Below are 48,914 nucleotides of genomic sequence, written 5' to 3' on the forward strand. Positions count from 1 at the left end.
TGTTTTACCGTGGTCAACGTGGCCGATAGTACCAACGTTAACGTGCGGTTTCGTACGTTCAAATTTTTCTTTAGACACGATCGTGTTCCTTCCTAGTTATGATTCGTCGTGATCATTATTGATCGACGACGCGCCAGAAATTGTTATTTTATGCGCCAACGCCCGTTAGCGCAATATTTGGACGCCCTGATCTCGCAAAAAGTCGTAAACTTTTTGCAGTTCAATCGTCAATTAGTAACCACGCTCTGCAATAATTTTATCTGCGAAGTTTTTCGGCACTTCAGCGTACTCGTGAAACTCCATAGAGTAAGACGCACGGCCTTGAGTTGCAGAACGTAGATCAGTTGCGTAACCGAACATTTCGGATAGTGGTACTTGAGCACGGATGATCTTAAGACCAGCCACACCTTCGTCCATGCCTTCAATGATACCGCGACGACGGTTTAGGTCACCAACAACGTCACCCATCCAGTCTTCCGGAGTGGTTACTTCGACATTCATCATAGGTTCTAGAATCACAGGTTGTGCTTCTAATGCACCTTTCTTGAATGCCATCGAGCCAGCGATCTTAAACGCCATCTCGCTTGAGTCTACATCGTGGTAAGAACCATCAAATAGTGTAGCTTTAATATCTAGTACAGGGTAACCCGCTAGAACACCACTATTCATTTGCTCTTCGATACCTTTCGATACCGAGCTGATGTATTCCTTAGGAATCACACCGCCCACGATTTCGTCTACGAATACGAAACCTTCACCAGGCTCAGAAGGCTCAAGTTTGACCCAAACATGACCGTATTGACCACGACCACCTGATTGACGAACAAACTTACCTTCAACTTCCGCTTTACCACGAATGGTTTCACGGTAAGCAACCTGAGGTTTACCAACGTTACAATCAACGCTGAATTCACGCTTCATACGATCAACGATAATGTCTAGGTGAAGTTCACCCATACCTGAGATCAGAGTCTGACCTGATTCGTCGTCCGTTTCCACGCGGAATGATGGATCTTCCGCTGCTAGTTTACCTAGCGCGATAGCCATTTTCTCTTGGTCTGCCTTAGAACGAGGCTCTACAGCAATCTGAATAACTGGTTCAGGGAACTCCATGCGCTCTAGAATCACTTTGTGGTTCTGATCACACAGTGTGTCACCTGTTGTTACGTCTTTCAGACCGATAGCAGCTGCAATATCACCAGCGCGAACTTCTTTCACTTCTTCACGCTTATTCGCATGCATCTGAACGATACGACCGAAACGCTCTTTCTTCTCTTTTACTGAGTTGTAAACAGCGTCACCCGAGTTTACAACACCGGAGTAAACACGCATGAAAGTTAACGTGCCCACGAATGGGTCAGTCGCAATCTTAAACGCTAGCGCAGAGAAAGGTTCGTTGTCGTCAGCATGACGCTCAACTTCATTTTCTCTTTCGTCGACACCTTTAATTGCAGGTACGTCAACAGGCGATGGCAAGAACTCAACTACTGCATCCAGTACCGCTTGAACACCTTTGTTCTTAAACGCACTACCACAAGTAGCCAGTACGATTTCGTTATTTAGTGTGCGAGTACGTAGAGCTTGTTTGAGCTCAGCTTCAGTCAATTCACCTTCTTCAAGGTACTTGTCCATCAGCTCTTCGCTAGCTTCAGCAGCGGATTCAACCATGTGGTTGCGCCACTCTTCAGCAAGTTCAATCATGTCAGCTGGGATGTCTTCGTAAGTAAACGAAGTGCCTTGATCGGCATCATTCCAGTTGATCATTTTCATCTTGATAAGGTCGATGACACCTCTGAACTCATCTTCCGCACCAACGTTCAGCTGGATTGGAACAGGAGTCGCACCAAGACGATTCTTAATTTGGTTCACAACGCGTAGGAAGTCTGCGCCCGCACGGTCCATCTTGTTTACAAATACCAAACGTGGAACGTGGTATTTGTCTGCTTGACGCCATACAGTTTCAGACTGAGGTTCAACACCAGATGAGCCACAGAACACAACCACAGCACCATCAAGTACACGAAGAGAACGCTCTACTTCGATAGTAAAGTCAACGTGTCCAGGGGTATCAATGATGTTTACGCGATGCTCAGGGAACTGTGCTTCCATACCACGCCAGAATGTAGTAGTCGCAGCGGATGTGATAGTGATACCACGCTCCTGCTCCTGCTCCATCCAGTCCATGGTTGCTGCACCATCGTGAACTTCGCCGATTTTGTGAGAAAGGCCAGTGTAGAACAGAATACGCTCAGTTGTGGTTGTTTTTCCTGCATCTACGTGAGCACAGATACCGATATTACGGTAGAGCTCAATAGGAGTTTTACGAGCCACGATTGTATCCTCTTACTAAGGTGTACCTTAGAGTATAGAAAAGTGCTGCGAGAGAACCTCGCAGCACAGAAGGTATTACCAACGGTAATGAGCGAACGCTTTGTTTGCGTCAGCCATGCGGTGAACGTCTTCACGTTTCTTAACCGCAGTACCTTTGTTCTCAGACGCGTCTAGCATTTCAGCAGCTAGGCGTTGAGCCATAGATTTTTCACCACGCTTGCGCGCAGCTTCAACCAACCAACGCATAGCAAGTGCGTTACGGCGAACCGGACGTACTTCTACAGGTACTTGGTAAGTTGAACCACCAACACGGCGAGATTTAACCTCTACCGCTGGGCGAACGTTTTCAAGAGCTTCTTCAAAAATAGCTAAGTGGTCTTTACCAGACTTTTCAGCCATAGCATCTAGTGCAGTGTAAACGATTTTCTCTGCAGTAGATTTTTTACCGTCAACCATTAGGATGTTAACGAATTTTGCCAGCAATTCAGATTTGAATTTTGGATCTGGAAGGATCTTACGCTGACCAATGACGCGACGACGTGGCATGGATTTATCTCCGTTGTCTTCTTCAGGTTTTATCCAAAACTTTTCAGTTTTTTCAAAAAATTAAAAATAATTTAGTGTTTGGCCTTACTTAACGGAATCCATTAAGACTTAGGACGCTTCACACCGTACTTAGAACGACCTTGTTTACGGTCATTTACGCCAGCACAGTCTAGTGCGCCGCGAACAGTGTGGTAACGCACACCTGGAAGGTCTTTAACACGACCACCACGGATTAGAACAACTGAGTGCTCTTGAAGGTTGTGACCTTCACCGCCGATGTACGATGTAACTTCGAAGCCGTTTGTCAGACGAACACGACAAACTTTACGAAGTGCTGAGTTAGGTTTTTTAGGTGTAGTAGTGTAAACACGAGTACATACACCACGTTTTTGTGGGCACGCTTCTAGTGCAGGCACGTTGCTTTTAACAACTTGCTTTGCACGTGGCTTACGTACCAACTGGTTAATAGTTGCCATTAACTAGCTCCTGATTTACTTGAAAGTAAGCTTTGTGAAAAATCTATCCCCAACTGCCAATGCAGTTAGGGACGCAAAATTCTATGCAGCAGTGAGAGGTGTGTCAAGAAATATACGGATCTTTTTTGTTCAATTAGAACAATTCATCCGTAAAGCTTTGTCGACAGCAAATCTTGTTCAATCCCAAGTTAGGGATTTATCCTGTTTTGCTGTTAGTTCAACGAAGCCTGAATAATTCACAATCGTCAGCGATGGACTGATACGATTTGCAATACCGCGAGCTTGTGCATCGCTCTCTAACACAAATACGCTGCGGTTTTTAAGATGGGAAAATGCTTTATGTTGCGAGTTAGCAGCGTACACTGCATCTTCTATAAGTAAGATGTCATCCTGTTCACTGCATAAAGGCATAGCGTCTTCTAGAGCAGAGACTGTTTTTATGATGTGTAACATAACTTCCTCAAAAAGACAGTAGCTTACCAGCGTGTTGTAACTTATCTTTGAGCTGCTCTGAGCTTAACGCTTGGGCTTCAATGACTAAATCCGCTTGCGCCAAACCTCGCTGGGTTAACGACTCTGAACACACAAAGACTTGTTCGATGTCGTATAAATCGAAAAGCTTTAACATCGGCGCGTAATCTTTACTCAAAATATTGTTGGGGTCTTGTCCGAGTAGAAGCTGGTATACCCCGTCACCCATGAAAATGACGCTGATATCTTCACAGTAAGCCGACGCGGCTAACAGTGCATCCACACCTTCACGACCAGCTGCACTGCCATGTGGCGCACTACGAAATAGATAAGTTAACTGACTCAAAACTGTACCACTCTGTCTTGGGTTAACATCGCTTCAGCTAGGCTACCTAAGCCTGCTTGTTCAAAACCATCGGCTAGATTGTTCTGAACCAAACCATGTTGATTCGCTTCTTCTTCACTTACAATCCCGCGACGCAAAGCGGCCGCGACACAAGTTTCTAGGCGAACACCATGCTCTTTAGCCAAAGACTGCCACGCCTTATTGAGATCAAATTCATCGTTGGCTGGCACACTCAAAGCAGTACCATTAGTCACACCATCTTGATAAAAGAAGACGCTCACTAGCTGATGGTCTTGCTCTATCACCGCTTTGGCAAACTGATAAGCACTGCGCGCTGACTGGCTGCCATAAACGGGACCATTCACCACTAACGTGTAAGTCAGTTTACTCACCTTTCATCATCCTCGGTTTTACGTTGACGAATGTACAAGTAAACGGTGTGTTTTGAAATATTAAGGCGATCCGCGACACGGTTGATGGCATCTTTAATATCGAAGATACCTTTGTCGTACAACTCCATCACGATCTGGCGATTCTTGGTGTTGTTAGACACGGATTTATCCGCATTGATCTCTTCGATGGTGCGTTCAACAGTTTGGTCCACCAGCTCTTCTACGTCACTAGCAAAGTTGACCGAGGAAGCCGCTTCTTTCGCTTCTTGCGTCGGCATGAAAGACTGAAGAACTTGCGAGAAAGGCGCATCCAAGTTGACGTTGATACACAACAAACCAATCACGCGATTTTCGCCATTACGAATGGCGACAGTAATCGACTTCATCAACACGCCACCTTTTGCACGGGTAAAGTACGAACGTGAGAAGTTGCGCTCCGAGCCTTCGATGTCTTTTAGCATCTTAAGCGCTAAATCAGTGATTGGTGAGCCGACTTGGCGCCCCGTGTTTTCACCGTTAGCGATTTTAATTGCAGAGGTATTTAAGTCTTCTAGAGAGTGAAGAACGATTTCACAAAATGGACCTATCAGGCTAGCGATACCATCCACGACCGCCTCATAAGATCTTAAAATGATTTTGTCGTGCTCGGTAAACGGCATCACGTTAACGGATTCCATTTCGAGCAACATCTCCGCGTTTATTGTTTCTGTAGTTGTCATAAGCCTTCGAGCGAAAAATCAACAAATTGGTGTAAGTTTATCAGAAAATTTGAAAAGCAACCTAGCAAACTCACCAACTAGTGACCTAGAACAAAAAAGGCCCGTTAAACGGACCTTTTTCAATAACTTATCGCAGCTTATTGTTATTGCTCTGCGTTGTCGTTCTCAACTTTTAGCAGCTCAACTTCAAATACTAGCGTTGAGTTAGCAGGAATGCTTGGTGTGTCTTGGTCACCGTATGCTAGCTCTGGCGGGATAACGAATTTGAATTTAGAACCCACAGGCATTAGCTGAACACCCTCTGTCCAACCTGGGATTACACGGTTAAGTGGGAACGTTGCAGGTTCACCACGATCGTATGAGCTGTCGAAGTGAGTACCGTCGATCAGAGTACCTTTGTAGTGTACTTGAACCGTATCAGTGTCTTTTGGCTTCTCACCTTCAGCTGGTGTCATTACTTGGTATAGAAGACCTGTATCTGTCTTCACTACGCCTTCTTGCTTCTCAAACTCAGCACGGAAATCATCGCCAGCTTTTTTCGCTTCAGCTGCTTTCTCAGCCGCTTGTGCTTGCATCTTTTCTGCAACACGCTTGTCTAGAGATTCTAGTGCTGCACGTGTTTCTTCTTCATTCAATTCAGCATTGCCTTTGAAGACATCTTCGATACCTTTTAGTACCAAATCTTTGTTAAGATTAATGCCGATTTCGCTTGGCTTGTCGATGCTTGTGCTTAGGTAGTTAGCAAATGAAACACCGATTGCGTATGCCGCTTTGTCGTCGTCGGTTTTAAAGTGAACCGCTTTACCGGTTTCTGCTTGAACTTGTTCTGCTTGAGGTGCGGTTTCTGTTTTAGTTTCTTCTTTCTGACAACCTACCGCTAGCATAACTGTTGCAGCAAGTAGCGACACTTTTAAAACTGATTTCATTAAATTCTCCCAATAATGGCTCTGCCATTGGTTGTTGTGCACAAATCTTCTATGAGACTAGTGAAGACAATCGTTATACCAATATACTAGCTATATGTCTTAAGACACAAACCGGATTATTAGATGTGATGCAAAGAATTTTTCATTTATTCCTATATTTAATTGTCATCACCACGTTAAATGGTTGCTTTTTCGCCGAGCGTGAAGTGCAGCGTTGGCCGATAGAACCTCAAGGTGCGACGAGCTTCGCACTTAGCAGAGATGGACGGTTTGCTCTGCTCTATTCTCAACAACGTCATTTGATGTTGTGGGACCTAGAGCAAAATGAACAACTAGCCAACCTGGGTGAACTCGATGCCGATGCCAATGTGGTTTCCCATATCCGCATATCTGACAATGGTCGCTACGCAATTACAGCAAGCCAAATGAACTTCGCAGTTTGGGACCTAGGCTGGACGCAATCCGAAGGCCTTTGGTCTATCTCTGATGCGCTCATTCGCGACGTTGATATCACCAGTAATGGTGAACAAGTTCTGCTTGGGTTATCCAACGGTAAAGCAATTTATGTCAACTTAGTCACCGGGCGTCGCATGGAGTTCCTTGCGCATCGTGAAAAAGTCAATTCCGTGGCCATTTCTCCTAATGGGCGCTTCGCCCTAACCGGAGGTAATGACTATAAAGCGTATCTGTGGGACACCGAAACCGGACAAGTACTACGAACCTTCGAACATGAACAACGAATTGTTCGCGTGGCCCTGCAAAGAGATGGAAAATTAGCAATGACATCTGATGGCGGAAACCAAGCGATTGTTTGGGATTTAAAAACTGGACAAGAAGTCACACAGTTGAGCAGTTGGTCACGCCAATTAATTTTCTCTACCGCACGATTTTCTGACGACGGGACTCAACTAGTCACAGGAAGCCCTTCTGGCCGTGTGTCGATATGGGATACTCAAACCGGAAAACGAATGAGTGGATTTGAAGTGGAGCCCAAAAAAGACACTCGCCCTCCCCGTGCGGTCGTGTATGATGCAGCCTTTGATTCAAAACAACGCGTAATTACTGCTACTTCAGCAGGTATTGCCCAAGCTTGGCAGTTAGAGAACGGATCATGACAGAAAAAATCATTCAGCAATTGGAAGCACGTATTAATGACTTAGAATGTCAGCTTGCGTTCCAAGAACAGACTATTGAAGATCTGAACGGCGCTTTATCGCAGCAGCAACTGCAAATTACCAAGATGCTCGATCAGATGAAATATGTGGTAGGTAAAGTAAAAAATATGGACTCGTCGAATTTAGCCGATCCGTCAGAAGAAACCCCACCACCGCATTATTAAAATGCAGGCTCAAACAGCATAAAGCCCAGAACATGTTCTGGGCTTTGTTGTATTAATTACTTAAGAAGGTTCTCAAGAGGAAGCTATTCGTCGGCGTAGATTTTAACGCTCAGCTCGCCTTGCGTATTAATGCCGGCTCGGTACATGCCAGAACTGTTCATCGCAAAGTGCATCTCACCTTTAGCATCAATGGCAATCAAACCGCCCTCTCCGCCCATCTGTTTGAGATCACCTTGGATAATGTGTTCACAAGCCGTATGAATATCTTCTTGTAAGTAACGCATACGTGCTGCAACGTCTTCCGCAACACGTTTACGAATAAAGAACTCACCGACACCCGTAGTGGAAACTGCCACAACGCCATTTTCGGCCACCGTACCACAACCAATAAGAGCCGAATCTCCGACTCGGTTGTATTTCTTATTCGTCACGCCACCCGTACTGGTGGCAGCGGCTAAGTTGCCTTGTTGATCTAACGCTACCGCACCAACCGTACCGTGCTTACGGTCATCTGGGTAACGAGATTCCGACAAAGCAAACAGTCCTTTCTCACGCATAGACAGCAACTGCTCATAACGGCGATCAGTAAAGAAGTAATCTTGCTCGGTATACTCATGGCCTTGCTCAAAAGCAAACTTCTCTGCGCCCTCACCCACCAACAACACATGATTGCTGTTTCGCATCACGTCACGAGCGAGCTCAATTGGGTTTCTGATATGACGAACCCCAGCGACCGCGCCTGCTGCAAGGTTTCGCCCATCCATCACAGAAGCGTCCATTTCAACCATTTCGTTGTTGGTCAGCACTGAGCCTTTACCCGCATTAAAGTTAGGAGAGTCTTCCAATACTTTCACTGCCGCTACGACTGCATCTAAGGCTTCACCGCCCGTTTCTAGAATTTGATGTCCCGCTTTTACCGCAGCTTCTAAATCCGCCAAGATGGATTGTTGCAGCTCATCGCTCATCTGTTCACGCAAGATGGTGCCTGCACCGCCATGAATGGCAATCGAGAAAGGTTTCGTCATCACTTTGTCCAACTGTTATTCCTTGTATGGTTGGCACTACACCTTAGATAAACAAAAAGCGCAAGTTGAAAACTCAACTTGCGCTTTTCAAAGCTTTGCTAGATAAGATTATCTAGTGAAGGAGCTTATGATTAGTGAGAACCACAGCTACCGCCGCCACAGCAGCCGCCTTCTTCTTCGTGATCGTGGTCATGATCGTGACCACCACAACAGCCACCACCTTGGTGGATGTGACCGTGTTCGATCTCTTCTGCTGTTGCTTCACGTGTAGACATAACTTCTACTTCGAAAGTTAGTGTTTGACCAGCTAACATATGGTTACCGTCAACAACCACTTCGTTGCCGTCAACTTCTGTTACTTCAACAGGGATTGGACCTTGGTCAGTGTCAGCTAGGAAGCGCATGCCCACTTCGATTTGCTCAACGCCTTGGAATACGTCCGCAGGAACGCGCTGTACTAGCGCATCGTTGTGCTCACCGTAAGCTTCTTCAGGAGCTACCGTTACTGAGAACTTGTCGCCAGCCACTTTACCTTCAAGTTCTTTTTCAAGACCTGTGATTAGGTTGTTGTGACCGTGAAGGTAATCTAGAGGTGCTTCTGCTGTTGATTGATCAACAACGACACCGTCTTCCATCATTACTTTGTATGCAAGGCTTGCAACAACGTTCTTTTCAATTTTCATACTAACTCCAGGGAGATTAATTGACTTAACCTGAATGGGGTTAAGTACTGAGATATCTGGGTGTATTATGGGGATCAATTATCGAAGTTCAATTACTCCGGCTTAAAAATTCCGATCATTTCCTGATCTGAGTGTTTATTTTTCTCTACAGATTGTGGTTTGCGCTGCTCTGTAAACTCACACTCGACACACTCAACTAACTCGATGTTATTTTCAATCCACCAGCGCAGGGTATCTTGCTGGCTGCAATTTGGGCAGCTAGCGCCGGCAATAAAACGTTTCTTGATTTTCACGCTATTTCCTTAGCTTGAGTCTTGGCTCAAGTACTACTTCCAATGATTAGGTGACTGATGGTCGCTCTCCATTTCACGACCAAATATTTCTTCTAGCTCTTTGCGTGCCTCTTTCGCCCTTTGAGCTAATTTCTTATCTTCATTGTGTTGAGGCAATAAGTCCTTAAGCATAGCATTATCCAACTTGCGAAAATGTGCTTCTGCCCGCTTTGCTTGATAAGGATGCATACCCAGTTCTACGAGCGCTTGGCGACCGAGATCTAGCGCCCCTAAAAATGTTTCACGAGAGTAATTCTCTACACCATGACTCATTAACTGGTAAGCCTCGACACGGCTTCTTGCTCGGGCTAACAACTTAAGTTTCGGGAAGTGCACGCGACAAATGTCCACGATGGCCATCACCTCATCAGGTGAATCAGTACAAATAATCAATGCTTCCGCTTTATCAGCGCCAGCAGCCCTCAATAGGTCAATTTGTGTAGCATCGCCATAAAACACTTTGTAACCATACTTACGTAATAGGTGGATTTGGCTGGCATCACTTTCTAATACTGTCACTTTGATTTTATTGGCATACATTAAACGTCCGACGATCTGACCGAAACGTCCAAAGCCTGCAATGATAACGCGTGGTCGGCGATCCACGACTTTCGTGGTCATGCCCTCTTCTTCTTGATTCAGGGTATGAGCAAACCACTTCTTTTGTCCCATCAGCAAAAGAGGAGTCGTCACCATGGATAGACTGACCACCACCAACAGAAACGCCACTTGCTCTTTGGACAAAATGCCCTCTTGGCTCGCCGCGGTAAATATGACAAAGGCAAACTCACCGCCTTGGCTCAAAATTGCAGCCATACGGCTTCTCGCTTTGGCTCCGACACGGGCAGCTCTCGCCAATGCATACAAAACCAAACCCTTAACCACGACCAAAGCCACCACCGCACCGAGAATCTCTAAAGGATGTAATGCCAATAACCCCAAGTTTACCGCCATGCCCACCGCAATAAAGAATAACCCCAACAACAGACCTTTAAATGGCTCGATAGCGATTTCCAACTCATGGCGATACTCACTCTCTGCCAGCAAAACGCCTGCTAAAAAAGTCCCCAATGCCATCGAAAGGCCGAGCTTTTGCATCACGACCGAAATGCCAAGCACGACTAAAAGTGCAGCAACGGTAAAGAGTTCACGAACGCCGCTCATCACGACAAAACGAAATAGCGGACGTAGTAAAAAGTGACCACCAATCAACAGTGCTACCACACTGCCTAAAATAGTGAAGACATCCAACCAACTTCCACCACTATGCCCGCCTGCTAGCAAGGGCAACATCGCCAGCATCGGGATCACTGCAATATCTTGAAAGAGCAGCACCGCAAAACCAGATTGCCCCGTTTCGGTACCATTAAGCCCTTGCTCTTCAATGACTTTAAGCGCAATCGCCGTCGAGGACAGCGCCAACCCCATCCCGATCACTAAACTCACTTGCATGCTTACGCCAAACATACTGACGACACTACCAATCACGGCGGTCGTGACCACAACCTGCGCACCGCCTAAACCTAAAATCGGCCCTCGCATCTGCCACAATTTTTTAGGGTTTAACTCAAGTCCTATCAAAAACAGTAACAACACAACCCCAAGCTCGGCAAAATGCAAAATGGCATCAACGTCGCTAATTAAGCCAAGCCCCCATGGGCCAATCAACACACCAGCGAGTAAATAACCTAAAACCGAGCCAAGCCCAAGGCGCTGAGCAATCGGCACCGCAATAACCGCAGCCGAAAGAAAGACCACACTGCTTTGAAGAAACTCACTGGTGATCGCCATACTGACCTCCTCGCTCTGCCGCTTGCCAGTTTTCAAGTGGGTTACTCAGCCATCCACGGTATAACTCGGCATGTTCGTAGCGTTCAATATCTGAAACATTTCTTGACCAATACAACACCAGTGGTTCAATCCAGTGCATTTGACATAGGGCTGCCGTCAGTTCAAACGGTTGCAAGATTTGCTCAAGTGGGTATTTGTTGTACCCCTTCGCGCTGAAGGCTTCTTCTTTACCACCTGTTGTAATGACACTGCGCCAGTATTTTCCTTCTAGCGCCGCACCTCCGCCAAACGCAAAGCCTTTACCTAACACTCGGTCTAGCCACTCTTTTAATAGGGCTGGACATGAATACATATAAAGTGGGTGGTGAAATACAATCACATCGTGAGCGAGCAACAACTCATGTTCGTAATTCACATCAATAAAGAAATCGGGGTAAACACCGTAAAGATCGTGCACAGTGACGTGATCAAGCGACTGAGCTTTTTTTATCATCACTTGATTGGCAATCGAGTTATGTGGCTCTGGATGAGCATAAATGACCAGAACTTTTGGGAGAATAGACGGTGCAACAGCCAAATGGTCGTCCTTGTGGTTATTTTTATCCGTTATCAAATTGTTATACTTTTTTGTACAGCATAATGCAATTAAAGCGAATCAATCGACTTTTCCGGCCAATACCCCTACTATTCACCGCTAGATATATACCCAAGTGGCTTTAAAAACGATTGAAACCACTTCGCTATGTAACCAAGCAACGCGCACTGCGCAAAGTGAATGAAAACTTTATGATTACCTTCTCTGATATTCAGTTACTGCGTGGCGGTAAACCTCTTTTAGACCAAGCTTCTGCGACTATTCACCCTGGCGATAAAGTCGGTCTTGTGGGCAAAAACGGCTGCGGTAAATCAACGCTGTTTGCCCTACTGAAAGATGAACTGTCAATTGATGCTGGCTCATTTAGCCAACCTCAACACTGGGAGTTGGCCTGGGTCGCACAGGAAACGCCTGCGCTAGAGCGCACTGCACTGGAATACGTCATTGATGGTGATCGCGAGTACCGCGCTCTCGAAAAGCAGTTAGCTGAAGCAGAAACACAAGACAACGGAACCCTAGTTGCCGAGATACACGGTAAAATTGAAACCATTGGTGGTTACAGCATTCGCGCTCGCGCGGCAGAACTGCTCGATGGTTTAGGGTTCAGCCAAGAGCAAATGAGTTGGAGTTTGACCCAATTCTCGGGTGGTTGGCGTATGCGTCTTAACTTGGCTCAAGCGCTATTGTGTCGTTCTGATCTACTGCTACTCGACGAACCAACCAACCACTTGGATTTGGACGCGGTAATGTGGTTAGAGCGTTGGCTACAAAACTACCCTGGCACGCTGATTCTGATCTCGCACGACCGAGACTTCCTTGATCCAATCGTTGGTCGCATCATTCACATCGAGAATCAGCAGCTGAACGAATACACGGGTAACTACTCGTCATTCGAAAACCAACGCGCACAAAAGATGGTGTTACAACAAGCGATGTTTGAAAAGCAACAGAAGCAGATGTCGCACATGCAAAGCTACATCGACCGCTTCCGTTACAAAGCATCAAAAGCACGCCAAGCCCAAAGCCGTATCAAAGCTTTGGAGCGCATGGAAAAAGTACTGCCAGCTCAATTCGATAACCCATTTAGCTTTCAATTCCGTGAGCCAGCTGCGCTGCCAAACCCAATCATGATGATGGATGAAGTATCTGCAGGTTACGGTGACAACCTCATCTTAGAGAAGATCCGCTTGAACTTGGTTCCTGGCAGTCGTATTGGTCTACTCGGCCGTAATGGTGCGGGTAAATCGACCTTAATCAAGCTGCTCTCTGGTGAACTTAACGCGCAAGGTGGTGACCTAACTTACTCACAAGGCGTGAAAATTGGTTACTTCGCTCAGCACCAGTTAGAAACGCTTCATCCTGAAGAAACGCCGCTGCAACACATGATGCAAATCGCACCCGATCAAACCGAACAGCAGCTACGTGATTACCTAGGTAGCTTTGGCTTCCAAGGTGACAAAGCACTAGAAAAAGTTGCGCCGTTTTCTGGTGGCGAAAAAGCCCGTTTGGTATTGGCTTTAATTGTGTGGCAAAAGCCAAACCTGTTGCTACTTGATGAACCGACCAACCACTTAGACTTGGACATGCGCCAAGCACTTACGATGGCACTGCAAACATTCGAAGGTGCGATGGTGATTGTTTCGCACGACCGCTATTTACTGCGCGCTACGACCGATGACTTGTATTTAGTGCATGATCGACAAGTTGCTCCGTTCGACGGTGATTTAAATGACTATTATAAATGGTTAACCGAACAACAAAGAGCGGAACGCAAAGAAGCGCAGGCTGCGCAGCCAAGCAAAGATACGGCCAACAGCGCAGCTGCGAAGAAAGAGCAAAAACGTCGCGATGCAGAGTTTCGAAAACAGACAGCGCCAATTCGCAAAACGCTGACACAACTAGAAAATAAAATGGATAAGTTAGGTGCTGCACTGGCCGAAGCTGAAGAACAATTGGCGGACAACTCACTGTATGCGGCCGAAAATAAAGCTAAACTTAACCAAGTGCTGGCACTTCAAGCTTCCAGTAAAGCTGAGCTCGAAGAAATTGAAATGGAATGGATGTCTGCTCAAGAAACGTTGGAGCAGATGGAGCTAGAGTTTAATCAATGAGTAATCAACACGCTGAATACACACTCACCCTAGAACACCTTTGGCAGTTTAGTCTGCAATTTTATGGTGTGCGAGAAGTGAAAGAGGCGTGTTTATCATTACAGAACAACTACCACGGTAACGTGAACCTACTCCTGCTGCTCAGATGGCTCGATGAGCAGCAACTCATTTTCCAAGAAAAAGACTGGCCCTTGGTGCAAGACTGTCTAGGTAGGAGCGAAACTTTACTTCACTCCTTTCGCGACCTTCGTCGCCACCTTAAGTCTCAAGTCAATGACGCTTTGTATCGTGAGACCTTGCAGTTTGAGCTGCAACTAGAAAAGCAGCAACAAGCGGATTTGGTGGACTGCATTAACTCACTTGCACTACTCAAAAATGATGGTGACCCACTGACGTTGAGATACTGTCGTCAACTCGGTGGGGAGCATTTGCAGCAAGCCTTTGCTATGCCGGTGCCAAACATTCAACCACCAAAACGCCCATAAATCTGTAGAATACCTATAATCTTTATAAAGGATTATATTAATAAGTTCTTCAACGGACACCGAAGGACCGCATAAGAGCAGTTAGGTATGACACAATTTTTCGCAGCCGCCGGGATCAAAAACCCGCATCTCCAAACGCTTTTGCCGCGTTTTATTCGCAAAAAAGCGTTGTTTACGCCGATTTGGCAAACCCTCGATACATCCGATGGCGACTTTCTCGATCTCGCGTGGAGCGAGGACCCAACCCAAGAGCCTGCACAAAAAAAGCCGATTTTTGTTTTATTTCATGGGTTAGAGGGGTGCTTCTATAGCCCTTATGCCAATGGGCTAATGAATGCATTTGCTCAATCTGGATGGCTGTCGGTGATGATGCATTTTCGTGGCTGCAGCGGTAAACCAAACAAAAAAGCACGAGCTTATCACTCGGGAGAAGTGACGGATGCTCGTTACTTCCTAGAGCACCTTGAACAACGTTTTCCTGATAATCCCAAAGTTGCAGTTGGTATTTCTCTTGGCGGTAACATGTTGGCGAATTATTTAGCCCAATATAAAGACCACCCTATTTTGAATGCAGCGACTATTATCTCAGCGCCTTTAGACCTAGCGGCGTGTGCGAACCGTATAGAACAAGGCTTTTCAAAAGTGTATCGCCGTTACCTGCTTTCTTCACTGAAACGTAACGCGTTACAAAAGCATCATCTACTGCATGGTGAGCTTGCGCTGTCCTACAACTCAATAAAACGTGTCACACGGCTGTATGAATTCGATGATTTGATCACGGCACCACTGCACGGTTTTAAAGACGCACAAGATTATTACGATCAATGTTCTGGCTTAAGTAAATTACAACAGATCACGCTACCGACACTGATCATTCACGCCAAAGACGATCCATTCATGACCGACGATGTGATCCCGAAATTTGTTCTGCCAGATAACATTGATTACCGTCTCTTTGAACACGGTGGCCATGTTGGTTTCCTGACAGGAACGGCGTTAAAACCTAAGTTTTGGTTGGAGGAAGCGCTGCCCGCGTATTACGAAAGTATCGCCGCAGATTACCTTTCTGCTGTATCCAAGCAACGAACGCAGTAAACTAGCCGCTCATCATAAAAGTTAGAGGTATTTATGATCATTCCATGGCAAGACATTGCGCCGGAAACATTGGAAAACTTAATTCGTGAATTCGTCTTACGCGAAGGAACGGATTACGGAACCGTCGAGGTTTCTTTGCAAGACAAAATTGATCAAGTTAAAGCTCAATTGGAAAAAGGTGAAGCGGTTATCGTGTTCTCTGAGCTACACGAAACCGTCGATATTCAGCATAAAACAAAATTTTAGACCCTTCACATTTTACCGTATCCCACTCGATGACAAGGTATTGTTACGTGCTATAGTGGGATATCGACCGTGCAGTAGTAACTCTACTGCACATTACAGGTAAGTAATTTTCGACAAGGTTTGTCATGTCAGCTAAACACCCAATTATTGCGGTTACTGGTTCGTCCGGTGCCGGCACGACCACTACATCTGAAGCCTTCCGTAAAATGTTCAATATGATGAACGTTAAACCCGCATGGGTTGAAGGCGATAGCTTCCATCGCTTTACTCGCCCAGAAATGGACATCGAAATTCGCAAAGCCCGCGAGCAAGGTCGACACATTAGCTACTTTGGCCCACAAGCTAATGACTTCCCGGGATTAGAAGAGTTTTTCCGTAAGTTCGGGCATGACGGCACTGGCAGCGTGCGCCGTTATCTGCACACGTTTGACGAAGCGGTTCCCTACAATCAAATGCCAGGCACGTTTACACCGTGGCAAGACTTACCCGAAAACAGCGACGTGCTGTTTTATGAAGGGTTACATGGTGGCGTGGTCGATGGCGATGTTAATGTTGCTCAACATGTGGATTTCTTAATTGGCATGGTGCCGATTGTGAACTTAGAGTGGATCCAAAAATTCGTACGTGACACTCGCGATCGCGGCCATTCGCGTGAAGCGGTAATGGACTCAATCGTGCGATCCATGGACGATTACCTCAACTATATCACTCCGCAGTTTTCTCGTACTCACATCAACTTCCAGCGCGTACCGACCGTTGATACTTCCAACCCACTTAATGCAAAAGGCATCCCTAGTTTGGATGAGAGTTTTGTGGTGATTCGCCTACGCGGTATCAAGAATGTCGACTTCCCATATCTGCTGGCCATGATTGATGGCTCATTCATGTCACGCCACAACACGATTGTCGTACCCGGCGGTAAGATGAGCTTTGCAATGGAGCTCATAGTTCGGCCTATCCTACAACAGCTCATCGAAACAGGGAAAATTGGCTAAAAACCTGCCTGCGAAGATGTTTACTTTTCATACCGTGATCATGTGCACAGTTTTGCTTACAAAATCTCAATCATGGCACGATTAAAATCAAGAAATCGTTTTCGAAAAAGGATACTATTTCTTACCGAAACACAAGAGAGCTTGCAGCATATAAAAAGTGCTCTTATTCTAGTAGGCCTAATTCAGGCTTAGCTAAAATATGGATAGCGCAAGCGTACCCTGCAGAGGAAGTGAGATATTATGGTTCTAGGTAAACCTCAAACCGACCCAACATTAGAGTGGTTTCTTTCACACTGTCATATTCATAAGTACCCTTCAAAGAGCACGCTAATTCACGCGGGCGAAAAGGCAGAAACTTTGTACTACATCGTTAAAGGTTCTGTTGCGGTTCTTATCAAAGACGAAGAAGGTAAGGAGATGATCCTTTCTTACCTAAACCAAGGAGACTTTATTGGTGAACTTGGTCTATTCGAGGAAGACCAAGAGCGTACAGCTTGGGTTCGTGCTAAATCTCCTTGTGAAGTTGCTGAAATTTCTTTCAAGAAGTTCCGTCAGCTTATCCAAGTAAACCCAGACATCCTAATGCGCCTTTCTGCGCAGATGGCTCGTCGTCTTCAAGTAACTAGCCAAAAAGTAGGTGACCTGGCGTTCCTAGACGTAACTGGTCGTATCGCTCAGACGCTTCTGAACCTTGCAAAACAACCAGACGCAATGACTCACCCAGACGGCATGCAAATCAAGATCACTCGTCAAGAAATCGGTCAAATTGTTGGCTGTTCTCGTGAGACAGTGGGTCGTATCTTGAAGATGCTAGAAGAGCAGAACCTAATCTCTGCTCACGGTAAAACCATCGTGGTTTACGGTACTCGTTAATCTCGAACTAGAGTGACACGAACAAAATTATAAAAGCCACCAATGGCAACATTGGTGGCTTTTTATTTACTCATGACCAAATGAGATAGGGTGCAGCGAACACTAATGAGTAAGCTTAACAGGTTAACCCTAAAACTTAGCCATTCGTACTTTCAAAGATTTTGTCAGCTGAAGCGGCCACGAAACCTGGGTACAAATCACCATTTTCCATCGGATAGCGCTTAGCAAATTCATAAAACCCGCCAGGGATAATTTCAGTGCCTTCGCTAAAACGAACCGCTACTTTATCTGCCATGGTCGATGACTGCTCTAGCAACACCTCAGGAGTGCCCTTCACTTCACCACCATTTTCATTAATGGTAAACCCAGCGGTACGCAGATGATCGTTTACCTGCTTCACTTCTTCATATTCATTGAGTTGGTTAACGCTCACCGTGAAGTGGTTTGCTCCGTAACCATGCGCCGCAAGCCAAGATGCGTACTCACTTTCTTTAGCCAACGTTTGGTAATCAGCAAAGCTTAAATCCCACAAGCGTCCACCATGTAAGAATGCGCTATCGTTCAGCTTGTCAGCATCGACTTGTGCCACCAAATTTTTCACAATCTCTTGTAGCTCAGGCGAGCACTCTTCAACTTTTAGCTCACTAATAAATACTTTAGGTTGCTTCGGATCTGGGTGCTCATAGTGCTTAGCAACCAGCTTTTTGCTTTCGAAAACGTAATCACCACACGCCTTGTAACCAATAGCTACAAATGGCTTAGCTAGAGTTTCAATATCAAGAGGCGCGATATTGAAGGTACGTAAAGCTATATGATCATTAATCAGAGGCTCATCTTCTTGAAGCAGCTGATGCACTTTAGCCGCCGAAGGGCAAAGACGTTGAATGTAATCTTGCCATAGCGATTCAAATAACACATCGGGCGTCATAACGACTCCTTGTTACGAGATGTAGAGTTTAAAGGTAAGCGGAAGTTGGCTGCTCGTTCACAACAAAAGTTGTCCAGAATAATGAACGAGCAACCATCAACCTGTGACGGTAAATGCCAGTCAGTCAACACGCTTTTCCGAGTCTTTGCTCACTTTTCGTGTTCTGCCAACGATCACTACAACCCATACCTAAATGATGCGCCGGCAAGGTGAGCCGCAATGCATAGTTGCGACTCTATAATTAAAACTTATAGCGCTACACCTGGACTCAATGTTGCAGGCAAGACAGTTTCTTGACCTTCCATTGATGCCATTGGGTACGCACAGTAATCTGCTGCGTAGTAAGCGCTTGGGCGCAAGTTACCCGACGCCCCCGGACCACCAAATGGCGCATCACCGCTTGCACCAGTGAGCTGGCGGTTACGGTTCACGATACCTGCACGAATGTGGTCAACGAAGTATTCCCATTCTTGGTCGTCGGTTGAAACCAAACCAGCAGATAAGCCAAAGCGCGTATCGTTTGCTAGCGCCACGGCTTTGTCTAATCCTTCGTAGCGCACCACTTGCAGAAGTGGGCCGAAGTACTCTTCATCTGGTAACTCAGCAATGTTCGTTACATCAATGATGCCAGGAGAAACAAACGCCGCCTCTCCTGCTTTCGCTTCAATCAAGCTTTCACCGCCAAGAGACTGTAGATTGGCTTGGGCATCAAGAATAAACTTGGCTGCCGCGACCGAAATTTGCGGTCCCATAAATGGCGCAGGTTCTGCAAATGGTTGGTCTACGCGAATATTGCGTGTCGCTTCAACGAGCTTGGTGATAAGCGCATCGCCTTTTTCACCCAATGGCACATACAAACGACGAGCACACGTACAACGCTGCCCAGCACTGATAAACGCTGACTGGATGATGGTGTAAACCGTGGCATCCAAATCACCATATTTATCAGAGATCACCATCGGGTTATTACCACCCATTTCTAGTGCGAGCATCTTGCCCGGTTGACCCGCAAATTGACGGTGTAATACATGTCCCGTATTCGCGCTACCCGTAAACAGTACGCCATCAATGCCTTTTGCGTCAGCTAGGGCGATACCAGTTTCTTTCGCGCCTTGAACAAGGTTAATCACGCCTTTCGGCAGACCGGCTTCTTCCCATAGCTTCATTGCCAGTTCACCCGTCCATGGCGTTTGCTCAGACGGTTTGAAGACTACCGTGTTACCAGCCAGTAGCGCAGGCACAATGTGACCATTTGGTAGGTGGCCTGGGAAGTTGTAAGGACCAAACACCGCCATCACGCCCAATGGGCGGTGGCGCAATACGATTTGGTTGCCTGCTGCTTCACGGCTCGCCTCACCAGTACGGTCATGATAAGCGCGAATCGAAATGGCAATTTTACCTGCCATGGCTGCTGCTTCAGTGCGCGTTTCCCAAATCGGCTTACCAGTTTCTTTGGCAATCACTTCGGCGATTTTTTCGCTGTTCTCTTTTACTTTCTCCGCAAAAGCCAACACGATTGCCTCACGCTCTGAAAATGGACGCTTTTTCCAGTCAATAAACGCTTCACGCGCTGCAGATACCGCCTGGTTCACCTGCTCTGCCGTTGCACCTTTGCCTTGCCAGATCACTTCTTGGTTGTACGGCGACAGAGACGTAAATGCTTCACCCTGACCTTGTACCCATTCACCTGCAATCCAATGTGTCATTGTTTCTATCCTTAAATTCTGTCGTCTGTTACTGCGGAAGAAGGCGAACGAAATCCCCTTCTTCAACCGAAAGTGCATCCGCAACGTCTGGTGCGATCATTACGCTCTGTGTCTCTGCGTCATACGCCGCCTTAGTGACTGTCGCACGGAAGTTCTCGAAAGATGAATTACACATCAAGAAGTCTTGTGTGCTGGAATGTTCAGAGATTTTGACTTGCGCGCGGAATGAATGACGTACCGACTCAATATTACGCAGATCACACTCAACCGTTGGGCCACCATCGAAGATGTCGACGTAGCCTCGGTTGGTAAAACCTTCACGCTCAAGCAGCTTCAGCGCTGGACGCGTGTTGTCATGTACTTGACCAATCACGGCTTGCGCTTCTGGGCTGAGCAGGTTGATGTAAATAGGCAGTTTCGGCATCAAGTCGGCGATAAAGCCTTTCTTGCCGATACCTGTCAGGTAATCTGCAAGAGTGAAATCGATAGAGAAGAAATGCTCTTGAAGCCATTGCCAGAATGGTGAATTACCCTCGTCGTCTGAAACGCCACGCATCTCCGCAAAGATCGTTTCAGAGAAGCGCTCTGGGTGCTCTGCCATCATTAGGAAACGACACTTCGACATTAGACGACCATTCAGACCTTGGCGGAATTTCTCACGCAAGAACAAGGTACAAATTTCGCTGTTACCAGTGTAATTATTACCAAAAGTAAGCAGTTTAACGACGTTGTTAACGCCAAGCTTTGGCGACGAGTGCACAACTTTACTAATGTGATATGAGTAAAATGGGACATCCCAGCCGATAGATGCTTCGATTCCGGTGGTACCCGCAACCTCACCCGTTTCAGAGTCAAAGCCAACCATCAGGTAGCCTTCATCGCCTGGTTCTGCCACATCTGGCTTACCAAAGCTGTACTCTGAATGTTTGATTCGATTGGTTAACAGTTCTTCGTTAACCGGTAGAGATGTAAATCCGTGACCAGACTCCACCGCACAAGTGTGCAGTGCGTCGTAATCCGACATCGCGATAGGGCGAACTACTAGCATCAATACTCCCTCCAGATGCAAGAAGATCCTAACTATATTGTAGGAACAATTCCCCCATCAGAGATCCTTGACGGGGGTGTCTGCGTTGACGTTTAAACTGATATCGCGCTTAAACTAAAGTCGCGATCGCTTTATCCAGTTTCGCCAAGCCTTCTTCAATTTCTTGTTGTGTGATAACGAGTGATGGTGTGAAACGTACGACATTGGCACCCGCAACCAATACCATGAGACCTTGTTTACCTGCAGCAACCAGCACGTCACGCGCACGGCCTTGCCATTCTTCATTTAGTGCAGCGCCAAGTAATAGGCCTTGACCGCGCACTTCTGAGAAGATGTTGTACTTCGCGTTGATCTTCTCTAGACCTTCACGGAACATTGCTTCGCGTTCTAGTACACCAGCCAAAACCTCTGGCTTAGTGACTTCATTTACAACCGCTTCTGCAACCGCACACGCTAGTGGGTTACCGCCATATGTAGAACCGTGAGTGCCCACTTTCATGTGCTCTGCCAATTTTGCTGTCGTTAGCATTGCACCGATTGGGAAACCGCCACCAAGTGATTTCGCAGTACTTAGAATATCTGGCGTGATACCTAAACCTTGGTAAGCGTAGAAGTTACCTGTTCGGCCATTACCAGTTTGCACTTCATCGAAGATCAGTAAGGCGTTGTGTTTGTCACACAGCTCGCGAACCGCTTGAGCGAACTCAGGCGTTGGTGGCACGATGCCGCCTTCACCTTGTAGTGGCTCCATCATGACCGCACAAGTACGATCAGACATGTGTGCTTGTAAAGCTTCGATATCGTTGTAAGGAAGGTGTGTCACGTCGCCTGGCTTAGGACCGAAGCCGTCAGAGTATGCCGCTTGGCCACCAACCGTTACGGTAAAGAATGTACGACCGTGGAAACCTTGTTTGAATGCAATGATTTCAGATTTCTCAGTGCCATGAACGTCTGCTGCATAACGACGTGCCAGCTTCAAAGCGGCTTCGTTTGCTTCTGCGCCAGAGTTAGCAAAGAACACACGCTCAGCAAAACTCACTTCTGTTAGCTTTTTCGCCAGACGAAGGGCTGGTTCGTTCGTCATAACGTTACTTAAGTGCCAAAGCTTGTTAGCTTGCTCTGTTAGTGCGTTTACCATTACTGGATGACAATGGCCAAGACAGCTCACTGCAATACCACCAGCAAAGTCGATGTATTCATTACCTTCCTGATCCCAAACACGTGAACCTTCACCTTTAACAGGGATCATTTCCATCGGGTTATAGCAAGGTACCATTACCTCATCGAATAAACCGCGCTCTACTTTAATTTCCGTTGTCATTGCACATTCCTTCTTGATACCGCATGCGTAGCAGATAAGCGAATTTAACCGGCTCTCTTTGCCAGCAAATAATGTTTTGCATTTAAGCTATTGCGGCATTGTATTTACATTTAATTAACCATTTCAATAGTGATTTATTCTTTTCGTTCTCGAAAGCAACTTCCATTAATCACTGCTTATGACTATTTATGCATCAAGAAAGTAAAATAGAGAAGTGATTTTTTATAAATGTTATGTAATACAGGGGATAGAAGGTTTAAAAAGACATGAATAGACAAAGAGACTCGAGAGAATCGCATAGTTTTGCAATCCGCTCACCTCAGCAAAAAGATGAATGATTTGTTAAGAAAAGTGATCGCGATCAGATCGCTTTGCGTGCTAAAAAGTTCGCAAGCAACTCGTGACCTTGCTCAGTTTTGATTGATTCTGGGTGGAACTGCACCGCATCAATTGGCAAGGCTTTATGTTGGTAACCCATTATTTCATCCATGCTTCCGTCCGGCAGTTCTGTCCATGCAGTCAGTTCAAACACGTCGGGTAAAGTACCGTTTTTCACCACAAGAGAGTGATAACGGGTTACCGTGAGTGGGTTATTCAGATTTTTAAACACACTACGACCGTTATGACGAATCGGTGAGGTCTTACCGTGCATCACTTGTCGTGCACGTACCACTTCACCCCCAAACACTTGCGCTATCGCTTGATGGCCAAGGCAAACACCCAATATTGGAAGCTTACCAGCGAAGTGTTCTATCGCTTTCAGTGAAATACCTGCTTCGTTCGGCGTACATGGCCCTGGCGAGATCACCAAATGAGTTGGGTTGAGCGCCTCAATGCCTTGGATATCGATTTCATCGTTACGCACCACCTTTACGTCTGCACCAAGCTCGCAGAAGTATTGGTAAAGGTTGTAGGTAAAAGAGTCGTAGTTATCGATGATCAACAACATAAAGGGTCGGTTGCTCCAATCCGTTTTGGCAATGCTTACGTAGTGAATCGCCACGTTCGTGACAATCAAGGGCGGTATTTTGCTATACCAAGCAAGAAAGGCAAGTTTTTGCTGAATAAAAAGGCCAGCATAGGCTGGCCTTTGGTCTTTACAGCTATTTAGGAAAGGTTTATCAGGAAATAAATTCGCTTAGCGGCGACGGCGGAATAAGCCGAGACCTAGCAGCGCAAATAGCGCGCCAAAACCAAACGAACCACCATCTGAATCCTTCGACCCTTCTGTTCCAGTTTCAGTTTGCGTCATTGAAACATCACGAACAGAGCTAAACTTCACGATATTACCTGTCGAGTCAGTCACTTTCTCTTCTAACTGATAATTACCTTGCTCTGGCGTTTGTTCAAACTCAATATTCACGCTACGCGCATCAATATCAGCTTGAACTAAGGTTTGGCTAGCCGAGTAAGCTTTCGTATCGCTGCTTGCCGCAGCCGCTTGTGTGGATGGCGTTAAGTTCACCGTAACAATATCACCTACAACCGCCGTTGGTGGTAAACGGACATCGACGGCTAAGTTGTCACCTGCTTTCGGTAAATCGATGTCATCATCTGGTAAATCAATCGCGATGATCACTGGATCGTGATCAGAGGCAGAGAACGCATCTTTGTACTTCGGCATATCACCGGTGTACTTGCTGCTGTATTCGAACAAGTTACTCTCTAGTGAGTTGATGTGCCAATCTTCAATTGCTACCACTTTTTGCGCTAGGCTACTGCTTGCCAATGCGTGGTCCAAATTACCCAGCTCGCCCGAATAGGTGTAAGAAAACGTATCAGTGCCGTGCAGCAACGTGTTTAAATTGTGCAGACCGTAACCTTTTTCAATTTTGGTCTTCTCTACTTGAAGTTCACCATCACCAATGGTTGTGTAAGCAGCAGTATAAATGTCACGGCCGTATTTCTCTTTCGAGTAATCAGTCAGTGTCAGAAGTGGGTCTTCCATGCCATAAGCATTGAGATCGCCCATGAGCAATACATCGCCTTTCACCTCTTTCAACGCTTCACCCACTGCGTGCGCAGCAGAAACGCGGAAGTTGTTACAGTTGCCTTGCAGATCCGCTGGCTCAGAATCTTCTACACCAGCAATCCACTCTTCAATACACTCAGAGCCTTTCGACTTAAAGTGGTTTACGACAATAGACAAATCTTCACCCGTCTCTTTCACCGTAAAGGTCTGAAGTAGACTGTGTCGTTGGTACTTATCGTAAGCAGGGTTACTTTCTGTGCCCTCTTTACGAGTAATTGTGTTTTCTGCAATGTGCTGCTCTGGCGTGATGATCACTTTTGCAGCGTCTTTTGGCGTTACTGCGTTAGCACGATATAAAATCGCCACCATGATCGCATCACTGCCAAAGTATTCGTCTTGGTATTTGTCTTGCTCTTCGATTTCGACATACGTGTAATGATCTTCAGCGTCATCAATCTCAGCATTTAGGGCATCAACTAAGTTTTGGATAGCACTGCCATCACCAAAGCCATTGTTCTCGACTTCCATCAAACCAATAACGTCTGCGTCCATCTTGTTCATCGCCGCAACGATTTTCGCTTGCTGGATCAGGAATTCGTCTAGATTAGTCGCACCACGGTTTTGTCCGGTTGGGTTTTCATGACCACTGTCAGCCACGGAGTTGAAGTAGTTCAGTACGTTGAAGCTTGCAATACGCAAATCTGAGTCCGCAATCGCTGGGGCATCTTTACGAGCCACGTCGAAGCCTTCACCTGAAGTCACGAAGTTGGTGTTATTGACTTCATTTGTCGCAATCAGGCGGTATTCGTTGTAGCTGTAAGCCACGACACCCTGTAGACCTTCTACTCGAGAACCAAGGCGAATGTGCTGCTCTGAAGAGCCATCTTGATCTGCATCTTTAGCAAAATCTGGGTAGTATGGGATTTGGCCGTTTGGTGCTTTGCCATCTGATTCTAGGTATACGCGGTTCGCTGCGTTGTCTTTTGCTAGCTCAACGGCTGCATCGCTCTCTGCCGCGTGTAATTGAGTCGGCTTTAACAATGGCGCTTCATGAGAGAGCATCATATTGTTACGACGTGAATCGTAGTCGTAAGAGAAGTTTCGAGTTACAAACAAGTCACTTGCCGAGGTCAACTCAACTTGCATGCCTTCATGACGCTCTAGCGCATCACGTAGTGTCTCACCTTCTTTGATAACAAGATCGGTAACTCGAGGGGTTTCAGAGGTGCCTGTTTTCACATAGCTGTTAGCATCAGAAGCTAGCTGAGTATTGCTGTAGTACTCTTGAACTTTACCTTTCACACAAACAACGTCACCAGCTTTTAGCTCCGTGTCTGCCGCATCGGTATGAATGAACAAACCTTCTGAGGTCTTGTCGTTGTTATCACTTTCTAGTGCTTGTAGGTAGAAACCTTTGGTTAGGCCAGTGGTAACAGCAGTCACGACACCAGTTACGAAATGATCTTCGTCAGTAATGTATGGGTAACCATCAATGAATGGAGACGTATCGCCTTCACCTTGAATATCTTGGATGGTAGTGAAGTTAGGTTGCTGACCGTCTACTTCACAAGCGAATGGTGCTGGTGGCTCAGTCGCATTTAGCTCACCAAGGCCGTCAATGTTGTCTTTCTCAAATGCCGTCCACTGAGATGCATCATAAGTAGCAGAAGGGGTTAGTGCATCACTGTTACGAACTAATGTGGTGTCTTTACCAAAATCTACGTCACCCATCACACCGATGATGTCGTGTACTTCACCATCTTTAAGCAGTGCGATCGGGTCATCACCGTTAAAGTTCGCGACGCTTTTATCTGTAATATCCGCGATAGCTTTGATGGTATCGCTCGCGTCACCATGCGCCAGTACATACACTTGGTTAGCTTGTAGCATCACTTGGCTAAGGTCGAATGTGCTACCCCAAGTACCACCACCGTTTGATGATTTCGCCAACTCGTAGCCAGTGAGTGTCACCGCAGTATCACCCGTATTAGCGATCTCTACCGCTTTATTATAAGCGCCGCCTTCTACGTATTGGGAAATAATAATCTCTGCGTTCGCGTTTGCACTAAGTGCACTGGCGATGGTTAATGCGAGTATTGAGGGTTTGATTAACGTGTCCATTGTCATACCTGATATTTATGTAAATGCAAACTTAGCTCTGGTTAGAGCCTGCCATTTGCGTCTACTATCAGGTTTATTTATGAAATAAATAAGAATGAGTAATTAAAGCCGTGAAATGAATCACATGTGAATATAAGAAAATATGCCAGAGCATCCCATTCAAACATTTTTTGTAATAAATACAGAGCGCTATTGATAAACAAATCAGAATTTAGATTGATTACTCAGTTTACTTTTTCAATTCATGTTAAGGAGTAGAAAATACATCACTTGTTGAGTTGCTTATTAACCCAACCGTTCCTGTTACAAATAAAAAATATAATTAGTCACTAATTTAGAATGCTTTAATTTTCACTTGTATCACTGTTCAAGCCCAAGAATCTATTACTCGCTTCGTTCTCTCTTATACAGGCCTCTCATACTTCAAAGTTTTCATGATTTATTCAATAACTTTTCATTACTCACTAGCCAAAAACATACACAAAAGATATAACACCTGCGCGAGACAATAAGATCTCATTAGCTGTAAACCCAGGAACGACAAATGAAAAAAATTCAACGCAGTGTGCTAGCTCTCTCCCTACTTGGCTTGATAGCGGGGTGTCAGTTGACCGCCAGTGAGCCACTTCAACCTACGGCGAATCAAGACATCATCGAATCAGCCAAAAATGAACTGGATGGTATTGAAGAGCTAGAAGTCAGTGACGAGGGTGTTATTACCTTTACTCAGCGTCTAAGAACGCCAGGAACCTACTGGATTCCAGCGAGAATTAAAGAACTCAGCTACGATATATCATGCGTACAGCTTAGTTACTTCATTGATAGAGGCATGGTTGTGAAGTCTGCCTTTCTAGGGGCTCGAGGACGTGTTGAATATTACGACATGGAACGCTGTATGAAAGACACACCATTTCAGTAATACAGGCATAAAAAAAGCTCCACCAAAGTGGAGCTTTTTCGTATTCGTTCTTAGCAACTATGGGCGAGCTACAAAACCTACTGCTTCGTATGCTTTCTTAAGCGTTTCAGCCGCTCGTGCCGAGGCTTTCTCAGCGCCTTGCTGCATTACCTCGTCCATGTAAGCACGATCAGCGCGAATACGGTGATATTCTGCTTGAATTGGCTCAAGCATTGCTACAACTGCCTCACCAACATCTTTCTTAAATGGGCCATACATTTCTACGCCTTGGTACTTCGCTTCAATCTCTTCGAAGCTCATGCCTGTCGCCGCAGAGTACAGACCCATTAGGTTAGCAATGCCCGCCTTGTTCTCGATATCATGACGGATACTTGGTGGCGTTTCGGTATCGGTTTGCGCTTTGTTGATCTTCTTAAGGATCGACTTAGGCTCTTCCAGCAGCGTGATAACGTTCTTACGGTTGTCATCAGATTTAGACATCTTCTTCGTTGCGTCTTGAAGGCTCATTACACGCGCATTTACTGTCGGAATGTAAGGCTCTGGAACTTGGAAGATTGGCTGCTCTGGCGAGTAAATATTGTTGAAACGCGTTGCGATATCGCGCGCTAATTCTAGATGTTGCTTCTGGTCACTGCCTACAGGTACTTGGTGTGCACCGTAAAGCAAAATGTCAGCCGCCATCAACACCGGGTAGTCAAATAGGCCGACGTTTACGTCATTCGCGTAACGTGCCGATTTGTCTTTAAACTGAGTCATACGGCTCAGCTCACCCATTTGAGTGTAGCAGTTAAGAAGCCAACCTAATTGAGCATGCTCTGGTACATGTGACTGAACAAATAGCGTGCTCTTCTTCGGGTCAACACCAACTGCCAGACAAATTGCCAGTGCGTCTAGAGTTGCTTCATGCAGCGCTTTAGGGTCCTGACGAACCGTAATCGCGTGAAGGTCTACCACACAATATTGGCAATCATAATCGTCTTGCATCTGCTGCCATTGACGTAGAGCACCCAAGTAGTTACCGATACTTAGTTCACCTGAAGGTTGAACACCACTCAATACAATGGGTTTGCTCATTAGAATGATTCCTTTGACTTCTTAATCTAATTAAATGAAAAAAACCGTGCAGTAATAGGTGCACGGTTTACTCAGTGTACTCATTAACGAGTATTTTGGAAGCTCTTTTGTAGCCGTTATGCAGAAACCGCTACAACGTCCAATAATTCTGCCAAACTGTCAGCGACGAAATCTGGATTTGATGCTGAAATAGGTTCACCGTGGTTGTAACCATATGTCAGACCAAATGAGGCACAGCCTGCATTCTTTGCTGCGAGAATATCGTTTTTCGAGTCGCCAACCATCAGCATTTCACTTGGTTGGGTTTGGTGCTTTTCCATCAACCAGTTCAATGCTACTGGGTTTGGTTTTTTCTCTGGGAATGCATCACCGCCAAGGACATCAACGAAGTATTTTGCGATGTCGTGCTTTTCCAAAACGTCAGGCACAAACTTTGAAGGTTTGTTGGTCACCAACGCCATAACAAAGCCCGCTTTGTGCAGCTCTGCTAGTGTCTCTTTTACCGTTGGGTAAAGATGACTTAGCTTGTGACCGCTTTGCTCGTAGTAATCATCAAACAATACACGCGCTTTAGCACGAAGCTCTTCACTCAGCTCCGGGTTGATGGTCAGGCTTTGGCTTAATGAGCGACCAATAAGCACGTCTGCACCGTTACCCACGTAATCACGAACTTGTTCTTCTGAAACCGATGGAAAGCCAAGCGCCTGTACTGCTTGGTCTGCCGCGACAGCTAGATCTGGCACGCTATCAAGCAAAGTACCATCTAGATCGAAGGCGATGAATTTAATGTCTTGTTGAGTCATAACTTCCCTGAGGATTTTTATTTATAAATCGGTGAAAACGACAAAGGATGGCACCCCATCCTTTGTTTTTATCATTATGTCTAACTTTGCAGTAACTGTTTGTTTATTAACTTATTTAGCACTTACTTTGCAGCAATACGCTGACGAACTGCCTCAAACAAACAGATGCCGGATGCCACAGATACGTTCAAGCTTGAAACGCTACCAGCCATTGGGATCTTAATCAAATCGTCGCAGGTTTCACGAGTCAGACGACGCATACCGTCACCTTCTGCCCCCATTACGATAGCAAGGGGTCCAGTCAGTTTGGCTTGGTAGATGTCGTGCGTTGCTTCACCCGCAGTACCAACAAACCAGATGCCTTTCTCTTGCAATGTACGCATAGTACGAGCCAAGTTCGTTACTCGGATCAATGGTACGACTTCAGCTGCACCACAAGCGACTTTACTTACCGTCGCATTCATTGGCGCAGAACGATCTTTCGGTACGATGATCGCCGCAGCACCTGCCGCATCTGCGTTACGTAAACACGCACCAAGATTGTGTGGATCGGTCACTCCGTCTAACACTAATAGCAGTGGTGATTCGTGCTGCGCCAGGATGTCATCTATATCGTTCTCATTCAGCTGCTTCGCTGGTTTCACACGAGCGATGATGCCTTGGTGATTTGCACCGCGCGCTTTGTCATCCAAAGTTTTACGTGTCATCTGCTGAATAGAAACACCACAAACCTGAAGATCATTTAGGATTGGCATTAGGCGATCATCTTGACGACCTTTTAAAACGTACGCCTCGATAAAACGCTCTGGTTCGCGCTCCAATACCGCCTTCACTGCGTGAATGCCGTAGATAAATTCGTTACTCATTGTTTAACCTGTTGTTCTGGTCGTATTGCCTGCGCCAACCAAGTTTGAACTAAGTTGGCGCTTCAACCTACTACTGCGCTTCTTTTTTAGTGCGCTTGGTTTTCTTCGGCTTACTGTGCGGCTTCTTTTTACGTGCTTTTTTCACTTTAGGCTTCTCGTTGCCTTCGGCGTCACCACGTTTTGGGCCATTACGCTTACTCGTTGCGCCCGTTTCTTCTGGGCGTTTAGTTGGCTCTATCGCAGGAACTGCACGAGCCGCGCCACCTTCCTTCGATGAAGAGCGAGTCGCAGCGCGTTTTTTATCTTTCGCTTTGCGCTTTGCTTCCGCTGCGCGTTTCTTCGCAGTCTTACCTTCGCCGCGTAGCTTACGACTTGTTTCGACCAATTCAAAGTCAATTTGCTTATCATCGAGGTTAACAGCCAGTACTTTTACTTTTACTGCATCACCTAAGCGGTAGATGTTACCGAAACTTTCACCAATAAGTCGTTGACCAATCGGGTCAAATTGATAGTAGTCGTTCGCAAGGGTAGAAATATGTACCAAACCATCGATGTGCAAATCCGTTAAACGTACAAAGAAGCCAAAGCTAGTGACATTAGCAATAACACCGTCTAGTTCGTCACCGACGTGGTCTTGCATATATTCACACTTCAGCCAATCCGCAACATCACGTGTTGCATCATCAGCACGGCGCTCTGTCATCGAACATTGTTCGCCGTAAAAATCCATGTCGTCAAACGAGTAATGATAGCCACCTGTTGGTGTCCAGCGATCTTGATTACGACCTTCTTCTTTAGCAATCAGATACTTGATTGCACGGTGAAGTAACAAGTCAGGGTAACGACGAATTGGCGACGTAAAGTGCGCATAGCGTTTCAATGCCAACCCAAAGTGCCCCGCGTTATCTGCGTTGTATACCGCTTGCTTCATTGAGCGTAGCAGCATGGTCTGAATCAACTCTTGATCTTGACGCCCGGAGATTTGACGTGCGAGATCAGCATAGTCCGTTGGTGAAGGCTCTAAACCACCTTTTAGCTCAAGACCAAGTTCACTTAAGAAGTCACGGAAACCTTGCAGGCGTAATTCACCTGGAGATTCGTGGATACGATAAAGCGCGGGCTCTTTCGCTTTTTCTACCAGCGATGCCGAAGCAATGTTGGCTAAAATCATACATTCTTCGATGATCTTATGCGCGTCATTACGAATTACTGGCTCAATACTTTCGATTTTTCGTTCCGCATTGAAAATAAATTTGGTTTCAACGGTTTCAAATTCGATTGCACCGCGTTGATCTCGTGCTTCTTTCAGCACTTTGTACATCTTGTGCAACTCTTCTAGATGAGAAACAAGCGGCTGGTAGCGCTCACGTAGTTCTTCATCCCCTTCTAGAATCGCGCTCACTTTGCTATATGTGAGACGAGCGTGCGAGTTCATCACCGCCTCGTAATGCTTGTAACCAGACAGCTTACCTGTATCGGAAATGGTCATTTCGCACACCATACACAAGCGATCTACTTGCGGGTTAAGCGAACATAGACCGTTCGACAGTACTTCTGGCAACATCGGCACAACTTGCGACGGGAAATATACTGAGTTACCACGATTGATCGCTTCTTTGTCCAACGCAGAGTCAGGACGAACGTAGTAACTGACGTCAGCAATCGCTACCCATAAACGCCAACCACCTTCTTTGTTCTTTTCACAGTAAACGGCATCATCAAAGTCTCGTGCGTCTTCGCCGTCAATGGTCACTAGTGGCAAATCACGTAGATCCACACGACCAACTTTCGCTTCTTCTGGTACTTCTTCGCCTAAGTTTTCGATTTGTTTATCGACGGCTTCTGGCCATTCGTGAGGGATTTGGTGTGTACGAATCGCAATTTGTGTTTCCATACCTGGTGCCATATTTTCACCAAGGACTTCAACCACTTTACCCATCATGCCGCGTGAGCGTGAGCCACGATCAGTAATTTCAATTACGACTACGTTACCCATGCGTGCACCCGCTTTGTGCTCATTTGGGATCAGGATATCTTGGCTGATACACGAGTCATCTGGGACAACATAGGAGTATCCATATTCAAGGAAGAAACGACCAACGATTTGATCATTGCGCTCCTCTAGCACACGCACCAAACGTCCTTCACGGCGGCCGCGCTTGCTGTTGTCTGTCGGTTGCACTAAGACAAAATCACCGTGGATGATGTTCTTCATCTGATGGTGCGGTAACAGAATATCATCATCCTTGCCGACGCTGCCTTCTGGACGTACCCAACCATGGCCATCACGATGACCAATCACGTAACCTTTCACCATTTCAAGTTTTTCAGGCAATGCATAGCACTGACGGCGGGTAAACACCAGTTGGCCATCTCGCTCCATCGCACGTAGCCGACGACGCAACCCTTCGTATTGCTCTTCGCCCTCAAGCTTTAGTGCCTCAAACAAGTCGTTACGATTCATTGGAACGCCCGCTTGCTCTAGAAACTCGATGATAAACTCTCGGCTTGGAATTGGATTTTCGTAATTTTTGGATTCACGATCTGCAAAAGGATCGTTTGGAATATTGTCTGACATAGGCACGCCTATCTAGCAAGGAAGGTATATGGCTAGTATATCTGAGTCTCTCGATAAGCTACAGAATTGCTTTGAAAAAAGAATGATCGAGATCGACTCTAGGCATGCAAATGAGTTAAGGACGAGCCAGCAAGATCAAAAGTTCAGAATTGTCACTGAGCAAGGATTCAATCGTGCAGTCATCCAACTCCGCCAGGAAGGCACTTTTTGCTTTCGCCAATTTATCTTTGAGGCGGCAAGCAGGGGTAATATGGCAAAAATCCACACCACAGTTGACTAAATCTAACGGCTCTAAATCGCGCACAACACCACCGACTGTGATTTCAGACGCTGGCTTCATCAGCCGGATACCACCGTTTTTTCCGCGCACGGTATGGACATAACCCAACTGCCCTAACCGATTGATAACTTTAACCATATGGTTGCGTGACACACCAAATAAATCCGTCACTTCGGTAATGCTGGTTAACTCATCTTCCGGCAACGAAGCCAAGAAAATTAAGGTTCTCAACGCATAATCAGTGAAACTAGTTAACTGCATATTCTCTCCCAAAGTGCGACTCAATAGCCCGCTGGTGATGCTAAAACCCCAAACTTGAGCTATCGATAAAAGTGTAAATCTTTTCTTGATCGAAAGATACATTTGAGATACAACTTTAAACATGCATTATAAATACAACTTAAAGTAGGAAGCCCTTATGCTCAGCAATCAAACTATCGAGATCGTCAAAGCGACCGCACCACTCATCGCCGAAACAGGACCAAAACTGACCGCGCACTTTTACGAGCGTATGTTTACTCATAACCCTGAGTTGAAAGATATTTTTAACATGAGTAACCAGCGTAACGGCGATCAGCGTGAAGCATTATTCAACGCTATCTGTGCCTATGCTGCCAATATTGAAAATTTGCCAGCTCTGCTTGGCGCAGTAGAGAAAATTGCGCATAAGCACACGAGCTTTTTGATCACAGAAGATCAGTACCAAATCGTTGGTAAACATTTACTTGCGACAATCGATGAGCTTTTTAATCCAGGTCAAGAAGTGTTGGATGCTTGGGCTGAGGCTTACGGCGTACTTGCGAATGTATTTATTCAGCGCGAAGAACAAATTTACCAACAAAATGAAGCTTTGGAAGGCGGCTGGCGCGGTCTACGCGAATTTGAATTAGTCGATAAAAAGATTGAGAGCGAACACATTTGCAGCTTTGTATTCAAGCCAACCGATGGCCAAAAAGTGGCGTCGTATAAACCGGGGCAATACCTTGGCATCTACATCAACAGTGACCAGTTAGAAAACCAAGAAATTCGCCAATATAGCCTGTCTTCTGCGGTCCAAGAGAACACCTACCGTATCTCGGTAAAACGTGAAGAAGGTGGAAAAGTATCGAACTACCTGCACGATAACCTGAACATTGGCGAAAAAGTGCAGCTTGCGGCCCCTGCCGGTGATTTCTTTATGGATGCCGAACCACAAACACCCGTTGTTCTAATATCTGCTGGTGTGGGACTTACTCCAACGCTGTCAATGCTAGAAAGTCTCTCAGCACATCAAGCACCTGTAACTTGGGTTCATGCAACAGAAAATGGCCAACAGCATGCTTTCAAGCAACACGTAAACCAACTCGTTGCAGAAAAAGAAAATATGAATGCGCTCATTTGGTATAACCAACCAACGGCAGAAGACAAACTAGGTGAAGACTTCCACTTCACGGGCTTTGTCAATCTGCATGAAATTGAAGCTGCATTAAAGCAAGATAACGTGCAGGTGTACTTCTGTGGCCCTGTAGGATTTATGCAGCACATAGCGAAACAGCTATTAGAACTTGGCGTACCAGAAGAGCAATTCCATTACGAATGCTTCGGTCCACACAAAGTGGTTTAAGCGCTATCAGCTATCGGGAAAACAACAAAGCCCACGTGACGTGGGCTTTGTTGTATGAAGTAGTTTGCAATATTGAAGCGTTACCAAAAGGTGTCTCGCCGTTTAGCTCGAGCAATAACGTTTTGTGGCATGCGCTGTTCAAGGCCGTTTCTCAATACAGTTATGCGCTTATGCTGCCGCTTATCTGCTGTGACAGAGTTATATAACCAACGATACGCATCTTCGTAATCGAGTGGACTGCCATAATCACGTAAAAGCAACTCGGCCAGATGAATACGCGCGTTTAGGTTTCCCATTGACGCAGCTTCTCGCAAATATGGAATTGCACGTTCTTTATCTTGCTGTACTAAAGTGCCACGCGAATAGTATCGGCCAATCTGCTCTAGTGCAGCTGGTAACCCCTGATGCGCTGCATTTTCGATGTAGTAAAGACCCAGTTCGACATCTTGCTCGACACACACCCCCCAAGCCAACATATCTCCGTACAGAAATTCATAAGCGGGTAAGTTAATTCGAGTCGCACGAGCTACGATATCCTCCACCAGCTGGCAGTTATCAGCGCGCACACGTTGTAAGTGCTTATTTTGCTCAATAAGCTTTATCAGCTCTGCTTCGGTATAGATCGGAACTGGTGCCCCCACATCAGCAACATTGGCTTTCACTGTGGTAGCAACCAAGGTCAACAACAGTGAAGCAGCCACTGTTCGTAACTTCATAAACGTACCCTTAAGGTATCTAAGAAACCAAAGATCGGTGAAGGATCTCCTCTGCTTGATAACCTTATCGGCAAAAAACAGCTAAGCTTTAGACAATTTTTGCCTCTGATTTAGGCTCAGCGGCAAAAGCTTGCCATATGAGAGTCACGCTGTTTTTGTTCAGATACAAAAAAGCCGACCAGAAGGTCGGCTTTTGCAATCTTTAACGGCTATCAATTAAGCTTCGAATGGGTGAACTTTGATGATAGTTTCGTTACGGTCAGGACCTGTAGAGATGATGTCTACTGGAACGCCAGTTAGCTCTTCAATACGCTTGATGTAGTCAAGAGCGGCTTGTGGTAGAGCATCTAGTGACTTAGCACCAAATGTGTTCTCAGACCAACCAGGCATTGTTTCGTAGATTGGCGTTGCTTTTTCGAATGCTTCAGCAGCCATCGGAGAAACTTCTAGCACAGAGCCATCTTCCATCTTGTAACCAGTACAGATTTTTAGCTCTTCTAGACCATCTAGTACGTCTAGTTTAGTTAGACAGAAACCAGATACAGAGTTGATTTGGATTGCACGACGCATAGCAACAGCATCGAACCAACCTGTACGACGTAGACGACCAGTTGTCGCACCGAACTCGTGGCCAACTTCACCTAAGTGCTTACCAATTGGATCTTGCTTATCTAAACCGTCGTATAGTTCAGTCGGGAATGGACCAGCACCAACGCGAGTACAGTACGCTTTTGCGATACCCAAGATGTAACCGATGTGACGAGGACCAAAACCAGAACCTGCAGCAACACCACCAGCTGTCGTGTTAGAAGACGTTACGTACGGGTAAGTACCGTGGTCGATATCAAGTAGTGTACCTTGTGCGCCTTCGAACATGATCTTGTCGCCGCGCTTACGTGCTGCGTCTAGTTCGTCAGTTACGTCGATAACCATTGAAGTTAGTAGCTCAGCGTAGCCTTTCGCTTGCTCAAGTACTTCTTCGTAGCTTACTGGCTCCGCTTTGTAGAAGTTAACTAGTTGGAAGTTATGGAACTCCATGACTTCTTTTAGCTTCTCTGCGAAAGTCGCCATATCGAATAGGTCGCCAACGCGTAGACCACGACGAGCAACTTTATCTTCGTATGCTGGACCGATACCACGACCAGTAGTACCGATAGCTTTTTTACCGCGAGCGATTTCGCGAGCTTGGTCCATTGCAACGTGGTAAGGAAGAATTAGCGGACATGCTTCAGAAATGAAAAGACGCTCGCGTACTGGAATACCGCGCTCTTCAAGAGGCTTCATTTCTTTAAGTAGAGCTTCAGGTGATAGTACAACACCGTTACCGATAACACATTTTACGTTATCGCGAAGGATACCTGATGGAATTAAGTGAAGAACGGTTTTTTCACCGTCAATTACGAGAGTGTGACCTGCGTTGTGACCGCCTTGGTAGCGTACCACGTATTTTGCATCTTCAGTTAAAAGGTCTACGATTTTACCTTTACCTTCGTCACCCCATTGGGTGCCTAGAACGACTACGTTATTTCCCATCTTTCCAAGTCTGATTGCTAGTTAAAAATGGATTCTAGCACCGAATCACGCTTCTTGCAGTCATTTTTTGTTCACAGAGTTGCTACCAGAATGTCATCTTGCCGCTTTGTTCATTTTGAAATCAGCATATCACTGATAGTATTTAGCTTTCTCTATTCGACTGGAAAGCGCTATGTCTGAATCCATATGGTTGGCGATTGGGCTCGTCTTGATCGTGGAAGGCATTGGGCCACTGATTGCTCCTAACGGTTGGCGGAATATGGTGGCTCAATTAAGTGAACAACCCAACAATCAGCTACGACGCATCGGTGGCTGCCTAGTAGTTGCTGGAGCCGTCATCGCCATCATGATGAGCTAGCACTTAGCATCAGATACAAAAAAGGCTCCCTAAGGAGCCTTTTATTTCAATGAGACGCGGAGATTATTTCTCCATGCTGCCCTTCGACTGGTTCATGTATTGGAAGAACTCACTCTTCGGATCAAGCACCAGAATATCGCTCTTAGAGCTGAAGGACTTCTCATACGCACGTAGCGAGCGTAGGAAGCTAAAGAACTCAGGGTCTTTGTTGTACGCTTCAGCATAAATCTTCGCAGCTTCAGCATCCGCCTCACCTCGTGTCACACGCGCAGTTTTATCAGCTTCAGCTAGAATAGTTGCTACTTCTAGTTCTGCTTGAGCACGAATAACTTCCGCTTTTTCACGACCTTGAGAACGGTGCTTACGAGCAACGGACTCACGCTCCGCACGCATACGACGGTAGATAGACTCACTGATTTCATCAGGCAGGTTGATTTTCTTCATTCGGAAATCAACGACACGAACACCCAAGTCTTTCATTGCGCTTTCACGCGTGTCCTTCAATACTTCAGACATGATTAGGTCGCGTTCACCATCAATCTCAAGCGCTTCACGAGCCGCTTCAGTTGCGACAACATCAGCACTTGCGTCTTCTGGTAGCACATCATCGTTACGTGGACCAGATACGATCTGTTTGATTTCACGAGCACCGATTTCAGAACGAAGCACGTCCGTCACTTTACGCTCAAGTAGTGCCTCTGCCGTTAGCGAGTTACCACCGCCAGTCGCGAGGTAGTAGCGACCAAAATCTTCAATACGCCACTTCACGTAGGTATCAATGATAACGTCTTTTTTCTCAGACGTTACGAAACGGTCTGCACGGCCATCCATTGTTTGGATACGTGCATCAAGTTGTTTCACACGGTCAAACAAAGGCATCTTGAAATGCAGACCAGGCTCGTAAATTCGAGTGATGTCGTTGTTGTCTTTCAAGACACGACCAAATCGAACCACGATACCACGCTCACCTTCAGGAATCACAAACAAAGACATCAACATTAATGCCAGTGCGATTACCAGTACAGGGATCATTAACTTACGCATTCTTAGTATCTCCCTTGACGTGAACCTGTTGAACGAGACTGCGTGTTCGAAGTGTCTTCTTGTGTACGATCAGACTCAAGTTGAATTTGATCATAGGTTGAAGATGACTTCGATTTACGTTTGGTATCTGCTTTGCCCTCTTGTCCCGCCAACTTATCGATTGGAAGGTAAAGAAGATTGCCGCTTGATTCCGAGTCAATCAACACTTTCGAAGTGCTTGAGTACACCTCTTCCATTGCGTCAATGTACAGACGATCACGCGTTACACCAGGCGCTGCTTGGTATTCTGGTAATAGTTTTTCGAACTGTGCTACCTGACCAAGAGCCTCGTTAGTGACACGCTCATTGTAACCTTGTGCTTCTTTCTTCAAACGCTCTGCACGACCCGTTGCCTTAGGCAAGATTTCGTTCTTGTATGCTTCAGCTTCACGAATGAAACGCTCTTCATCCTCACGTGCTGCGATTGCATCATCAAACGCATCTTTCACTTGCTCTGGTGGACGAGCAGACTGGAAGTTCACATCAACAAGTACCAGACCCATATCATAGCTATCAATGATTTGGTTCAGTGTTTCTTGCGTAGTTTGACGAATTTGCTGACGACCACTGGTTAGAATGCTATCCATCAATGAGTCACCAATTACTGCACGTAGTGCAGAATCCGTTGCTTGACGCAAGCTGTCGTCTGCATTGGTTACACGGTACAAGTATTTGTATGGGTCAGTCACTCGGTACTGAACATCCATCGCAACTGTTACAACGTTTTCATCTTTGGTCAGCATTAGACCAGATGCACGTAGTGAACGAATCGCTTGTACGTTTACCGCTTCGTACTCATCAATAAAGCGAGGACGCCAGTTAAGACCTGGGTCTACGATACGATCGTATTTACCTAAACGCAGTACAACACCACGCTCTGCTTCACCGATGGTGTAAAAACCAGCGAAGAACCAAACTGCAACAGCAATCAGAGCAATCACGCCAAAGCCAATTGCACTACCACCACCGCCGCCGATTGGAGAACCACCGCCGCCTTTTTTACCAAACTTGCCGCCCAGCTTTTGACTCAGTTTGTTGAACACTTCATCTAAATCTGGCGGACCTTGATCTCGGCCACCAGGACGCTGGCCACCACGATTATTATTACCCCAAGGGTCATTATCGCGGCCATTGTTGCCGTTGTTATTTCCAGGCTCATTCCACGCCATTAGAAAGCTCCATCATTTGATATGACGTTATACTGTAGCAGTCCTTTAAGTGACTATAAAGCCAGTCAAAACTGCCCCTTCTCTTTTTTCAAGTCTAGACCAATCTACTTGCTGCATTCGAATATCGATCAACAAGTTACCATCCTGGTCATATTCCTCACGTTGAATACACTTCATTTGGAAGAAGGTACTACGGAATCGTCCTTGATACTGTGGAGGAATTCGCAACTGATGCTCGACCATTTGTGACGCCAGACGTTCCGTCAGAGCCTCAAACAGGACATCAATGCCCAACCCATCCATTGCTGAAACCCAAACTGCGCGAGGTACGCCTTCCTCGTCTCGTTCTATACGTGGTTTCTGCGAATCTAGATTGTCGATTTTGTTCATGACAACCAGAGTCGGCACTTCATGCGCGTCGATCTCTTCTAGTACTTCATGAACAGCTTGAATATTCTCACGAAAACGCTCATCACTGGCATCAACAACATGTAACAAAATGTCAGCTTCTTGCGTTTCCTGCAAGGTTGCCTTGAAGGCCGCAACCAAGTCGTGTGGCAAATGTCGAATAAAACCAACCGTGTCTGCCAAGATGGCAGGACCAACATCTGCTAACTCTATCTTACGTAAAGTCGGGTCCAAAGTAGCAAATAATTGATCAGCCGCGTACACGCCAGCTTCTGTAATACGGTTGAAGAGTGTCGACTTACCCGCGTTGGTGTAACCCACAAGTGAAACCGTTGGGATTTCAGCTCGATTTCGGGCGCGGCGCCCTTGTTCACGCTGCTTCGCTACTTTGTCTAAGCGTCGCAGGATGGCTTTGATTCTGTCACGCAATAAGCGACGGTCGGTTTCCAGCTGGGTTTCACCCGGGCCACGTAAACCGATACCACCTTTCTGCCTTTCAAGGTGTGTCCAACCACGAATCAAACGAGTAGAGATATGACGAAGTTGAGCCAGCTCTACCTGTAGCTTACCTTCGTGTGTTCGAGCTCGTTGAGCAAAGATATCGAGAATAAGACCAGTGCGGTCGAGAACTCGACATTGGCACAGTGCTTCGAGGTTACGTTCTTGGGCAGGAGAGAGGGCGTGATTAAAAATCACAATTTCGGCACCCGTTGATTGTACCGCTGTAGCAATCTCTTGGGCCTTACCCTCTCCGACATAGTATTTAGGGTGTGGGGATTGACGACTACCAGTTACCACTTGTAGCGCCTCTACCCCAGCAGAAGAAACCAGCATTTCGAACTCAGCCAGATCTTCCCATTCACCTTCTTGCGTGAAGTTGATATGAACAAGTACGGCTCGCTCACCGGATTCATAACGGTCAAACAAGCAATCAACTCCTTATTTTAAAAATACTCGATGAAGAATTAATCTTCAGATTTCTCTTGTGGACGCTCACCTTGTGGACGTTCACCGCTGTGATGGCTCACTGGACGAGCCGGCACAACTGTTGAGATCGCGTGCTTGTACACCATTTGGTTAACAGTATTCTTCAGCAGGATCACAAATTGATCGAATGATTCGATCTGACCTTGTAGTTTAATACCATTCACAAGGTAGATAGATACCGGGATACGCTCACGACGTAGCGCGTTTAGAAATGGGTCTTGTAGAGATTGCCCCTTAGCCATTTTTATTTTCCTTATTTAATTTGTAGTTGTAATTATTTAGCTAGTGGTGCAATGCAAAAGATACGGCTTTTGCATCTGAGCTAAACGAATCAAAAATGCACTCTAAGTAATTAGCAGCATAGTATAAAAACCGCCAACAACAGATCCTTTGAGAGTGCGTTCACGCAAAAACGATCACATTATACACAGCTATGTCAATCAGATGCTATTGCTTCCGACATCGTTTCTAATGCCTGTTCAATGTTCTCGCTATCCAACCAAGTTAAATCATCCCAGCTGCGTAACCAGGTGATTTGACGCTTGGCCAATTGACGAGTCGCGCATACGCCACGAAATACCGCTTCGTCACGTGTACACTCCCCATCTAAATACTCCCACATCTGTCGGTAACCGACGCATCGTATGGAAGGAAGATCGGGGTGAAGATCTTTTCGCGAATATAACGCTTTCATTTCTTCTTCAAAGCCCGCTTCCATCATCTTCTCGAAACGGAGTTCAATCCGACGGTGAAGTTCTGCCCTATCCTTGGGAGCTATTGCAAACTGCTTGACTCGGTATGGTAGGCTTTCACCTTTCGTTTGAGTCAATTCAGTCAAAGTTTTACCTGAAATGCGAAAAACTTCCAATGCCCGAGATAAACGTTGGGGATCATTGGGATGGATTCTCGCGGCTGACACAGGATCAACCTCTTTGAGTTCATCGTGCAACACTGACCAACCTTTAGTCAATGCCTCTTGTTCAATTTGCTGACGAATTTCAGGATTTGCAGCAGGAAGTGGTGATAAACCTTCAAGTAACGCCTTGTAATACAGCATTGTTCCACCCACAAGAAGTGGAATTTTTCCTTCTGCAACAATATCATCCATCGCTTTCAATGCATCTCGACGAAAGTCGGCGACAGAGTAAGATTCACTTGGATCCAAAATATCTATCAAGCGATGAGGCGCCAAACTTAACTCTTTTTCATCCGGTTTCGCCGTACCGATATCCATCCCTTTGTAGATCAAAGCAGAATCAACACTGATGATCTCAATCGGAAATTTTTGACGAAGACGAATCGCCAGCTCAGTTTTGCCTGATGCAGTTGGCCCCATTAAAAATAGCGCCAAAGGTAGTTTATCTGTCATGGTTTTAATTTGGCTATCGTGGCAGAGAAATCAACAGCGGATACGAATTTTGTATCTTCTAATGGCAATTGACCATGTCTTAGCTGTTCAAGTTCCGCAATAATTTGAATGGCTTCAGAAAAAGTATAGTGACTCTTCACTGTCGTGACCTGTAATGCGAGCCAATCTATCAACTCAGACAGCATCTGAGCCGCTGCTATACCTTCGTTCACACAAGATTGCGCGTAAGATAACAGATCTGGTACTAAATTTTGTAAGTTTTGTTGACGCAGCGGAGCTGGGACGCCCATCACCATTAAGGCGTGCTCGTTTCTCGCTTTCAATTGAATACCAAGCAATGCCAAATCTTGTTGATAATCTTGGGCCAGTCTCACTAATTCGGGCTCTAACTTAATAGATAGAGGAACAAGCAGAGGTTGTGCCTTGAGTGCACCATCGCTTGGAGTGAGCTGGCCTTTTACACGATAAAATTCTGCTCTAGGTAACGAGACTAACGCCGCCCCACTGTCACTGCTCATCAAAACAAATTGTTCATCGACCACCATCAGCGCTTTGCCTAATGCAGTAATCGATGGCATTGATGTGTGCGAAGTTATCGTTTGGGGCGCTATTGGAGTGACTGCCTGAGCCTCAAACTCTGGCGTTTTCAGCAGCTCGTGATAAGCGCGTACTTCTTGTTTAGTTGGCGCTGGTTCTACGTGGCGCTCTTTACTGTGACTTGGCTTTGGTGCAGGTTTGGATTCCACCCAATCATTACGTTTGAATGACTCCACTACGCGCGCCTCTCGCACGGAGGTTTCACTAGGACCGCTATTACGAGGCTTCACTTCATAATCACTGCGTCCAGGATAAGCCGGTGTACTCTCTATCGCTTGATAAACCCGCTCTGGTACTGGTGAAGATGCTGGCTCTTGTACTTTTTCAGGCTCTGGCGAATGCTCAATCTCTTCGGATTCAGTCTGTTCCACGCGATGAAATGCCGATTCATTCACCTGTGGTTTATCAATCACAGCGCTTTGTGAAAGTGCATCCGTCAGAGCTTGATAGATGAAATCATGCACCAAACGAGCTTGGTGGAAACGCACTTCATGCTTAGCAGGGTGAACATTCACATCTACTTGGTGCGGATCTAGCTCAATAAAGAGCACATACGCAGCAAACTGATCTGGCTTTAAGCTCATTTCATAGCTTTGACGAATCGCGTGATTGATTAATTTGTCACGCATCATTCGGCCATTCACATAGCAATATTGTAAATCGCTTTGCTGCCTTGCTCCCTCTGGCGTGGTAATCCACCCATGTAGATTTAACCCTTGATGCTCAAGCTCGATTCTGAGCATGTGTCGAACAAACGCGTTACCGCAGACAGCTGCAATACGTTTTTCGGTTTGAAGCTGATTTTTCGCCGCACGATATTGACGAATGATCTTGCCGTTGTGGCGCACATTGATGGTGACATCAAAGCGGCTTAACGCAATGCGTTTCAATAACTCATCAATATGAGCAAATTCGGTTTTCTCCGTACGAAGAAACTTGCGACGCGCTGGAGTATTAAAAAATAAGTCCAACACTTCAACAGTCGTGCCAATCGGGTGCGCTGCTGGCTTAAGCTTCACCTGCATATCACGCCCTTCGGAGTAAGCACTCCAAGCTTCTTCTTGTGCCGCAGGACGCGACGTGAGCGTCAAACGCGAGACTGAGCTAATACTGGCTAACGCTTCACCGCGAAAACCTAGACTCATAATGGCTTCGAGATCATCTAAGGTATGTATCTTAGATGTCGCATGACGACTGAGCGCTAAGCCGAGTTCATCTTTCGCGATACCTTTTCCGTTATCACGAACACGAATCAGCTTTGCGCCTCCTTTCTCGATATCGATATCGATTCGAGTTGCGCCAGAATCAAGACTATTTTCAACCAGCTCTTTAATCACAGAAGCAGGTCTTTCGACCACTTCCCCTGCGGCGATTTGGTTTGCAAGTCTGGCTGGCAAAATTTTAATCGTCATAATGAGTTAGAAGCTCACCTACTTGTTTGGAATGATCAGGACTTGCCCAACCGCTAGCTGATCAGAGCGTAAGTTATTCGCTTTACGAATGCTCGATACGCTAACGCCGTATTTGGACGCTATTTTGCCAAGGAACTCACCCCGAGAAACCTTGTGCTTACGAATCGGTTTATCTTTTACCGCGACCGTTATCTTCAACTTTTGCCCTACCCACAAGGTATCTGACTTCAAGTTATTCTCTCGGCGGATATCTGAAACCTTCACTTTATAGTGATTCGCAATCTTACCTAAGAACTCACCAGACTTAACCTTGTGCGTAATGGTTTCTGTCTCAACAGTAATCGGTTTACTTGGCACTTTAATCGTACCAGCAGAAGGAATGTTGAGCTTCTGACCAATTGCCAAGCCTGTCGACTTCAAGTTGTTTGCCGACATCAGCGCTTTAGAGCTAAGCCCATATTTGTTCGCGATCACCGATAATGACTCGCCACGCTTTACAATATGTACCATTGGCTTCGCTGAAGGCGAGAACACCGTACCCTCTGGTGGGTTATCTTTTAAGTACTTGACGACCGCCTTAGTGATAGCCTGAGCTAACTTATCTTGGTGCGCTCGTTGAAACAGTAAACGCTCTTCTGTTGGGTTAGAAATAAAGCCCGTTTCCACTAGCACAGACGGAATCTGTGGAGAGCGTAAAACCGCAAGGCTGGTGTTGATCGGTTTGGTGTTATGCAGGTGCGCAACACGTCCCATCTCACCTAGGATTTCTGTTGCCAGCTTATAGCCTTCTTTTTGTGAATGACTAAACTGCAAGTCCAACAAAGTTTGGTTCACGTTACGATCTTTTGTCTTCGTGAAGAACGCATTACCCGAGCCGCCCAATAACTCAGACTGTTTCTCATGGTTCTCGACCCAACGAGCAATTTCGGTATTTGCACGACGAGTATTTAGTACGAAGACCGATCCACCGCGAGGCTTCGGTGAAGTAAACGCATCTGCGTGAATGGAAATCAGCAAGTGCGCATCATTTTCACGAGCAATCGCGACACGACGGTTTAAGTTTACAAAATAATCTCCCGTACGAGTCATGCGCGTTTTAATACCAGGAGTCGCATCGAGCTGAGCAGCAATTTTTCTTGAGATACTCAATACCGCATCTTTCTCGTACTTACGACGTGAAGGGCCAATAGAGCCAGGGTCTTCCCCACCGTGACCAGGGTCGATAACAATTAACACTTCTTGAGCTCGTTGAACTGAACTCATGTCTTTGCTGGCCGCCGCTGGCTTACTCGGTTTAGAGGTCGATGCCTTCTTACCGTGCGGTAAATCAATCACCAAGCGGTGACCATACTGCCCACCTGGTGTTGGGCTTAATTTAAATAATTCCGCTTGAACGCTCTTTTTTAGTTCAAACACCAAACGATAAGTGCCCTTCTCTGGAGGCGAGCTTTTTCGTACCAGTTTTAAAACAGGGCTATCCGTAACAGTAACAGGCAGTCTGGCCTGCATCGTCGTGCTTTTTAAATCCACGACAAGGCGATCCGGCCCTGATAAAGAGAAATAGGAATAGTCAGCTTCCGAGCCTAAATCGATGACAACACGCGTTTCATCAGGTGAAGGCCAAACTCGAAAACTCTTAACGACGTTAGCAAATGCTAAATTGGGGATGAGAAGGAGAAAAGTGGCGACAAACGTCGCCACTACTCTAAAATTTGAAAAACTCAACATAGCTCCAATCGACTGAGTAACTGCACACCATAATCATTATTAGCTGTTAGTTCGGCTACACGTTGCTCACCTTGGTAGCGAATGTTTACATCAAGATCCGGTTGTGGCAGTAAGCCATGCCCTTTTTCAGGCCATTCAACCAAGCAAATCGCATCGTCTGTGAAATAGTCTCGAATACCCATAAACTCAAGCTCTTCAGGATCCGCAAGACGATAAAGGTCGAAGTGATATACTTGCCACTGATCCAACTGGTACGGTTCGACTAGAGTATAAGTTGGACTTTTCACGTTACCTTGATGACCAAGAGCACGGACAAAACCACGACTAAAGGTTGTTTTACCTGCACCCAAATCACCATGCAGATAAATTGTGGTTTGCTGGGAACAAAGCTGAGCCAAAGCGGTGCCTAGTGCAACCGTTTCATGCTCATCTTTTAAATTGAATTGTTTCGTGCTCATTGATGCTTCTCTAACTAATGATCGTTGACTATATAAAAATCAAAAGAACAGGAATAGTAAACCGTGTTGGTTTTGAGAGACAAGCTTTCAAATGTCATATGTGCGAAAAAAGTATCCAATAAACGGTATCTTAATCATCTTAGTATCGACCTAGATTTAGAATATATGCAAATGACTTCAATAAGCAGTATTCACAACATCAAAAACGTACCTAACTGGGTAGCACCAAAGCCAGAGATCCGTTAAGATCCGCCCCCCTTTATTCCGGTGGTTAACATGAACTACGAACAACTCGCACAACAAATCAAAGTTTGGGGAAAAGAACTCGGCTTCCAAAAAGTTGGGATCTGCGACGTTGATCTGAGTGAACATGAAGCAGCACTACAAAAATGGCTTGATGCAGGCTATCACGGCTCAATGGATTGGATGGCTCGTCACGGTATGATGCGTGCTAGACCCCATGAGCTACTCCCGGGAACCGTTCGTGTTATCAGCGTCCGGATGGACTATCTGCCACCAGAGGCTCAATTCGCTTCGAACCTCGCGAATAAAAGTCATGCCTATATTAGCCGCTACGCACTAGGGCGCGATTATCACAAGCTCGTCAGAAAGCAGCTAAATAAGCTCGGCAAACTTATTGAACAAGAGGTTGGTCAATATGGTTACCGACCTTTCGTTGATTCCGCACCAATATTAGAGCGACCTCTCGCCCAAAAAGCGGGCTTAGGTTGGACCGGGAAACATTCCCTGATTTTAGATCAAGACTGTGGATCGTGGTTCTTTTTAGGTGAACTACTTATCGACTTACCACTACCCGTAGATGAGCCAAGCGTTGATCAGTGCGGTAAATGCAAAGCATGCATTACATCATGTCCAACACAAGCCATCGTTGAAGACAAAGTTGTCGATGCCAGGCGTTGTATCTCTTATCTCACCATCGAGTTCGATGGCGTGATTCCTGAAGAGTTTCGAAAGCCAATGGGTAACCGCATTTATGGTTGTGACGACTGTCAATTGGTTTGCCCATGGAACCGCTACGCCGACATAACGGAGCAAGATGATTTCCACCGTCGTGACAGTTTCAAAAACCCTGACCTCGTCGACATGTTTAACTGGGATGAAGCGACTTTTCTAAAAAATATGGAAGGCTCCGCTATCCGTCGTATTGGTCATATACAGTGGCTACGTAACATCGCTGTCGCACTTGGTAATGCAGAATATAGTCAGCGAATCATAGATGCGCTGGAAAGTCGGCAAGGTGAAAATAAATTACTTGATGAGCACATTAAATGGGCTTTGACAGAGCAACTGAATCAACTCCCCACTGAGAGTAATTCATCTATAGAGACGAAAAAGCAACGCTTAATAAGGATAGTCGAGAAGGGACTGCCGAGAGACGCATAGAGCGTAGTCTATATGCAAGAGATTGAAAGTACTTTTGCATGTTCAATTCATGACCTTGTTCTCAATTTTGTAATGTGGAAAAAAATTTGAGATTCAAGAAAAACAAGCTAGCAGAAAAAAGTTAAACACAGCTCGGAGAAATGACTAGGATCAAAAAAATACCAGTTAATGATCGTATTTTAACGTACTCGATCCGACAAAAAACTTATTTTTTCTTTATATAACAAAGATTTAATTGATATTTCTTTGTTATTTCAACTTCACTTTAGAGAAAAGATCTTTCTTCCCCATCATAAAAAGTCAAGCTAAAAACACTTTATCAACCAACTTATCCACAGAACGACGTATGTGGATAACTCTGTTAATTAAAGTAGATAAAACACGCGAAGCCTCATCATACTTGTACGTCAGCCGATTCATATCGTGTTTTAAACACAAACGAAATCGTCCGACATCATATGATGCGGATAAAAGTTTAGCTTTTGGGGATTCATGCTTCGCAGCATTATGAAAAGAGCGATGTGATTGGTTGCGAGAAGCAGGCGTTGAATCAAGCGGCGCATCCGTAGACGACTTAACAATTGTATACTAAATAAGTACTCAATCTATCGTCTTGTATTTGGTTGCGGGGGCCGGATTTGAACCGACGACCTTCGGGTTATGAGCCCGACGAGCTACCAAGCTGCTCCACCCCGC

The 48,914-nt window shown here is 45.9% G+C and carries 46 protein-coding genes; 12 read left to right on the forward strand and 34 right to left on the reverse strand.

Going from position 1 to position 48,914, the window contains the following annotated elements; all coding sequences use genetic code 11:
• Nucleotides 1-231: 231 nt before the first annotated feature.
• The 8 genes from fusA to fkpA all read right to left on the reverse strand — a co-directional run bounded on the left by fusA (nt 232) and on the right by fkpA (nt 6,207).
• Nucleotides 232-2,331 (reverse strand): elongation factor G, encoded by a 2,100-nt coding sequence (gene fusA / locus R7Z50_RS22675; RefSeq protein WP_005382794.1) that lies wholly within the window; start codon nt 2,329-2,331, stop codon nt 232-234.
• A 75-nt stretch (nt 2,332-2,406) separates the two neighbouring features.
• Nucleotides 2,407-2,877 (reverse strand): 30S ribosomal protein S7, encoded by a 471-nt coding sequence (gene rpsG / locus R7Z50_RS22680; RefSeq protein ID WP_005382796.1) that lies wholly within the window; start codon nt 2,875-2,877, stop codon nt 2,407-2,409.
• Between the two features lie 101 nt (nt 2,878-2,978).
• Nucleotides 2,979-3,353: a 30S ribosomal protein S12 gene (rpsL, locus tag R7Z50_RS22685; RefSeq protein ID WP_004399892.1), complete on the reverse strand. Its 375-nt coding sequence runs from the start codon at nt 3,351-3,353 to the stop codon at nt 2,979-2,981.
• A gap of 177 nt (nt 3,354-3,530) precedes the next feature.
• Nucleotides 3,531-3,806, reverse strand: a complete 276-nt coding sequence (gene tusB, locus R7Z50_RS22690; RefSeq protein WP_005382799.1) for a sulfurtransferase complex subunit TusB — start codon at nt 3,804-3,806, stop codon at nt 3,531-3,533.
• A gap of 7 nt (nt 3,807-3,813) precedes the next feature.
• Nucleotides 3,814-4,170 (reverse strand): sulfurtransferase complex subunit TusC, encoded by a 357-nt coding sequence (tusC, locus tag R7Z50_RS22695; protein ID WP_005382801.1) that lies wholly within the window; start codon nt 4,168-4,170, stop codon nt 3,814-3,816.
• Complete coding sequence (tusD, locus tag R7Z50_RS22700; protein ID WP_318149263.1) at nt 4,167-4,562, reverse strand: sulfurtransferase complex subunit TusD; 396 nt, start codon at nt 4,560-4,562, stop codon at nt 4,167-4,169. Before tusD ends, tusC begins: the two co-directional genes overlap by 4 nt.
• On the reverse strand, nt 4,559-5,281 hold the full coding sequence (locus R7Z50_RS22705; RefSeq protein WP_005382804.1) for a transcriptional regulator: 723 nt from the start codon (nt 5,279-5,281) through the stop codon (nt 4,559-4,561). The genes tusD and R7Z50_RS22705 overlap by 4 nt, the downstream gene beginning before the upstream one ends.
• A gap of 143 nt (nt 5,282-5,424) precedes the next feature.
• Nucleotides 5,425-6,207 carry an FKBP-type peptidyl-prolyl cis-trans isomerase gene (gene fkpA / locus R7Z50_RS22710; RefSeq protein ID WP_318149264.1) on the reverse strand — a complete coding sequence of 261 codons (783 nt, stop codon included), beginning with the start codon at nt 6,205-6,207 and terminating at the stop codon, nt 5,425-5,427.
• A 128-nt stretch (nt 6,208-6,335) separates the two neighbouring features.
• Between fkpA and R7Z50_RS22715 the strand changes: the two genes are divergently transcribed.
• Together R7Z50_RS22715 and R7Z50_RS22720 are read left to right on the forward strand one after the other, a co-directional pair.
• The gene (locus R7Z50_RS22715; protein WP_005381457.1) at nt 6,336-7,322 is read left to right on the forward strand and encodes a WD40 repeat domain-containing protein; all 987 of its coding nucleotides are present in this window, start codon (nt 6,336-6,338) and stop codon (nt 7,320-7,322) included.
• On the forward strand, nt 7,319-7,546 hold the full coding sequence (locus tag R7Z50_RS22720) for a SlyX family protein (RefSeq protein WP_005381455.1): 228 nt from the start codon (nt 7,319-7,321) through the stop codon (nt 7,544-7,546). Before R7Z50_RS22715 ends, R7Z50_RS22720 begins: the two co-directional genes overlap by 4 nt.
• Before the next feature lie 83 nt (nt 7,547-7,629).
• Here R7Z50_RS22720 and R7Z50_RS22725 read toward each other — a convergent pair whose 3' ends face one another.
• The 5 genes from R7Z50_RS22725 to kefG form a co-directional block, all read right to left on the reverse strand.
• Nucleotides 7,630-8,571, reverse strand: a complete 942-nt coding sequence (locus tag R7Z50_RS22725) for an isoaspartyl peptidase/L-asparaginase family protein (RefSeq protein ID WP_053303049.1) — start codon at nt 8,569-8,571, stop codon at nt 7,630-7,632.
• A gap of 131 nt (nt 8,572-8,702) precedes the next feature.
• On the reverse strand, nt 8,703-9,254 hold the full coding sequence (gene slyD / locus R7Z50_RS22730) for a peptidylprolyl isomerase (RefSeq protein WP_005381451.1): 552 nt from the start codon (nt 9,252-9,254) through the stop codon (nt 8,703-8,705).
• A gap of 92 nt (nt 9,255-9,346) precedes the next feature.
• On the reverse strand, nt 9,347-9,547 hold the full coding sequence (locus tag R7Z50_RS22735; protein ID WP_005381449.1) for a YheV family putative zinc ribbon protein: 201 nt from the start codon (nt 9,545-9,547) through the stop codon (nt 9,347-9,349).
• A gap of 33 nt (nt 9,548-9,580) precedes the next feature.
• Nucleotides 9,581-11,377, reverse strand: coding sequence for a glutathione-regulated potassium-efflux system protein KefB (gene kefB, locus R7Z50_RS22740; RefSeq protein ID WP_017633740.1), 1,797 nt, complete (start codon nt 11,375-11,377; stop codon nt 9,581-9,583).
• Nucleotides 11,361-11,954 carry a glutathione-regulated potassium-efflux system ancillary protein KefG gene (gene kefG, locus R7Z50_RS22745; protein WP_017821749.1) on the reverse strand — a complete coding sequence of 198 codons (594 nt, stop codon included), beginning with the start codon at nt 11,952-11,954 and terminating at the stop codon, nt 11,361-11,363. The genes kefB and kefG overlap by 17 nt, the downstream gene beginning before the upstream one ends.
• Before the next feature lie 209 nt (nt 11,955-12,163).
• Between kefG and R7Z50_RS22750 the strand changes: the two genes are divergently transcribed.
• From R7Z50_RS22750 to crp, 6 genes are all read left to right on the forward strand, one after another.
• Nucleotides 12,164-14,083 carry an ABC transporter ATP-binding protein gene (locus R7Z50_RS22750; protein WP_042523641.1) on the forward strand — a complete coding sequence of 640 codons (1,920 nt, stop codon included), beginning with the start codon at nt 12,164-12,166 and terminating at the stop codon, nt 14,081-14,083.
• Nucleotides 14,080-14,568 carry a TIGR02444 family protein gene (locus R7Z50_RS22755; protein WP_005382813.1) on the forward strand — a complete coding sequence of 163 codons (489 nt, stop codon included), beginning with the start codon at nt 14,080-14,082 and terminating at the stop codon, nt 14,566-14,568. The genes R7Z50_RS22750 and R7Z50_RS22755 overlap by 4 nt, the downstream gene beginning before the upstream one ends.
• An 87-nt stretch (nt 14,569-14,655) precedes the next feature.
• A complete protein-coding gene (locus R7Z50_RS22760; RefSeq protein ID WP_033907159.1) occupies nt 14,656-15,663 on the forward strand; it encodes a hydrolase in 1,008 nt (335 codons plus the stop codon).
• 33 nt (nt 15,664-15,696) lie between these two features.
• Nucleotides 15,697-15,909, forward strand: coding sequence for a YheU family protein (locus R7Z50_RS22765; protein ID WP_005382815.1), 213 nt, complete (start codon nt 15,697-15,699; stop codon nt 15,907-15,909).
• A gap of 125 nt (nt 15,910-16,034) precedes the next feature.
• The gene (locus R7Z50_RS22770; RefSeq protein ID WP_005381434.1) at nt 16,035-16,904 is read left to right on the forward strand and encodes a phosphoribulokinase; all 870 of its coding nucleotides are present in this window, start codon (nt 16,035-16,037) and stop codon (nt 16,902-16,904) included.
• Between the two features lie 240 nt (nt 16,905-17,144).
• Nucleotides 17,145-17,777: a cAMP-activated global transcriptional regulator CRP gene (gene crp, locus R7Z50_RS22775; RefSeq protein ID WP_005381432.1), complete on the forward strand. Its 633-nt coding sequence runs from the start codon at nt 17,145-17,147 to the stop codon at nt 17,775-17,777.
• 136 nt (nt 17,778-17,913) lie between these two features.
• Here the strand turns inward: crp and R7Z50_RS22780 are convergent, their stop codons facing one another.
• The 6 genes from R7Z50_RS22780 to R7Z50_RS22805 all read right to left on the reverse strand — a co-directional run bounded on the left by R7Z50_RS22780 (nt 17,914) and on the right by R7Z50_RS22805 (nt 26,873).
• The gene (locus R7Z50_RS22780; RefSeq protein ID WP_238854842.1) at nt 17,914-18,705 is read right to left on the reverse strand and encodes a DUF1338 domain-containing protein; all 792 of its coding nucleotides are present in this window, start codon (nt 18,703-18,705) and stop codon (nt 17,914-17,916) included.
• Nucleotides 18,706-18,953: 248 nt separating this feature from the next.
• Nucleotides 18,954-20,411, reverse strand: coding sequence for a succinylglutamate-semialdehyde dehydrogenase (astD, locus tag R7Z50_RS22785; RefSeq protein ID WP_005381424.1), 1,458 nt, complete (start codon nt 20,409-20,411; stop codon nt 18,954-18,956).
• 28 nt (nt 20,412-20,439) lie between these two features.
• Nucleotides 20,440-21,459 carry an arginine N-succinyltransferase gene (gene astA / locus R7Z50_RS22790; RefSeq protein WP_005381422.1) on the reverse strand — a complete coding sequence of 340 codons (1,020 nt, stop codon included), beginning with the start codon at nt 21,457-21,459 and terminating at the stop codon, nt 20,440-20,442.
• A gap of 109 nt (nt 21,460-21,568) precedes the next feature.
• Nucleotides 21,569-22,780: an aspartate aminotransferase family protein gene (locus R7Z50_RS22795; RefSeq protein WP_005381420.1), complete on the reverse strand. Its 1,212-nt coding sequence runs from the start codon at nt 22,778-22,780 to the stop codon at nt 21,569-21,571.
• Between the two features lie 361 nt (nt 22,781-23,141).
• Nucleotides 23,142-23,729 carry an aminodeoxychorismate/anthranilate synthase component II gene (locus tag R7Z50_RS22800; protein WP_031780782.1) on the reverse strand — a complete coding sequence of 196 codons (588 nt, stop codon included), beginning with the start codon at nt 23,727-23,729 and terminating at the stop codon, nt 23,142-23,144.
• A gap of 189 nt (nt 23,730-23,918) precedes the next feature.
• Nucleotides 23,919-26,873 carry an ExeM/NucH family extracellular endonuclease gene (locus R7Z50_RS22805; protein WP_213900105.1) on the reverse strand — a complete coding sequence of 985 codons (2,955 nt, stop codon included), beginning with the start codon at nt 26,871-26,873 and terminating at the stop codon, nt 23,919-23,921.
• Between the two features lie 544 nt (nt 26,874-27,417).
• Between R7Z50_RS22805 and R7Z50_RS22810 the strand changes: the two genes are divergently transcribed.
• Nucleotides 27,418-27,792, forward strand: coding sequence for a hypothetical protein (locus R7Z50_RS22810; RefSeq protein ID WP_005381401.1), 375 nt, complete (start codon nt 27,418-27,420; stop codon nt 27,790-27,792).
• Between the two features lie 57 nt (nt 27,793-27,849).
• On the opposite strand, the gene trpS is transcribed toward R7Z50_RS22810, so the two are convergent.
• From trpS to nsrR, 5 genes are all read right to left on the reverse strand, one after another.
• Nucleotides 27,850-28,866 (reverse strand): tryptophan--tRNA ligase, encoded by a 1,017-nt coding sequence (trpS, locus tag R7Z50_RS22815; RefSeq protein WP_005381398.1) that lies wholly within the window; start codon nt 28,864-28,866, stop codon nt 27,850-27,852.
• Nucleotides 28,867-28,982: 116 nt separating this feature from the next.
• Nucleotides 28,983-29,669: a phosphoglycolate phosphatase gene (locus R7Z50_RS22820; RefSeq protein ID WP_017633734.1), complete on the reverse strand. Its 687-nt coding sequence runs from the start codon at nt 29,667-29,669 to the stop codon at nt 28,983-28,985.
• 122 nt (nt 29,670-29,791) lie between these two features.
• Nucleotides 29,792-30,535 carry a 23S rRNA (guanosine(2251)-2'-O)-methyltransferase RlmB gene (gene rlmB / locus R7Z50_RS22825; RefSeq protein WP_005381395.1) on the reverse strand — a complete coding sequence of 248 codons (744 nt, stop codon included), beginning with the start codon at nt 30,533-30,535 and terminating at the stop codon, nt 29,792-29,794.
• A gap of 70 nt (nt 30,536-30,605) precedes the next feature.
• Nucleotides 30,606-33,113: a ribonuclease R gene (gene rnr / locus R7Z50_RS22830; RefSeq protein WP_318149265.1), complete on the reverse strand. Its 2,508-nt coding sequence runs from the start codon at nt 33,111-33,113 to the stop codon at nt 30,606-30,608.
• Nucleotides 33,114-33,228: 115 nt separating this feature from the next.
• On the reverse strand, nt 33,229-33,654 hold the full coding sequence (gene nsrR / locus R7Z50_RS22835; RefSeq protein WP_005381392.1) for a nitric oxide-sensing transcriptional repressor NsrR: 426 nt from the start codon (nt 33,652-33,654) through the stop codon (nt 33,229-33,231).
• A gap of 157 nt (nt 33,655-33,811) precedes the next feature.
• Between nsrR and hmpA the strand changes: the two genes are divergently transcribed.
• On the forward strand, nt 33,812-34,996 hold the full coding sequence (hmpA, locus tag R7Z50_RS22840) for an NO-inducible flavohemoprotein (RefSeq protein ID WP_318149266.1): 1,185 nt from the start codon (nt 33,812-33,814) through the stop codon (nt 34,994-34,996).
• An 80-nt stretch (nt 34,997-35,076) separates the two neighbouring features.
• Here hmpA and motX read toward each other — a convergent pair whose 3' ends face one another.
• Nucleotides 35,077-35,712 carry a flagellar protein MotX gene (gene motX, locus R7Z50_RS22845; RefSeq protein WP_005381388.1) on the reverse strand — a complete coding sequence of 212 codons (636 nt, stop codon included), beginning with the start codon at nt 35,710-35,712 and terminating at the stop codon, nt 35,077-35,079.
• 216 nt (nt 35,713-35,928) lie between these two features.
• Nucleotides 35,929-37,245, reverse strand: a complete 1,317-nt coding sequence (locus R7Z50_RS22850; RefSeq protein ID WP_005381385.1) for an adenylosuccinate synthase — start codon at nt 37,243-37,245, stop codon at nt 35,929-35,931.
• Nucleotides 37,246-37,417: 172 nt separating this feature from the next.
• Here R7Z50_RS22850 and R7Z50_RS22855 point away from each other — a divergent pair, with 172 nt between their 5' ends.
• The gene (locus tag R7Z50_RS22855; RefSeq protein WP_005381383.1) at nt 37,418-37,603 is read left to right on the forward strand and encodes a DUF2065 domain-containing protein; all 186 of its coding nucleotides are present in this window, start codon (nt 37,418-37,420) and stop codon (nt 37,601-37,603) included.
• Nucleotides 37,604-37,666: 63 nt separating this feature from the next.
• Here the strand turns inward: R7Z50_RS22855 and hflC are convergent, their stop codons facing one another.
• The 8 genes from hflC to tsaE form a co-directional block, all read right to left on the reverse strand.
• Nucleotides 37,667-38,647, reverse strand: a complete 981-nt coding sequence (hflC, locus tag R7Z50_RS22860; RefSeq protein WP_005381382.1) for a protease modulator HflC — start codon at nt 38,645-38,647, stop codon at nt 37,667-37,669.
• A 2-nt stretch (nt 38,648-38,649) separates the two neighbouring features.
• On the reverse strand, nt 38,650-39,855 hold the full coding sequence (gene hflK / locus R7Z50_RS22865) for an FtsH protease activity modulator HflK (RefSeq protein ID WP_017633728.1): 1,206 nt from the start codon (nt 39,853-39,855) through the stop codon (nt 38,650-38,652).
• A gap of 45 nt (nt 39,856-39,900) precedes the next feature.
• Nucleotides 39,901-41,190 carry a ribosome rescue GTPase HflX gene (gene hflX / locus R7Z50_RS22870; RefSeq protein WP_005381380.1) on the reverse strand — a complete coding sequence of 430 codons (1,290 nt, stop codon included), beginning with the start codon at nt 41,188-41,190 and terminating at the stop codon, nt 39,901-39,903.
• A gap of 38 nt (nt 41,191-41,228) precedes the next feature.
• Nucleotides 41,229-41,492 (reverse strand): RNA chaperone Hfq, encoded by a 264-nt coding sequence (gene hfq / locus R7Z50_RS22875; RefSeq protein ID WP_005381379.1) that lies wholly within the window; start codon nt 41,490-41,492, stop codon nt 41,229-41,231.
• A gap of 194 nt (nt 41,493-41,686) precedes the next feature.
• Nucleotides 41,687-42,619 carry a tRNA (adenosine(37)-N6)-dimethylallyltransferase MiaA gene (gene miaA / locus R7Z50_RS22880; RefSeq protein ID WP_047103958.1) on the reverse strand — a complete coding sequence of 311 codons (933 nt, stop codon included), beginning with the start codon at nt 42,617-42,619 and terminating at the stop codon, nt 41,687-41,689.
• Nucleotides 42,616-44,628 (reverse strand): DNA mismatch repair endonuclease MutL, encoded by a 2,013-nt coding sequence (mutL, locus tag R7Z50_RS22885; protein WP_225478165.1) that lies wholly within the window; start codon nt 44,626-44,628, stop codon nt 42,616-42,618. The genes miaA and mutL overlap by 4 nt, the downstream gene beginning before the upstream one ends.
• A gap of 18 nt (nt 44,629-44,646) precedes the next feature.
• On the reverse strand, nt 44,647-46,356 hold the full coding sequence (locus tag R7Z50_RS22890; RefSeq protein WP_025768796.1) for an N-acetylmuramoyl-L-alanine amidase: 1,710 nt from the start codon (nt 46,354-46,356) through the stop codon (nt 44,647-44,649).
• Nucleotides 46,350-46,814, reverse strand: coding sequence for a tRNA (adenosine(37)-N6)-threonylcarbamoyltransferase complex ATPase subunit type 1 TsaE (gene tsaE, locus R7Z50_RS22895; protein ID WP_005381372.1), 465 nt, complete (start codon nt 46,812-46,814; stop codon nt 46,350-46,352). Before tsaE ends, R7Z50_RS22890 begins: the two co-directional genes overlap by 7 nt.
• Before the next feature lie 276 nt (nt 46,815-47,090).
• On the opposite strand from tsaE, the gene queG reads away from it, so the two are divergent.
• The gene (queG, locus tag R7Z50_RS22900; protein WP_005381370.1) at nt 47,091-48,218 is read left to right on the forward strand and encodes a tRNA epoxyqueuosine(34) reductase QueG; all 1,128 of its coding nucleotides are present in this window, start codon (nt 47,091-47,093) and stop codon (nt 48,216-48,218) included.
• The last annotated feature ends 696 nt before the right edge of the window (nt 48,219-48,914 follow it).

The organism is Vibrio sp. 1249-1 (genome assembly GCF_033340495.1).

Excerpts from the sequence above, each read along its gene's own strand:
- astD (WP_005381424.1), bottom strand. The coding sequence starts at position 20,411 with ATGACACATTGGATTGCAGGTGAATGGGTACAAGGTCAGGGTGAAGCA.
- R7Z50_RS22795 (WP_005381420.1), bottom strand. The coding sequence starts at position 22,780 with ATGACAACGGAAATTAAAGTAGAGCGCGGTTTATTCGATGAGGTAATG.
- hflC (WP_005381382.1), bottom strand. The coding sequence starts at position 38,647 with ATGCGTAAGTTAATGATCCCTGTACTGGTAATCGCACTGGCATTAATG.
- slyD (WP_005381451.1), bottom strand. The coding sequence starts at position 9,254 with ATGAAAATTGAAAAGAACGTTGTTGCAAGCCTTGCATACAAAGTAATG.
- nsrR (WP_005381392.1), bottom strand. The coding sequence starts at position 33,654 with ATGCAGTTAACTAGTTTCACTGATTATGCGTTGAGAACCTTAATTTTC.
- R7Z50_RS22755 (WP_005382813.1), top strand. The coding sequence starts at position 14,080 with ATGAGTAATCAACACGCTGAATACACACTCACCCTAGAACACCTTTGG.
- R7Z50_RS22770 (WP_005381434.1), top strand. The coding sequence starts at position 16,035 with ATGTCAGCTAAACACCCAATTATTGCGGTTACTGGTTCGTCCGGTGCC.
- fkpA (WP_318149264.1), bottom strand. The coding sequence starts at position 6,207 with ATGAAATCAGTTTTAAAAGTGTCGCTACTTGCTGCAACAGTTATGCTA.
- astA (WP_005381422.1), bottom strand. The coding sequence starts at position 21,459 with ATGCTAGTAGTTCGCCCTATCGCGATGTCGGATTACGACGCACTGCAC.
- queG (WP_005381370.1), top strand. The coding sequence starts at position 47,091 with ATGAACTACGAACAACTCGCACAACAAATCAAAGTTTGGGGAAAAGAA.
- miaA (WP_047103958.1), bottom strand. The coding sequence starts at position 42,619 with ATGACAGATAAACTACCTTTGGCGCTATTTTTAATGGGGCCAACTGCA.
- R7Z50_RS22705 (WP_005382804.1), bottom strand. The coding sequence starts at position 5,281 with ATGACAACTACAGAAACAATAAACGCGGAGATGTTGCTCGAAATGGAA.
- R7Z50_RS22805 (WP_213900105.1), bottom strand. The coding sequence starts at position 26,873 with ATGGACACGTTAATCAAACCCTCAATACTCGCATTAACCATCGCCAGT.
- tusB (WP_005382799.1), bottom strand. The coding sequence starts at position 3,806 with ATGTTACACATCATAAAAACAGTCTCTGCTCTAGAAGACGCTATGCCT.
- hmpA (WP_318149266.1), top strand. The coding sequence starts at position 33,812 with ATGCTCAGCAATCAAACTATCGAGATCGTCAAAGCGACCGCACCACTC.
- R7Z50_RS22810 (WP_005381401.1), top strand. The coding sequence starts at position 27,418 with ATGAAAAAAATTCAACGCAGTGTGCTAGCTCTCTCCCTACTTGGCTTG.
- mutL (WP_225478165.1), bottom strand. The coding sequence starts at position 44,628 with ATGACGATTAAAATTTTGCCAGCCAGACTTGCAAACCAAATCGCCGCA.
- rlmB (WP_005381395.1), bottom strand. The coding sequence starts at position 30,535 with ATGAGTAACGAATTTATCTACGGCATTCACGCAGTGAAGGCGGTATTG.
- R7Z50_RS22850 (WP_005381385.1), bottom strand. The coding sequence starts at position 37,245 with ATGGGAAATAACGTAGTCGTTCTAGGCACCCAATGGGGTGACGAAGGT.
- hflK (WP_017633728.1), bottom strand. The coding sequence starts at position 39,855 with ATGGCGTGGAATGAGCCTGGAAATAACAACGGCAACAATGGCCGCGAT.
- motX (WP_005381388.1), bottom strand. The coding sequence starts at position 35,712 with ATGAAGTTACGAACAGTGGCTGCTTCACTGTTGTTGACCTTGGTTGCT.
- rnr (WP_318149265.1), bottom strand. The coding sequence starts at position 33,113 with ATGTCAGACAATATTCCAAACGATCCTTTTGCAGATCGTGAATCCAAA.
- R7Z50_RS22820 (WP_017633734.1), bottom strand. The coding sequence starts at position 29,669 with ATGACTCAACAAGACATTAAATTCATCGCCTTCGATCTAGATGGTACT.
- R7Z50_RS22765 (WP_005382815.1), top strand. The coding sequence starts at position 15,697 with ATGATCATTCCATGGCAAGACATTGCGCCGGAAACATTGGAAAACTTA.
- rpsL (WP_004399892.1), bottom strand. The coding sequence starts at position 3,353 with ATGGCAACTATTAACCAGTTGGTACGTAAGCCACGTGCAAAGCAAGTT.
- R7Z50_RS22720 (WP_005381455.1), top strand. The coding sequence starts at position 7,319 with ATGACAGAAAAAATCATTCAGCAATTGGAAGCACGTATTAATGACTTA.
- rpsG (WP_005382796.1), bottom strand. The coding sequence starts at position 2,877 with ATGCCACGTCGTCGCGTCATTGGTCAGCGTAAGATCCTTCCAGATCCA.
- R7Z50_RS22800 (WP_031780782.1), bottom strand. The coding sequence starts at position 23,729 with ATGTTGTTGATCATCGATAACTACGACTCTTTTACCTACAACCTTTAC.
- R7Z50_RS22725 (WP_053303049.1), bottom strand. The coding sequence starts at position 8,571 with ATGACGAAACCTTTCTCGATTGCCATTCATGGCGGTGCAGGCACCATC.
- trpS (WP_005381398.1), bottom strand. The coding sequence starts at position 28,866 with ATGAGCAAACCCATTGTATTGAGTGGTGTTCAACCTTCAGGTGAACTA.
- R7Z50_RS22780 (WP_238854842.1), bottom strand. The coding sequence starts at position 18,705 with ATGACGCCCGATGTGTTATTTGAATCGCTATGGCAAGATTACATTCAA.
- hfq (WP_005381379.1), bottom strand. The coding sequence starts at position 41,492 with ATGGCTAAGGGGCAATCTCTACAAGACCCATTTCTAAACGCGCTACGT.
- R7Z50_RS22715 (WP_005381457.1), top strand. The coding sequence starts at position 6,336 with ATGCAAAGAATTTTTCATTTATTCCTATATTTAATTGTCATCACCACG.
- tsaE (WP_005381372.1), bottom strand. The coding sequence starts at position 46,814 with ATGAGCACGAAACAATTCAATTTAAAAGATGAGCATGAAACGGTTGCA.
- R7Z50_RS22750 (WP_042523641.1), top strand. The coding sequence starts at position 12,164 with ATGATTACCTTCTCTGATATTCAGTTACTGCGTGGCGGTAAACCTCTT.
- kefB (WP_017633740.1), bottom strand. The coding sequence starts at position 11,377 with ATGGCGATCACCAGTGAGTTTCTTCAAAGCAGTGTGGTCTTTCTTTCG.
- R7Z50_RS22760 (WP_033907159.1), top strand. The coding sequence starts at position 14,656 with ATGACACAATTTTTCGCAGCCGCCGGGATCAAAAACCCGCATCTCCAA.
- R7Z50_RS22890 (WP_025768796.1), bottom strand. The coding sequence starts at position 46,356 with ATGTTGAGTTTTTCAAATTTTAGAGTAGTGGCGACGTTTGTCGCCACT.
- crp (WP_005381432.1), top strand. The coding sequence starts at position 17,145 with ATGGTTCTAGGTAAACCTCAAACCGACCCAACATTAGAGTGGTTTCTT.
- R7Z50_RS22855 (WP_005381383.1), top strand. The coding sequence starts at position 37,418 with ATGTCTGAATCCATATGGTTGGCGATTGGGCTCGTCTTGATCGTGGAA.